This window comes from Flavobacterium adhaerens (assembly GCF_040045115.1).
GTDB lineage: Bacteria > Bacteroidota > Bacteroidia > Flavobacteriales > Flavobacteriaceae > Flavobacterium > Flavobacterium adhaerens.
In genome coordinates, this window is sequence record NZ_JBDLZX010000002.1 from 205,191 (window position 1) to 262,861 (window position 57,671).

Annotated in this window: 52 protein-coding genes and 2 tRNA genes (2 of these 54 cut by a window edge); 24 read left to right on the forward strand and 30 right to left on the reverse strand. The window is 33.6% G+C overall.

The genetic code is table 11. The features are described from left to right. Both ABEB18_RS03565 and ABEB18_RS03570 read left to right on the forward strand, forming a co-directional pair. Nucleotides 1-46, forward strand: partial view of a PorP/SprF family type IX secretion system membrane protein gene (locus ABEB18_RS03565; RefSeq protein ID WP_348797680.1) — the 3' portion only. Its footprint begins 953 nt before the window's first position; the window shows 46 of its 999 coding nt (coding positions 954-999); its start codon lies off the left edge, out of view; it ends in the stop codon at nt 44-46. A 16-nt stretch (nt 47-62) separates the two neighbouring features. Continuing rightward, nucleotides 63-581 (forward strand): gamma carbonic anhydrase family protein, encoded by a 519-nt coding sequence (locus ABEB18_RS03570; protein WP_348797681.1) that lies wholly within the window; start codon nt 63-65, stop codon nt 579-581. Nucleotides 582-589: 8 nt separating this feature from the next. Here the strand turns inward: ABEB18_RS03570 and ABEB18_RS03575 are convergent, their stop codons facing one another. From ABEB18_RS03575 to ABEB18_RS03595, 5 genes are all read right to left on the reverse strand, one after another. Next, nucleotides 590-1,303 (reverse strand): LytR/AlgR family response regulator transcription factor, encoded by a 714-nt coding sequence (locus ABEB18_RS03575; protein ID WP_348797682.1) that lies wholly within the window; start codon nt 1,301-1,303, stop codon nt 590-592. 13 nt (nt 1,304-1,316) lie between these two features. Next, nucleotides 1,317-2,156 carry a sensor histidine kinase gene (locus ABEB18_RS03580; protein WP_348797683.1) on the reverse strand — a complete coding sequence of 280 codons (840 nt, stop codon included), beginning with the start codon at nt 2,154-2,156 and terminating at the stop codon, nt 1,317-1,319. 279 nt (nt 2,157-2,435) lie between these two features. Next, complete coding sequence (locus tag ABEB18_RS03585) at nt 2,436-2,801, reverse strand: DUF4907 domain-containing protein (RefSeq protein WP_348797684.1); 366 nt, start codon at nt 2,799-2,801, stop codon at nt 2,436-2,438. After that, on the reverse strand, nt 2,785-3,780 hold the full coding sequence (locus ABEB18_RS03590) for a Kelch repeat-containing protein (RefSeq protein WP_348797686.1): 996 nt from the start codon (nt 3,778-3,780) through the stop codon (nt 2,785-2,787). Before ABEB18_RS03590 ends, ABEB18_RS03585 begins: the two co-directional genes overlap by 17 nt. A gap of 17 nt (nt 3,781-3,797) precedes the next feature. Continuing rightward, nucleotides 3,798-4,661 (reverse strand): DUF6268 family outer membrane beta-barrel protein, encoded by an 864-nt coding sequence (locus tag ABEB18_RS03595; RefSeq protein ID WP_348797687.1) that lies wholly within the window; start codon nt 4,659-4,661, stop codon nt 3,798-3,800. Nucleotides 4,662-4,890: 229 nt separating this feature from the next. Between ABEB18_RS03595 and ABEB18_RS03600 the strand changes: the two genes are divergently transcribed. Further along, nucleotides 4,891-6,216, forward strand: coding sequence for a DUF4270 family protein (locus ABEB18_RS03600; protein WP_348797689.1), 1,326 nt, complete (start codon nt 4,891-4,893; stop codon nt 6,214-6,216). After that, on the forward strand, nt 6,217-7,455 hold the full coding sequence (bamG, locus tag ABEB18_RS03605; protein ID WP_348797690.1) for a BamG family beta-barrel-assembly machinery protein: 1,239 nt from the start codon (nt 6,217-6,219) through the stop codon (nt 7,453-7,455). A gap of 1 nt (nt 7,456) precedes the next feature. On the opposite strand, the gene murI is transcribed toward bamG, so the two are convergent. The 8 genes from murI to ABEB18_RS03645 form a co-directional block, all read right to left on the reverse strand. After that, a complete protein-coding gene (gene murI, locus ABEB18_RS03610; protein ID WP_348797691.1) occupies nt 7,457-8,233 on the reverse strand; it encodes a glutamate racemase in 777 nt (258 codons plus the stop codon). Between the two features lie 151 nt (nt 8,234-8,384). Continuing rightward, on the reverse strand, nt 8,385-8,885 hold the full coding sequence (locus tag ABEB18_RS03615; RefSeq protein WP_348797692.1) for an OmpH/Skp family outer membrane protein: 501 nt from the start codon (nt 8,883-8,885) through the stop codon (nt 8,385-8,387). Between the two features lie 38 nt (nt 8,886-8,923). Next, complete coding sequence (locus tag ABEB18_RS03620) at nt 8,924-9,910, reverse strand: OmpH/Skp family outer membrane protein (protein ID WP_348797693.1); 987 nt, start codon at nt 9,908-9,910, stop codon at nt 8,924-8,926. Nucleotides 9,911-9,945: 35 nt separating this feature from the next. Then, a complete protein-coding gene (gene bamA / locus ABEB18_RS03625) occupies nt 9,946-12,690 on the reverse strand; it encodes an outer membrane protein assembly factor BamA (protein ID WP_348797694.1) in 2,745 nt (914 codons plus the stop codon). Next, a complete protein-coding gene (gene uppS / locus ABEB18_RS03630) occupies nt 12,623-13,360 on the reverse strand; it encodes an undecaprenyl pyrophosphate synthase (RefSeq protein WP_348797695.1) in 738 nt (245 codons plus the stop codon). Before uppS ends, bamA begins: the two co-directional genes overlap by 68 nt. A 7-nt stretch (nt 13,361-13,367) precedes the next feature. Then, on the reverse strand, nt 13,368-14,045 hold the full coding sequence (gene porG / locus ABEB18_RS03635) for a type IX secretion system protein PorG (RefSeq protein ID WP_348797696.1): 678 nt from the start codon (nt 14,043-14,045) through the stop codon (nt 13,368-13,370). A 155-nt stretch (nt 14,046-14,200) separates the two neighbouring features. Next, nucleotides 14,201-15,088, reverse strand: a complete 888-nt coding sequence (locus ABEB18_RS03640; protein ID WP_348797697.1) for an NAD kinase — start codon at nt 15,086-15,088, stop codon at nt 14,201-14,203. A gap of 54 nt (nt 15,089-15,142) precedes the next feature. Continuing rightward, nucleotides 15,143-15,802, reverse strand: coding sequence for a CBS domain-containing protein (locus ABEB18_RS03645; RefSeq protein ID WP_348797698.1), 660 nt, complete (start codon nt 15,800-15,802; stop codon nt 15,143-15,145). Nucleotides 15,803-15,914: 112 nt separating this feature from the next. On the opposite strand from ABEB18_RS03645, the gene ABEB18_RS03650 reads away from it, so the two are divergent. From ABEB18_RS03650 to ABEB18_RS03665, 4 genes are all read left to right on the forward strand, one after another. Further along, a complete protein-coding gene (locus ABEB18_RS03650; RefSeq protein ID WP_348797700.1) occupies nt 15,915-16,628 on the forward strand; it encodes a pyridoxine 5'-phosphate synthase in 714 nt (237 codons plus the stop codon). An 85-nt stretch (nt 16,629-16,713) separates the two neighbouring features. Continuing rightward, nucleotides 16,714-17,475 (forward strand): alpha/beta fold hydrolase, encoded by a 762-nt coding sequence (locus ABEB18_RS03655; RefSeq protein ID WP_348797701.1) that lies wholly within the window; start codon nt 16,714-16,716, stop codon nt 17,473-17,475. A 54-nt stretch (nt 17,476-17,529) separates the two neighbouring features. Beyond that, entirely contained in the window at nt 17,530-17,874 is a 345-nt protein-coding gene (locus ABEB18_RS03660) for a phage holin family protein (RefSeq protein ID WP_348797702.1), read from the forward strand. Between the two features lie 153 nt (nt 17,875-18,027). Then, nucleotides 18,028-18,849 carry an MOSC domain-containing protein gene (locus ABEB18_RS03665; protein WP_348797703.1) on the forward strand — a complete coding sequence of 274 codons (822 nt, stop codon included), beginning with the start codon at nt 18,028-18,030 and terminating at the stop codon, nt 18,847-18,849. Between the two features lie 76 nt (nt 18,850-18,925). Here the strand turns inward: ABEB18_RS03665 and ABEB18_RS03670 are convergent, their stop codons facing one another. Continuing rightward, entirely contained in the window at nt 18,926-19,294 is a 369-nt protein-coding gene (locus ABEB18_RS03670) for a ribosomal maturation YjgA family protein (protein ID WP_348797704.1), read from the reverse strand. A gap of 306 nt (nt 19,295-19,600) precedes the next feature. On the opposite strand from ABEB18_RS03670, the gene ABEB18_RS03675 reads away from it, so the two are divergent. Further along, nucleotides 19,601-20,737 (forward strand): glycosyltransferase family 61 protein, encoded by a 1,137-nt coding sequence (locus ABEB18_RS03675; RefSeq protein WP_348797705.1) that lies wholly within the window; start codon nt 19,601-19,603, stop codon nt 20,735-20,737. A gap of 125 nt (nt 20,738-20,862) precedes the next feature. After that, entirely contained in the window at nt 20,863-22,188 is a 1,326-nt protein-coding gene (locus ABEB18_RS03680; RefSeq protein WP_348797706.1) for a trigger factor, read from the forward strand. Nucleotides 22,189-22,206: 18 nt separating this feature from the next. Here ABEB18_RS03680 and ABEB18_RS03685 read toward each other — a convergent pair whose 3' ends face one another. Then, nucleotides 22,207-22,473, reverse strand: a complete 267-nt coding sequence (locus ABEB18_RS03685; RefSeq protein ID WP_348797707.1) for a hypothetical protein — start codon at nt 22,471-22,473, stop codon at nt 22,207-22,209. A 119-nt stretch (nt 22,474-22,592) separates the two neighbouring features. On the opposite strand from ABEB18_RS03685, the gene clpP reads away from it, so the two are divergent. From clpP to ABEB18_RS03720, 7 genes are all read left to right on the forward strand, one after another. Continuing rightward, nucleotides 22,593-23,267, forward strand: coding sequence for an ATP-dependent Clp endopeptidase proteolytic subunit ClpP (gene clpP / locus ABEB18_RS03690; RefSeq protein WP_348797709.1), 675 nt, complete (start codon nt 22,593-22,595; stop codon nt 23,265-23,267). Between the two features lie 84 nt (nt 23,268-23,351). Continuing rightward, the gene (gene clpX / locus ABEB18_RS03695; protein ID WP_348797710.1) at nt 23,352-24,584 is read left to right on the forward strand and encodes an ATP-dependent Clp protease ATP-binding subunit ClpX; all 1,233 of its coding nucleotides are present in this window, start codon (nt 23,352-23,354) and stop codon (nt 24,582-24,584) included. Nucleotides 24,585-24,674: 90 nt separating this feature from the next. Continuing rightward, nucleotides 24,675-25,346 (forward strand): copper homeostasis protein CutC, encoded by a 672-nt coding sequence (locus ABEB18_RS03700; RefSeq protein WP_348797711.1) that lies wholly within the window; start codon nt 24,675-24,677, stop codon nt 25,344-25,346. Between the two features lie 81 nt (nt 25,347-25,427). Beyond that, entirely contained in the window at nt 25,428-25,832 is a 405-nt protein-coding gene (locus tag ABEB18_RS03705) for an SRPBCC family protein (RefSeq protein ID WP_348797713.1), read from the forward strand. Nucleotides 25,833-25,870: 38 nt separating this feature from the next. After that, a complete protein-coding gene (locus ABEB18_RS03710; protein ID WP_348797714.1) occupies nt 25,871-26,314 on the forward strand; it encodes an SRPBCC family protein in 444 nt (147 codons plus the stop codon). Between the two features lie 22 nt (nt 26,315-26,336). Further along, nucleotides 26,337-26,768 carry a VOC family protein gene (locus tag ABEB18_RS03715; protein WP_348797715.1) on the forward strand — a complete coding sequence of 144 codons (432 nt, stop codon included), beginning with the start codon at nt 26,337-26,339 and terminating at the stop codon, nt 26,766-26,768. Nucleotides 26,769-26,780: 12 nt separating this feature from the next. Next, complete coding sequence (locus ABEB18_RS03720; RefSeq protein ID WP_348797716.1) at nt 26,781-27,320, forward strand: SRPBCC family protein; 540 nt, start codon at nt 26,781-26,783, stop codon at nt 27,318-27,320. A 65-nt stretch (nt 27,321-27,385) separates the two neighbouring features. Here the strand turns inward: ABEB18_RS03720 and ABEB18_RS03725 are convergent, their stop codons facing one another. Both ABEB18_RS03725 and ABEB18_RS03730 read right to left on the reverse strand, forming a co-directional pair. Next, nucleotides 27,386-29,605 (reverse strand): TonB-dependent receptor domain-containing protein, encoded by a 2,220-nt coding sequence (locus ABEB18_RS03725; RefSeq protein ID WP_348797717.1) that lies wholly within the window; start codon nt 29,603-29,605, stop codon nt 27,386-27,388. 210 nt (nt 29,606-29,815) lie between these two features. Then, nucleotides 29,816-31,342 (reverse strand): GH3 auxin-responsive promoter family protein, encoded by a 1,527-nt coding sequence (locus ABEB18_RS03730; RefSeq protein ID WP_348797718.1) that lies wholly within the window; start codon nt 31,340-31,342, stop codon nt 29,816-29,818. Nucleotides 31,343-31,562: 220 nt separating this feature from the next. Between ABEB18_RS03730 and ABEB18_RS03735 the strand changes: the two genes are divergently transcribed. After that, the gene (locus tag ABEB18_RS03735) at nt 31,563-32,357 is read left to right on the forward strand and encodes a DUF2797 domain-containing protein (protein WP_348797719.1); all 795 of its coding nucleotides are present in this window, start codon (nt 31,563-31,565) and stop codon (nt 32,355-32,357) included. A 96-nt stretch (nt 32,358-32,453) separates the two neighbouring features. Here ABEB18_RS03735 and ABEB18_RS03740 read toward each other — a convergent pair whose 3' ends face one another. After that, nucleotides 32,454-35,081, reverse strand: a complete 2,628-nt coding sequence (locus tag ABEB18_RS03740; protein WP_348797720.1) for an AsmA family protein — start codon at nt 35,079-35,081, stop codon at nt 32,454-32,456. 133 nt (nt 35,082-35,214) lie between these two features. Continuing rightward, entirely contained in the window at nt 35,215-36,972 is a 1,758-nt protein-coding gene (gene sppA, locus ABEB18_RS03745) for a signal peptide peptidase SppA (protein ID WP_348797721.1), read from the reverse strand. A gap of 127 nt (nt 36,973-37,099) precedes the next feature. On the opposite strand from sppA, the gene folK reads away from it, so the two are divergent. Next, complete coding sequence (folK, locus tag ABEB18_RS03750) at nt 37,100-38,236, forward strand: 2-amino-4-hydroxy-6-hydroxymethyldihydropteridine diphosphokinase (protein ID WP_348797722.1); 1,137 nt, start codon at nt 37,100-37,102, stop codon at nt 38,234-38,236. A gap of 3 nt (nt 38,237-38,239) precedes the next feature. Here the strand turns inward: folK and ABEB18_RS03755 are convergent, their stop codons facing one another. From ABEB18_RS03755 to ABEB18_RS03765, 3 genes are all read right to left on the reverse strand, one after another. Beyond that, on the reverse strand, nt 38,240-40,396 hold the full coding sequence (locus tag ABEB18_RS03755; RefSeq protein WP_348797723.1) for a T9SS type B sorting domain-containing protein: 2,157 nt from the start codon (nt 40,394-40,396) through the stop codon (nt 38,240-38,242). Nucleotides 40,397-40,476: 80 nt separating this feature from the next. After that, nucleotides 40,477-41,007 carry an RNA methyltransferase gene (locus ABEB18_RS03760; RefSeq protein WP_348797724.1) on the reverse strand — a complete coding sequence of 177 codons (531 nt, stop codon included), beginning with the start codon at nt 41,005-41,007 and terminating at the stop codon, nt 40,477-40,479. Nucleotides 41,008-41,083: 76 nt separating this feature from the next. After that, nucleotides 41,084-41,539 (reverse strand): DUF1573 domain-containing protein, encoded by a 456-nt coding sequence (locus ABEB18_RS03765; RefSeq protein WP_348797725.1) that lies wholly within the window; start codon nt 41,537-41,539, stop codon nt 41,084-41,086. 150 nt (nt 41,540-41,689) lie between these two features. Between ABEB18_RS03765 and mutS the strand changes: the two genes are divergently transcribed. The 4 genes from mutS to ABEB18_RS03785 all read left to right on the forward strand — a co-directional run bounded on the left by mutS (nt 41,690) and on the right by ABEB18_RS03785 (nt 45,153). Further along, on the forward strand, nt 41,690-44,296 hold the full coding sequence (gene mutS / locus ABEB18_RS03770; RefSeq protein ID WP_348797726.1) for a DNA mismatch repair protein MutS: 2,607 nt from the start codon (nt 41,690-41,692) through the stop codon (nt 44,294-44,296). Nucleotides 44,297-44,440: 144 nt separating this feature from the next. Continuing rightward, nucleotides 44,441-44,513: transfer RNA gene (locus ABEB18_RS03775), tRNA-Gly, on the forward strand. 80 nt (nt 44,514-44,593) lie between these two features. Continuing rightward, nucleotides 44,594-44,679 (forward strand) — tRNA-Leu (locus tag ABEB18_RS03780). 123 nt (nt 44,680-44,802) lie between these two features. Continuing rightward, complete coding sequence (locus tag ABEB18_RS03785) at nt 44,803-45,153, forward strand: YegP family protein (protein ID WP_348797727.1); 351 nt, start codon at nt 44,803-44,805, stop codon at nt 45,151-45,153. Nucleotides 45,154-45,274: 121 nt separating this feature from the next. Here ABEB18_RS03785 and ABEB18_RS03790 read toward each other — a convergent pair whose 3' ends face one another. Further along, nucleotides 45,275-45,478: a hypothetical protein gene (locus ABEB18_RS03790; RefSeq protein ID WP_348797728.1), complete on the reverse strand. Its 204-nt coding sequence runs from the start codon at nt 45,476-45,478 to the stop codon at nt 45,275-45,277. Between the two features lie 206 nt (nt 45,479-45,684). Then, nucleotides 45,685-46,920 carry a 3-deoxy-D-manno-octulosonic acid transferase gene (locus ABEB18_RS03795; protein WP_348797729.1) on the reverse strand — a complete coding sequence of 412 codons (1,236 nt, stop codon included), beginning with the start codon at nt 46,918-46,920 and terminating at the stop codon, nt 45,685-45,687. 153 nt (nt 46,921-47,073) lie between these two features. Between ABEB18_RS03795 and ABEB18_RS03800 the strand changes: the two genes are divergently transcribed. Continuing rightward, on the forward strand, nt 47,074-48,204 hold the full coding sequence (locus tag ABEB18_RS03800; protein ID WP_348797730.1) for a DegT/DnrJ/EryC1/StrS family aminotransferase: 1,131 nt from the start codon (nt 47,074-47,076) through the stop codon (nt 48,202-48,204). Nucleotides 48,205-48,283: 79 nt separating this feature from the next. Here the strand turns inward: ABEB18_RS03800 and fabD are convergent, their stop codons facing one another. From fabD to ABEB18_RS03830, 6 genes are all read right to left on the reverse strand, one after another. Continuing rightward, nucleotides 48,284-49,156 (reverse strand): ACP S-malonyltransferase, encoded by an 873-nt coding sequence (gene fabD, locus ABEB18_RS03805; protein ID WP_348797731.1) that lies wholly within the window; start codon nt 49,154-49,156, stop codon nt 48,284-48,286. Between the two features lie 326 nt (nt 49,157-49,482). Then, complete coding sequence (locus ABEB18_RS03810) at nt 49,483-50,010, reverse strand: YceI family protein (RefSeq protein ID WP_348797732.1); 528 nt, start codon at nt 50,008-50,010, stop codon at nt 49,483-49,485. 158 nt (nt 50,011-50,168) lie between these two features. Beyond that, nucleotides 50,169-51,080, reverse strand: coding sequence for a protein-glutamine glutaminase family protein (locus tag ABEB18_RS03815; protein ID WP_348797963.1), 912 nt, complete (start codon nt 51,078-51,080; stop codon nt 50,169-50,171). Between the two features lie 10 nt (nt 51,081-51,090). Next, nucleotides 51,091-51,960, reverse strand: a complete 870-nt coding sequence (locus ABEB18_RS03820; RefSeq protein WP_348797733.1) for a transglutaminase family protein — start codon at nt 51,958-51,960, stop codon at nt 51,091-51,093. Then, nucleotides 51,950-54,541, reverse strand: coding sequence for a circularly permuted type 2 ATP-grasp protein (locus ABEB18_RS03825; RefSeq protein ID WP_348797734.1), 2,592 nt, complete (start codon nt 54,539-54,541; stop codon nt 51,950-51,952). The genes ABEB18_RS03820 and ABEB18_RS03825 overlap by 11 nt, the downstream gene beginning before the upstream one ends. A gap of 77 nt (nt 54,542-54,618) precedes the next feature. Next, nucleotides 54,619-57,671: the 3' portion of a transglutaminase family protein gene (locus ABEB18_RS03830; RefSeq protein ID WP_348797735.1), read on the reverse strand. 373 nt of this gene lie beyond the right edge of the window; 3,053 of the gene's 3,426 nt are visible here — the last part of the coding sequence; its start codon lies off the right edge, out of view; the stop codon is at nt 54,619-54,621.

Sequence of the window (57,671 nt, forward strand, 5' to 3'; positions counted from 1 at the left end):
GTGCAAGCCAGTAAAATACGATTGCAACTGTCCAGCTATTAATTAATTTTTAAATCGGTATCATGATTATTAAAACAGTAAACGGAAAATCACCAATAATCCCAGAGGATTGTTATGTGGCCGAAAATGCTACTATTGTTGGCGATGTAGTTTTTGGAGCGGAGTGCAGTGTTTGGTTTAATGCAGTAATTCGTGGGGATGTACATTTTATAAAAATTGGAAATAAAGTAAACATACAAGACGGAGCAATTGTACATTGTACCTATCAAAAACATCCAACTGTTATTGGTAATAATGTTTCGGTAGGACATAATGCAATTGTTCATGGTTGCACAATTCATGACAATGTATTAGTAGGGATGGGGGCAATTGTTATGGATAATTGTGTTGTAGGTAGTAATTCTATTATTGCTGCAGGAGCCGTAGTGACCCAAAATACAATAATCGAACCAGGAACTATTTGGGCAGGGGTTCCCGCCAAAAAAGTTAAAGATATAGATCAATCTAATTTTGCTGGGGAAATAGCACGAATTTCTAATAATTATGTGCTGTATTCTAGTTGGTTTAAAGAAGAAAAATAATTCTTTCCTTATATATTTATTTTTTCAAAAAATGAAGTTTTGTAGCTTTCGCTGATAGGAATTCTTTTATCGGCAATAAGAACTTTGTTTTTTTGTATCGATTTTACATGTTTGATATTGATGATATACGAGCGATGTATTCTTGCAAAACCTTTGGCTGATAATAAATTTTCAAGCTTTATCAAACTAATTAATGTCAATGTGTATTTATTGTCGGTAGTATAAATTTTGACATAATCTTTCAATCCTTCAATAAATAAAATATCCGAAAAATTAATTTTTACATTCTCATATTCAGAACGAACAAACATAAAATCATGTTCGATTTCGGGAGTATTAGTTACTTGATTAGGGATAGGAGTGCTCTTTGGAGCCAGTTGTTGCTGAGCTCTAAGCACAGCTTTTAAAAAACGGTTAAAAGGAATTGGCTTGACTAAATAATCTACTGCTCCAAGATTGAAACCCTCTACAGCATAATTAGAATAGGCTGTTGTGAATATTATAAGAGGCTTTTTTTCTATAGCATTTATAAAATCGATTCCTGAAAAATGTGGCATTTCGATATCCAAAAAAATCAAATCAATATCGGATTGATTGATAATAGAAATGGCATCGATTGCATTTGTAAACGTTGTTACCAACTCGAGCGATTCTACTCTTTGTACAAATTCGACCAATAATTCTACTGCTAGTGGCTCATCGTCTATGATTACACATTTCATAATCTTTCTTCTTTTATAATGTTGAAACAGTTGAGTTGCTTTGTAGTTGTATTTGATCTAATTGTAAAACCAAATCAACGGTATATTTTGAGTCAGTTGTTGTGATCTTGAGTTCGTGTGCGTTTGGATAAAGCAAAGTAAGTCTATTTTTGATGTTTGCCAACCCAATTCCTGAATTTTCTGGATCTTTTTTAGTGTTTTCTATTTTATTTTCTATCCAAAAATTGAGCGTATTGTCTTGTATGGTTATGATGATTTTTATGTAAGCAGTCCCTTTATAATCGGTTCCATATTTGAAGGCATTTTCTATAAATGAAATCAATAACAAAGGTTCTATAAATTTATCTTTGGTATTTCCGTGAATATTTATCGAAATGTTCTCGATGTTGTTAAGTCTTAATTTTTGTAATTCGATGTAGTTTTTAATGTAATTGATTTCTTTTTCAAGTAAAACAGTCTTATTGTCTGTTTCATAGAGCATATATCGCATCATTTCGGATAAAGTAACTATAGCATCGGGAACTAAATCTGATTTTTTATGGGCCAACGAATAAATACTATTTAAGGAATTGAACAAAAAATGTGGATTTGTTTGTTTTCTCAAATAGTTTAACTCGGTTGTGGTTCTCTGACTTTCGGCTATTAGTTTATTTTGTTGGTCATCATAAAACTCAGATAATACTTTTATGATTGTACTAATAGTTACGATTAATACATAAAAAACAGAAGGGATTATTTTTATGAAAAAAGGCTGTTTTCCCATTGGAATTCTAGGAAAAGTGAAGTCTTTTCTATAGGGAATTTTCGGGAGTTTCATTTCGGGCAAAGGCCTTATTTCTCTATATTCGGGCATGAAAAATTCATGTCGGATAAATAAGAAAAAGGCAATCAAAAATATAATGATGCCAATGTAATGTGTATATTTTTTTTGTAGCAGAAAATACGAAACAAAATAGTTATAGTTGAGGTAAAATAAAATTATTCCTGTAATCCATTGAATATAGAAATCCGAATTGATTCGAAATGGACTTTCGTAAAATTGTATGAGTGACGTACTAATAAAAAAACACCAAATAATACTATGAATTAGTATTTTATTGGTGTCGCTATTTTTTATAGATCCAAAGTTCATTTAGAATTTTATTTTTAATAAAATTAAGTCATTTTTGGTAATAGTTGGTGATGAATCTGCATTCAATTTTTGCATTACCAATTCTCCTACCGCCAATGCATCTTCTTTGGTTTCAAAGCTCTTAGAATTTGATATAACTGGTATAATGGTTTGCTTTATAATAATTTTGTCATTATTAGTAATAGTATAACCCCAGCCATTATTCGTTTTTATTGCCTCTGTTTTTAAATTTTCTTCGGTATGATAGGTCACAAAAATGATTAATCCAATCATTGAAAAAATCAAACAAAAATTTAAAAAATAAGACGAAATCTTCTGGTTTTTCCCCCAGAAGATTTTGTTATTGTTATTAGTTGTCGTCATCATTTTGTTCTTCTTTTGGTTTAAATTCCCAAATGTCATCAAAATAAGATGTTCCTGATTTTCCTAGCATTACGAAACCTCTTTCCCCGTTGATAGATACCCCGATTCCATCCGATCTACCAGAACCTTCAAGAGCTGTTTTAGAAACCCAAATATCTGTTGTAGGATTGTATTCCCAGATGGTATTTCCACTTTCGCCACAGGTTATATATCCTAATCCGTTTATACTAAAACTAGATGCATTGGCTCTTTTTATAGAATACGTTTCGTGGTCACTTTCATCATCATCTAAGTCTCTTTTTCGTGTCCAAACATCTGTGTTAGGATCAAAAGCCCAAAAATCAACTTGGTTTACACCACTATTTATACCAGTTCCTAAATAGGCTACATCATTAATTACAAAAACAGTAGCGTTTCTTCTTTTGTTTCCGCTAAAACCATTTACTTGAGTCCAGGTATCAGCACTAGCATTGTATTGGTAGAAATCTTTTAAATAATTACCATCGTATCCAGTTCCAAAGAAAGCTTTACCTCCTACTTGAAATCCAACAGCTCCATAACGTGCTGTTCCTCCAAAGTCTGCTTTTTGAGTCCAAGAATTCGTGTCTGGATTGTACTCGTAAAAGTCTTTTAGTTTATTGCTTCCATCGTAACCAAGTCCTACATATCCTTTTCCGTCTAATTCAAATGCTGAGCTCGAACTTCTAGCAATTCCAGTAAAATCTGCTTTTTGTTCCCAATAGTCACCAGTTGAGTTATAAGCCCATAAGTCTTTTAGGTATTCGTCGCCTGTGTAACCCGTTGTTACATAAGCATAAGTTCCAATGACAAAACTTGCTGCGCTTGATCGTGCTGGTCCGTCAAAGGCTGATTTTTTTATCCAGTTTCCTAGTACATCGTCATCGTCATCATTATTGCATCCAATAAAAATTAGACTGACAAGTAATGTGGTAATAAATATACCTTTTTTTAAGTGTTTCATAATGTGCATCGTGTTTATTAAAGTTTGTATTTTATGCTGATCGAAAAGACGCTTCCGTTTTTTAGTTTCTGATTGGTTTCTGAATCCCTGTTTTCATCCGAAAATTTGAATTCTTTGTTTGATGAGTACCCACCTTTGAGGCCTATAAACCATGATTTATCAAAGTTTCTCTCATATTGTAGTGTGGTTTCCATTTGCGAAAACCCAACTTTTGATAGGTTTCTTGAGTCATCTGTAATTATTGATGATTCTAGATTGTATATACTTCCGCTGAAGTCGTTGTTTAGACTAAATATGTTGCGGGTGTTATTGGAATATGTAAGAATTGAATTTGGAAATCCTAATTTTAGAGCAACAGCCGAATTAAATTGATGATTGTATTCGAATGTTGGTAATAGTTGTGGTTTCCCAAAAACGGTCATTCGTTTTATTCCTAATCCAAAATTATTTTTATCGTTTATAGTTTGATACCATTCTATCCCTCCTAAAATTGTAAAATCAGAAAAGCTTATAGAATTTTGAAAATTTACTTGCGGTTCTATGTTTACAATCAATTTTGATTTATCATTTAATTGATGCGAAAACTCGAAAAGATTACTAATGGTATTAAAGTGCGTTTTGTCGTAATTTGAATCGTAATCTTTTGCTATGTATGTTTCTATTTCATCATTTATAGATGTGCTTTTGTATTTAAGAGTATTCCTCAATTTGTTTTCGGTACCGATTTCTTTAAACAGTTGTATGCTAACTTCTGTTTGTTTTATAGTACCATTATCTATTGGTTCTGTTTTGGTGTCAAAATCAATACTAGCTCCATTTTGAGCATAAGCTCCAAAAACCGGAATCAAAAAGATAAGTTTAATAAAATTGTGTATTCTCATTGTTTAAATATTGGTTCAAAAGTAATTGTGTTGTTATGTACTAAAAAAGAATATATATGCTTACCGTTGTTTTATAGACAAACGGGCTATAATTAAGGTTAAATCTTGTTTTAATCCCGAATTGTGGGTTGTAGATTGTTTTTTTGTTTTTATAGATACAATAGACTAAGTAGTATATGTTGTTAGGACTACTAGTAGTGACGCTCCTATATTTGCCCAAAAAATAAGTATGTACAAGTTTTTGGTTTTGCTTTTTGCAGGTTTGCTAATAATTTCTTGTGATTCAGATACAGATTCTGGTGAGTTTGTTGTAGGGTCTGATTATTTAGCTCTAAAAAATAAAGTGGTTTCTATAGATACGGTTTCTGTAAATGTTTCGACCATAAAATTAGATTCATTGGTAACTTCTAGTACAAGTAGAATTCTTGTTGGGAATTATGATGATCCGCTTTTTGGAAAAATAAAATCAGATAGTTATTTTCAGGTTTCTGCATATTCGTTCAATTTGTATAGTCAAAACTCCGATACTGATGCTACAGGTTATGTTTTCGATTCTATTGTTATGATTTTGAAATATGACGATTACTACTATGCTGATACAACACAGGTCCAAACTTTGAATGTTCATAGGGTTTTAAAGAATTTCAAACCGAATGTCAATGACGATAGTTTTTACAATAGTTCTTCGTTGACTTATAATGAAAATAGCATAGGAACCATCAGTTATAGACCTAAGCCGTTAGGTAATGATAGTATCAAAATAAGATTGGACAATGATTTTGGGAAAGAGGTTTTTAATAAATTAAAAAATAATGAAATTGAAAACTCGACGGATTTTACCGAATTCCTAAAAGGGTTCGTGCTAAAATCATCTTCTACTTCTTCTTCAAGTATGATTGGTTTTGATACCAGTACCAGCCTTGTTCGTTTGTATTATTCTAAAGGAATAGGAGGAACAGATGATAATTATAATGCTGATTTTACAATTATAGATACAGGTAAACAGTTTAATGCCATCACATCGGATAGGGCAGGAACTTCGATTCAAGATTTGCCATTGTCCAAAATGAGTTTATCCAGTGAATATACCGATAATAAAGGGTTTATACAGTCTGGTACGGGGATAGCTTGTAGGATCGATTTTCCTAATATAAAACAATTGAAATACATTGCCGAAAAAGGAGCAATTGTAGATGCTAAACTGATTATTCAACCTGTAAAAAACTCTTATAGTACTATGTTTGCTCTGCCCGAAACTCTCAGTGTTTATATAGTGGATAAACTTAATAGAACAAAATCGACTTTTACAAATTATAATGGTGATGAGGTAGTGGCAACTTTAAATAATGCCAATGATGAGTTTGATGAGAATGTGCATTACGAATTGTCCGTTGGATCATTTTTACAAAAAGAAATGCTCAAAGAGTCGGATCTTAAAAGTGGCTTGCTCTTAACATTACCAAGTTTGTCTAAAATTGTAGATAGAGTTGCTATAGGTGATCAGGCAAATAAAGACAGTGAAATAAAATTACAAATTTACTATATATCCTATTAAATGAGAGGTAGAATTTCTTTTTTGGTTTTAATATTTATTTCTTCTTGGTCGTTTGCCCAAAGTATTGCGACTTCTCCATACTCTATTTATGGACTAGGAAGTTTGTATGAGTCTAATTTCGGGTTAACAGCTGCTATGGGGATGTCTGGAATTGCTTTGCCTTCGGAGGAATTTATCAATAATAAAAATGCAGCTTCTTTGACAAACATACCAGAGCATCATTTTATTTTTGAGGTTGGAGGAACTGGTATTCAAGCTTCTTTTGAGAGTAATTTAAAGAAAGAGCAAAGAAATAATTTTCAGTTCTCACATTTTGCTTTCGCATTTCCTATTAATAGTAAATCGGCTTTTAGTCTGGCTTTAATGCCATATTCGAGTTCTTCTTTTAAAGTTTCAGATCTAGAAATTCCTATTATAGATAGTAATAATGAGAATTATTATTTGGATGTGATAGGAACGGGTGGACTAAACAATTTGGATTTTTCGTATGCTTATAGATTTGGGAGCAAATTGTCTTTTGGTTTGTCGGCTTCGGTTCTTTTTGGGAATATTACAGATGATAGAACGTTTACCATTGGAAATTCTATTACAAATATTACTAAAGAAGTTAGTTATAGAGGAATACGACCTATTTTGAGTTCGCAATTTAAAATGACACCTTCGTTGACTTTGGGATTAAATGTAAAATCGCCAACAAGAGTAAATGCAACCAAAATTCAGTCTGTGACTGTTTCGAACAATTCTGGGACTATTGATCTGGAAACAGATGAACAATCGGATACTGATGATTTTTATTTGCCTTTCGATTTTGGTATTGGAGCCAATAAATCTTTTGCAAATAATAAGTTTAATTTGAGTTTAGATTACGAAAAAAGTTTCTGGGAATCTACCAATCAATCTGCTATGTATGGTAGTTTTGCCGATCAAGAAAAATTTTCATTAGGATTTTCGTACCAGAAAAATAAGGTTTCAAGAAGTTATCTTGATCGCATAAAATTTGCTACTGGTATTCATTATGATTCTGGATATTTGATGCTAAATAAGAATAAAATAGACGATAAGAGTTTTTCAATTGGAGCCTCATTGCCTTTAGATCGATTGTCTTCGGCTTTGTTTATTTCGTATTCTTATGGTACCAAAGGTCAAGTGTCAAATACGTTAATTCAAGAAAATTATCATAAGCTGACTCTAAATCTTAATCTGAACAGTGTTTGGTTTGTTAAAAGACGATTAGAATAATTTAAAAATCTTTTTCTACAACATCGTATTTATTCCCTAAAATAGAAGCCAAAACTTTTGAATTGGAATTAGTATAAAAAATGGGCTTTCTGTTTTCTAGATTCGAAAAGCCTGTTTTTTCTCTAAGAATATTTTGGGTTTGTTTTGCTACTGCTTCTCCAGAATCGATAATGTGAATGTGCTCAGGGAGTATTTTTTTTATCTCAGGAATTAGATACGGGTAGTGGCTGCATCCTAATACCAAATAATCGATATTGGCCTCAATCATTGGGTTGAGGTAAGATAGAAGTAATTGTGTCATTTCGGGTGTTTCAATTTTCCCTTCTTCGATTAACTGCACTAGTCCATGACCAATTTGTTCGATGATTTTGGTGTCTTGAAATTTCTCTATGTTTTTATTAAATAGCTCACTGTTTAGTGTTCCTTTTGTGGCTAGAATTCCTACGGTTTGAGTTCTGGAGTTTGTGGCAGCAGGTTTAATGGCTGGTTCGATTCCAATGAACGGAACAGGGTATTTGGCTCTTAATTCCTGAATGGCATTTGTGGTAGCTGTATTACAAGCTACTACAATTAGTTTGCACCCCATTTCAATTAATAAATCGGTATTTTTCATACTCAACTCGATAATTTCCTTTTTAGACTTTTGTCCGTAAGGAGCGTTTTTGCTATCGGCTAAATATATGGTTTGCTCGTTTGGGAGTAAGTGATGAATTTCTTTCCAAATAGAAGTTCCTCCAATTCCTGAGTCAAAAACACCAATAGGATTATTATTTGTCATGGTTTTAAAATTTGAACTTAAGTGCCTTATTTTAGGTATAGTGGTTGAATGATTTTTAGTTTAAATATACTATAAATTATAGTGTAAAAAAAAACTGCTCACTCCAAAAAAAATATAAGGAGAGAGCAGTTTTTGATAGATTTCCTTTAGATTAAAAACCTAAATCTTTTTTTACATCAGCAGTGATGTTTGTTCCGTCTGCTAATAAAAGAGTAGATCCGTCTAATACATATTGGAATCCTTTTGCTTTACCAACTTTTTGGATAGAAGCTCTTACTTTTTCCATAAGTGGTTTAACGATTTCAGATTCTTTAGTTTGCAATTCTTTTTGAGCATTGTCTCTATAGTCAACAATTCTTTTTTGCATGTCTTGAACTTCTTTCTGACGCTCACCGTTTACAGCCTCAGTAACAGTTGTAGCTTCAGCATCATATTTTTTTAATTTTGCTTGGTATTCTTCTACCATTTTTTTGTATTCAGCGTCGTAAGTAGTTCCTAATTTTTCCAATTGCTTTTGAGCATCTAGCATCGCTGGCATTTTTCCCATAATTTCAGCTACATCAACATGAGCAACTTTTGTTTGAGCAGTTGTAATTTGTGTTGCTCCTATAAAAAGAATTGCAGCAATTAGTAAAGTTTTGAATTGTTTCATTGTTTTAAAATATTTAGTAATTAATTAGTGTTTGATTTTTATTTCGTTGTTTGATTTTTTAGAGCTTCTTTTTCTTCAATTTCTTTTAACCTTTTTTCTTCGAGTGCTTTTTTATTGGCTTCTCGTTCTTCTAATATTTTTTTTCTTTTTTCTTCGAGTGCTTTTTTGCGTTCTTCTTGTGCACTTAGTTTAACCTCTCCAGTTTCGGCTGCATTAGTAGTAGTGCTTTCGGTTGTTGCTGCTGTTTCTTTTTTTGCCTCAACAACTGTGCCATTTTTTTTAGCTTCTCTTTCAGCCAATAGTTGTTGCCTTCTTTCTTCGTATTTTCTTTTAGCCTCTTCTTGAGCTGCTTTTTTTTCGGCAACAAGCTTTTCGCGAGCTGCTTTTTTATCTAATAATGCTTTTTCTCTAGCGGCCAATTCAGGATTATCATCCAAGGCATCTTCATGTTCTTCTTTTAATTGTTCTTCTTTCAACTGTTTTTTAGACAATTGTTCTCTTTTGTCAGTTCGATTTAATACTCGAATTACTTGGTCACTAATGTCAAATCGTTTTGCCGCAAAAAGAATTGTTAAGTGTGAAGATTTATCAAAGATGAAATCGTATTTTTTGGCTTCGGCTATATCTTGTACAGCTGTAAAAACTTGGTCTTGTATTGGTTTTACCAAACCATTTTTTTGAATGATTAAATCTCCATTTGGACCAAATCTTTTTTGTTGATAATCTAATTTTTCGGTTTCAAGAAACTTTATTTCGGCTTCTCTTTCTTCTATTAAATCAGCAGTCAATAAAGGTTTTTCAGCTTTTAAAGCTTCTGTTAATTTATTGATTTCTATTTTTTTTGCTTCAATTTCTTGTTTCCATTTCTGGGCTTTTTGCTCTAATTGAGCTTTGGCTTCTATGTAATTCGGAACATTTTCTAAAATGTATTCCATATCGATATAGCCAACTTTGTTTCCTCTGGTTTGAGCGTAACTTGTTGTTGCAATAAGGGCTAAAATTATAAATAAAAATTCTTTTCTCATAATTTTTAATTTTAGAATTCTCAAACCAAATTTACTTAAAATTGTTGTCCAATAATAAAATGCGTTTGCCATCCGCTTGGTTTGATTGCTCCAGGTACTGCGTCAAATCCGTATCCAAAATCAATTCCTAATAAACCAAATGCAGGCATGAATACCCTTAATCCTGCACCTGTTGATCTTGCTAGGTTAAAAGGTTGATAATCTGAAAGCGATTCGTAGGATTGTCCTGCTTCTGCAAATGCCAATGCATAGATAGAAGCCGATGCTTTTAGGGTTATAGGATAACGTAATTCTAATGAGAACTTATTGTATATAGTAGCACCATAGGCATCTCCTGTTGAACTTGCAGGTGTTAAGGCTCCATTTTCATATCCTCTTAACTGTATGTTTTGTCTTCCATCAATAGAACTACCTGCCATACCATCTCCTCCTAAATAGTATCTTTCAAAAGGAATAACTCCCCTGTCTTGATTATATGCTCCTAAGAATCCAAATTGTACTAAGGAACGTAATACTAATTTTTTGTATAAAGTTGTAAACCAATCTCCTGTAAATTGAACTTTATAGTACTCTAACCATTTGTATTTTTCTTGATCTACTTTTGCAGGATCAGCTACTGCATCCTGGTAATTATCTACTTTGTTTGGTGTTGGATTACTCGTAGATGGTATGCTCTCAAGATAATCTCCACTGCTTACAACTCTATCGTTGCTATCTACATAAGATGATCCTGAGTAAATATATTTGTATTTTTGTTGGTCACCTAATGTTGCATAATCCACTCCGTTAAACAAAGAATATGGCAAAGTGAATTCTCCAGTTACACTGAATTCCGCACCATAAGTTGGGAAAATAGGATTTAAACCTTTACTGTTTCTTGTGAGCCCAATATTGTACGATAAATTTTTAGAACTTCCATTTGCAAACGTAAACAACCCATAGTAGTAGTTATGTAAGTCGTATTGCTGGAATCTCACGGCTTGTGATAGGGTGAAAAAATCATCAGGTACTGTTAGCCTTTTTGCCATACCAACAGATAATGATAAAATGTTTATGTATTTTGACTTGTCAATTTTTTGCAACTGATAGTTTGAGCTATATTGCTGGCTAAATGCAAATGAGGTGCTAAACGAAACTGGTTTCTTTCCACCAAACCAAGGTTCAGAAAAAGATAAACTATAGGTTCTGTAGTAAGAACTGGCTTGCAAACGCAAAGCAACTTTTTGTCCGTCTCCCATAGGAAGTGGTCGGTAAGCGTCTTTATTAAACATGTTTCTTGCCGAAAAGTTGTTGAAAGATAGTCCCAATGTACCCACAAAACCTCCACCACCGTAACCTCCTTGAAGCTCTATTTGGCTGGCTCCTTTTTCGATTACATTGTATTCAATATCAACTGTACCGGCTGCAGCGTCAACATTTTTGAATTTTGGCTCAATTTTTTCTGGATCAAAAAATCCTAATTGACCAATCTCTCTGATTGTTCTTACTAATTCGGCTTTGTTGTATTTTTCACCTGGTTTTGTTCTTAACTCTCGATAGATTACTTCGTCGTTAGTTTTGTCGTTTCCTACAACAGTGATTTTGTTGAAATAAGCTATAGGTCCTTCAGTAACTCTAATCTCAAAATCAATAACATTATCAGTAGTTTTGGTTTCGACAGCATTGATAGTCGAGAATAAATATCCGTTGTTTTGGTATAAGTTTGTGATGTCTTCACCGTCTGGTTTAGACTTGTCTGCAATTCTTTCTTGTAATAAAACTCCGTTATAAACATCTCCTTTGTTTATTCCTAACATGCTACGTAAACCTTCATCAGAATAAACTGTGTTACCAATAAATTTGATATCACCAAAGTAATATTTTTTACCTTCCTCGACTTTAATTTTTATATAAATTCCATCTTCTTCTTCGTTGTATGCTATTGAGTCGCTTACGATACGAGCGTCACGGAATCCTATTTTTTTATAGTCGTTAACAATTTTTTCTAAATCTTCTTGGTATTTATCTTGAATATATTTGGATCTTTTTAAAACGTGTGTTATGTTTTTTTCTTTTGTGTTTTTCATAGAACGCATTAGCTTTTTGCTAGGCAGTTCTTTGTTTCCTTCAAAATCAATTTTATATACTTTCATTTTTTTACCAACATCTACACGTACAAGCATGTTTACTTGATTGCTTGGTAAACTATCTCTTGATGTCGAAATGTTAACTTTTGCATTGTAAAAACCATCTTTTTTATATTTTTTTTCAATATAATTTTTGGTTGTTGTCAGTAAGTTTTCGGTTACGATTTTTCCGTTTGTTAGACCATTGTCTTTAATGAAACTCTCGGTTTTGCTTTTGGAAACTCCTACAAATCGTACTTCGTTTATTTTAGGTAATTCATTGATTTGTAAGTCAAGAAAGATGCTGTCGTTTTCTACTCTATTGATATAAAAAGCGATTTCGTCAAAAAGACCAAGTTTCCCTAACTTTTTTATAGAACTACTGATTTGTTCGCCTGGAATTGTTATTTCTTGTCCTTTTTCTAAACCAGCAAATGTAACTACTGTTTGAGGATTGAAGCTGATTTCTCCAATTACTTTTACATCACCTAAAATATATTTTTTGCCTTGATCAAATGGGACTCTGTCTTGAGCTTTGATTTGAGTAAAAGCTCCTAATAGTACAAAGGAAAGGACTAGTTTTATGCTATTATGTAACACTAAAAAATTATTTAATTTGTTCGCTTGTTTTTCCAAATCGACGTTCTCTTTTTTGATAACTAATGATGGCCTCATGTAAATTTTCTTCTTTAAAATCAGGCCATAAAACATCGGTAAAGTATAATTCTGAATAGGCTATTTGCCAAAGCAAAAAATTACTTATTCGATGTTCGCCACTGGTTCTTATTAATAAATCTACATCAGGTAAATTATGCGTGTAAAGATGCTTATTTATAATTGAATCGTCAATACTGTCTATTGAAATTATATTATTTTTAACTTTATCACTTATAGTTTTCACAACATTTACTAATTCTTCTCTAGATCCGTAACTTAAAGCCAAAGTTAGTGTCATTTTCGTATTGTTTTTGGTTTTGTCAATTACGTCAAATAGCTCTGCTTGTGCTTTTTTAGGAAGTTTCTCAAGATTTCCTATGGCATTCATTCTGATGTTGCCTTCTGTCATGGTAGGGAGTTCTTTTCGTAGTGTTTTGATTAACACTTTCATTAAAGTTTCGACCTCTAATTTTGGTCTGTTCCAATTCTCTGTTGAAAATGCATAAACTGTTAGGTATTCAATTCCTAAAGAGTTGCATTCTTTGATGATTGCTTTTAATGATTTTGATCCGTTTTCGTGACCAAGTGTTCGAAGATATCCTCTTTGTTTTGCCCAACGACCATTACCGTCCATAATGATGGCAAGGTGTTTTGGGATATTAGCTGTGTTTATTTCGTCTCTTAACATCTTTAATTTAATATGCGCAGTAACATGGTTTTTCTCCAAAAGTGTAAGTCAATGTCAAGCCTGTGAAAACATACCAGTCATTGTTGTTTAAGTTTCCAAACTTTGGTAAATTACTGTCACTTGGATTGCTACCGTCTAGATTGTCTGTAAATGTGTATCTAGCGCCTGCTTCAAGCCCTAGAACAAAATTTCTAGAGATATTGGTTTTTATACCTAATATCATAGGGATGGCCAAAGTGGTTTTCATGTTTTGCTTGTTCATGACACCTGAGTCAAGATATAGATTGTCATACATAACAAAGTTTAACCCTGAAAACACATAAGGCGTAAACTTTGGTCTTTCATGATGTAAGTTAAAATCAAAAAAATTAAATTCTAATCCAGCAGAAAATTCTTTTATGTTGTTTTTGAATTTGTAACCTCTGTTTTTGCGACCTGGCTCATCTGAGTCGTGATCATTTCCTGAAATTTGAGATTGAGTATATGAAAATCGATAAGCATGTCTCGGACTTTTATTCCATTTGTATAGAATTCCGTATGCACCTTCATTTGGTGCTATGTAAGTTGTAGAACCCACATCACCTATATAATTACTGCCTCCTAGAAAAACTCCTATTTCATGTATTTGGGCATGGATAGTTGTAAATGTCAGTAAGCATAATAATGAAATGAAAATTTTGCTCATAAATTAATAAATTGCCTGCAAATATAATAATTATCAGCAGTATTCAATACGCATCTGAAGATTAGTGTCTTTTTTTAGACGAGCTCCCTTTTTTTATATATAAGAGATGAGTTATAAACGATGAAAAGTTTATAAAAAGTATAAGCAGTAGTCTATTAATTTCTTCTGTCCTCGCCCCAAAGTAATTTTGTTCTAAGGGTTTTAAAGAAGGTTTCTCCTGGAATTTCGACCATGTTTATTTGAAAATTCGTTTTCTTGATGGTCAAAATAGAATCGTTTCGAACGCTTGCAATTCTAGAATCTAGCGAAACTAAGTATTGCTCTTCTCGACCGGAAACTTTCAATCGGATTTCGATATCATCTGGTACAACAAGTGGTCTTGCATTCAGGTTGTGTGGTGCAATTGGAGTAATAACTAAGCTGTTTACATCGGGTGTCAAAATGGGGCCACCGCAACTTAATGAATATCCTGTGGTGCCAGTTGGGGTTGCAATAATGAGACCATCTGCCCAATACGAATTTAAAAACTCATCATTCAAATAAGTATCAATTGTTATCATCGAGGTGGTGTCTTTTCGGCTAACTGATATTTCGTTCAATGCAAAATTGAGCCCTTCGTCTAAGTCTTTGTTTTCAGGTGAACAACTCAAACTCAAAAGAGTTCTCTTAGAAATTTTGTACTTTTTGTCAATGACAAATTGCATAAAAGCTGCTATGTTCTCTTTTTGAACTGTGGCCAAAAAACCTAATCGGCCTGCATTTATGCCTAAAATTGGAATTCCAGAATTTCTTACCAATGTAACGGCTCTAAGCATGGTTCCGTCTCCACCAATGCTTATCAGCATATCGAAGCTGGAATCTAATTCGTCATAAGAGGAAAAGGTGTTGTATTGTTTTTCGACTATCTTTTTTTCATACAACATATTCAAGAAATTGGATTCGATAGCCATTTCTACATTATTATTGTTGAAAAACACAAAAATGTCTTTTATAATTGGTTCTGTGCTTACCAAATAATATTGGCCAAAAATAGCTACTTTCATCCTGTCTTTTTATAATTTGTTTTTGTTATTGATGCTTTTGTTTTATTTCAATAACTATATGTTCAAATATTTATCCAAATAATCTGAACGCTCTTTTAAATTGTTGATGTAATTATCTTCGTTATGTTCTGAAATGATCTCGTAATTGTATCTTCTGAAAGTTTGTATGATTTCATTAAGTGAACCTGAGCTAATTTTTAAAGTAACTTCAATAGTAGAGGCTGTAGAATTTGAGATGAAAAGTCCCAAAAGTTTACTGTTGTTGCTTTCAACAATTTGTGTAATTTGACTCATCGAATAATCAATAGCTTCTTTACTAACAACTATGAGTGCCCCTTGTTCTTTTAAAAACGGAGTTTCGTGAAAAAACTTGATGACATCTTCGATTTCGTAATACCCAATATATTTGTTGTTTTCGTCCAAAATAGGAACTAAGTTGCTGTGGTTTTTGGCAAATACCTCTAAAACATCCAGCCAAATCATATTGGTTCTGGCAAAAAAATGTTCTAAAGTATATTTATAATCGGATATTTTTTTATCACTATCAAAAGTTTCGACATCATCGGCAACAATGCTGCCAATGTAAATTCCTTCTTCGATAATAGGAAAATGAGAAAAAGTTAAATCATCAAAAAAATCTTGAACCACTCCAATGGTTTCTTGGATGTCAATTGCTTTGAAGTCGTTCGTTATGTAGTCTTTTAAGTCTGTCATAGATTTTCACTCAATAATAGATGCAAAATAATCAAAAATATACAAAATATGCTACCTTTTACTTTGTATTTTTGCGATTCAAATTAACGTATTCAATTAATAGTTGTTTCTTATGACAAAACTTAGTGTTAATATAAATAAAATAGCTACTTTGCGTAATGCGCGTGGAGGAAATGTTCCCGATTTGCTCAAAGTAGCAACGGATATTCAGAAATTTGGAGGGCAAGGAATCACGATTCATCCACGTCCAGACGAGCGCCATATTCGTTATCAAGACGCAAGAGATTTAAAATCGATTGTTTACACAGAATATAATATTGAAGGAAATCCGCAGCATAATTTTATCGACTTGGTTCTAGAATGCAAACCGGATCAGGTAACTTTGGTTCCAGATGCTATTGGTGCTATAACTTCTTCAGCGGGTTGGGATACGGTAAAGAATCAATCGTACTTGATTGATGTAATTCAGGAGTTTCAACGTAACGGAATTAGAACTTCTATTTTTGTGGATCCAATTGAGAAAATGATCGAAGGAGCCAAAAAAACAGGAACCGATCGAATTGAACTATATACGGAAGCATTTGCGCATCAATACAGTTTAGGGAATGAAAAAGGAATCGATCCTTATGTGAAATCGGCAAATTTGGCCAATGAATTAGGTTTGGGGATTAATGCTGGTCATGATTTGAGCTTGGATAATATTCAATTTTTCAAGCAAAATATCCCAGGATTATTGGAAGTTTCTATAGGACACGCCTTGATTTCGGAAGCGCTTTATCTCGGATTAGATAATGTGGTAAATATGTATTTACAAAAATTAAAATAGTTTATAAACCAGATTGATGATTTGTATATGTAGGTTTTGATAAAATCTGTAATCTGCAATCTAAAATCTGTAATCTAAAATCATAATGCTTTATTCAAAAATTGAAGGATCAGGAAAACCTCTTTTAATTATTCATGGATTTCTTGGAATGTCTGACAACTGGAAATCATTAGGAGCTCAATTTGCTAACGATGGTTTTCAGGTTCATTTATTAGATTTACGAAATCACGGACGTAGTTTTCATTCGGATGAGTTTAATTATAAAGTCTTGGTACAAGATGTTTATGATTATTGTCAAGCTCATAAATTAACAGCTGTTGATGTGATTGGGCATTCAATGGGAGGAAAAACAGCCATGCTTTTGGCGACTACCTTTCCAGATTTAGTTGATCGGTTGGTTGTGGCCGATATAGGACCAAAGTTTTATCCTCCTCACCATCAAGATATTTTAGCGGGTCTTAATGCTGTCGATTTTAGTACAAAACCAAGTCGAAACGATGTTGAAGAGGTACTGAAAGTCTATATTTCGGATTTTGGAACAAGACAATTTTTGATGAAAAATCTTTATTGGGTAGAACCAGGACAGTTGGCTTTCCGATTTAATTTGAAAGTTTTTAACGAAAAAATTGAAAGTATCGGAGAAGCATTGCCTGCAAATCTAGTTTTCGATAAGCCTACACTTTTTATTCGCGGCGGGAATTCTAATTATATTCTTGATGGTGATTTTGAAACTATTAAAAGCCACTTTTCAGATTCGGCCATAGCGACTATCCCAAATGTTGGACATTGGTTACATGCCGAAAATCCTGTAATATTTTACGAATTAGTTATTAATTTTTTAAAATAGCTGATTATAGTTTAGATTTTTTATTACTTTTATTAAAACTTAAAAGAAAATAGTATGGGATTGATTTTAAGAATAATTGTTACAGCTGGTTTGGTTTTTGGGATTGCCCATTTTTTGCCTGGTGTACATGTTGCAGGACCTTTTACGGCAATGGTTGTGGCAATTGTGTTGGGATTACTTAATGTGTTTATTAAGCCTATAATGGTTTTACTTACTTTGCCTTTTACAATAGTTACTCTAGGGTTGTTTCTGTTGGTGGTAAATGCATTGGTAATCCTTTTGTGTACCAAAATAGTTGGAGGCTTTACCGTAGATACATTTTGGATCGCAATGTTTTTTAGTGTCATTTTGTCTTTGTCCCAATCAATTGTTTATTCTATTGTAGGTGGTGATAAGTAGATTTTAAAAAACTATAACAAGCTATATTTAATAATTGTGTTTTGCAAAAGCTGTATTTGGTTTTCGAAATTCCAAATACAGCTTTTGTTTAAATAAAAAGAGAAGGAGTGATGATTAACGGTAAACGTACAAGCAAATAAAAAAAAGAGAATTATGTTGAAACTTTCTGAAATTTGGGTGTATCCTGTAAAATCGTTAGGAGGTATATCGTTACAAGAGGCTCAAGTTACCGATCGAGGTTTAGAATTGGATAGACGCTGGTTGCTTGTTGATGATGATAATCGTTTTTTGACACAAAGAGAGCATCCTCAATTGGCACTTTTTAGACCTGAAATTATAGAGGGTAATTTGAAAATTGTTCACAAAGAACTTTTAGAATGGATAATTGTGCCTTTTTGTCTAGATGTTGAACGAAAAAATGATACAATAAAAGTTGTCGTTTGGGATGATACTATTGATGCTTTTGAAGTGAGTTCGGAGATTTCAAATTGGTTTTCTAAAATTGTTGGGTTTTCTGCACGATTGGTTTATATGCCTGACGAGAGTAAGCGAAAAGTAGATCCGGATTATGCTATTTCTGGTGAAGAAATTACCTCTTTTGCAGATGCTTATCCCTTTTTGATTATTGGACAAAGTTCACTAGATGATTTAAATAGTCGTTTGGATGAAAAAGTTTCTATGAATAGATTTCGTCCCAATTTTGTTTTTACTAACGGAGCGGCCTTTGAGGAAGATTTTTGGCGAAATTTTAAAATCGGTAACGTTCCTTTTGCAGGGGTAAAAAGATGTGATCGTTGCGTAATGACTACTGTAGATCAGGAAAAAGGAGTCGTATCAAGCAAAGATCCGTTAAAGACATTGGCAAAATTTAGAAATTTTGGAAATAAAGTATTGTTTGGTCAAAATTTGATTGGGTTGGGAGTAGGAACAGTTTCGGTTGGCGATGAAATAAATGTACTAGACAAGGATAGATAGGTTTATAGGTGTCGAATAATAATATATAAAGGAATTTCAACGATTCCTTTTTTGTTTTAAAAATATAGATAAAGTCTTATTTCTTGCGGAAAAATTCAACTCCAATGATGAAAATTATACCTAATGTATAAGCTAAAATATCGATCCAAGAAAAGGAACTTCCAAGAATAATGCTTGCTATTTCCGAATTCTCAAGATTGAGTTTTTTTATAATGTTTAGATATTGCAAAAATTCTATACCAAATGAAAACAGTAAAACCAGTATTGCTGTTTGTGTTACAGTTAGTTCTAAAAAAGATTTCAGGAAGCAATAGATTAAAAGGACCACAAGAAAATCACCAAAATAAGGCCTTATAAAAGTATCGTGAACGAACATTGCGATAAAGATTTCAGTAAAAAAGAGCAACACTGTTATCGCAAAATAATTAAGGTTGAATTTTATCATAAGTGATATTTTACAGAATCCATCTTTTTTTTTGATAAATATCATTTTAAAAAGTAAATGTAGTCTTAATTTTTCTATAATCTACAGTTTAGAAATAGCTATTCGGATTCAATAGAAAGTAAAATTTGAATGCTATACAATTTCTAAAAATAATGTTTCTTTTGCGGTAAAGCGTGTAATAAATAGTTATATTAGTGTTGTGTTGTATTGAATGTTTGCATTGTGATTGTTTTGATATAGAAAGGTTTACTTTTGTATTGCTTTGAGTTTGTAGTCTAAGTAATCTTAGGTGTTAAATTTTGAATCATGGAAAATAATTTTCTTTCGAATAAAGAGTATTGTATTCAAAAAAAGAATCGATTTACTGCTATTGGCTATACAAAATATCTTAAAGGGATAAAGAAAGCTTATATGATGTTTCGCCAAGGAAATGTCTTAGAAAATCTTTCGGATAAATCATGGGAAATTGCAGCTGCAACCTCAAGCATTGTTTCGAAAGCTTATTTTTTAGAAGAACAACTTAATCGTATTACTGGAACGGCTTATACCGATGATCCGAAAGCCATGATGTATGGAGGATACGAAATACTTCATGCTCCTACTAGAGCGTATAAATTAAAAAATATCTGGATGATTAATGGGGTTATTCATAAAAATTTGAATCAGTTTATTTTACATCCACGATCTCAGTTCAAAAAAGAAATGTATTTATTTCCGCCAGTTTTAGTAGATACCGAGATTGATAATGCAGCTGTTTATAATTCTTACGATGGTAATGCTTTTTTTGGACTTTGGCTTACTGATGATTGTACAATGTATCCATTGGCAGCATCCGAAGGTTTGCCTGTTACATCAAATATTTTTTCGAGTCCACACATGCTTCAATATGAGTCAATGTTTGATATGAATCCATTTCGAACCAATGCGGCATACCTGAGAAATGCAGTTTTTTTTGATGAAGATTGGGGGAATAATAAAAGCAAAAGCGAGCGATTTTCAGTAATTCGAAATAAATTATTGCACAAATTCAATGGAAATTCGCATCCTGGGGTGTTTATTTTAAGACGTAATTCTGGGAAATCGCGAATCATGTTGAATGAAATTGAAATCGCCGAAAAACTTCGTGAAGCATACGGTTATAAAATAGTAGATGTTACTCGGGATTCGGTTTCAGAAATTATTTCGGCTTGTGTAGGAGCGCAAATGCTGGTTGGAATAGAGGGAAGTCACTTGATGCATGGTCTGATGGTGTTAGAACCTGGTGCTTCGGTCTTGACATTGCAGCCTCCAAATCGATTTTGTGGAGTTTTGAAAATAACTACAGATATGGAAAATATAAATTATGGATTTGTTGTTGGAATTCCCAAAGGAAATGACTTTTATGTAGCTTTAGACGAAGTGTTGCGAACCATTGATCTTTTTCCTAAAAATAAAATTGGCTAAGGTCTATTAATGAGTTGATTGTTGCTAAAAAACGGATTGAAAATCATCACTTTAAAAAACTTGTTTAGGTTGCAAAAAAAACGTAATTTTGCGACCCAATTTTATAATGTAAATTAAAGAAGAAGATGGATATTAAAAGAGTAGCAATAGATGCTGTGAATGAAACGATTGTAATGACGGTTGTTCACATGGATTACAAAGGTCAAGTAGCAAAAAGAATCAATGAGAAAATGCCTTTGGCGCAAGTAAAAGGTTTTAGAAAAGGAGCTGTGCCTAAAGATCTTGTTGAAAAACAATATGGTAAAGCAATCAAACAAGAAGAAGTTAAAAAAGTTGTTGACTTGGCTTTGGAACGTTACATTCAATCAGAAAGATTACATCTTTTAGGAACTCCACTTCCTAAAGTAAATGAAGAATTAGACTGGACTGCAGAAGAATTAGTTTTCGAATTCGAAATAGGATTAGTGCCTGCTTTTGAAATAGATTTAGAAGCTAAAAACGATATTATTAAGTATGTAGTTACAGCTGATGATAAATTAATTGATGGTCAAGTAGCTCGTATCCAAAAACAATTTGGAAATGCTAATCCAGCTGAAAAAGTTACTGCTGATGCTGATGTAACTGGAACTTTTGTAAACGCTGAGAACGGAATTGATAATAAAACTACTCTGTCTTTAGAGGTTTTCAAAGATAAAGCTACAGCTGATTTGTTTATCGGAAAAGAAGTAGGGGATGTTGTTACCGTAAATACAAAAGGTTTATTTCAAGACGATCACCAATTAATGGATTACCTAAAAGTAGGTCACGATAACGTACATAGTTTGGCTATTGATGTAGATTTTACAATTTCTGCAATCAATGTTTCTGAACCAGCTGAATTGAATCAAGAGTTGTTCGATAAGTTATTTGGTGAAGGAAAAGTAGCTTCATTAGAAGATTTGAAAGCAAAGATCAAAGAAGATGCTGAGGCTCAATTTGCACAACAAGCAGATCAAAAATTATTATTTGATGTTCAAGAATTTTTAATTGAAAATACAAAATTCGAATTGCCATCAGAATTCTTAATCAAGTGGTTGCAAACAACTGGTGAGAAAAAAATGACCGCAGAAGAAGCAGCTGTAGAGTATGCTCGTTCTGAAAAAGGTTTACGTTTCCAATTGATCGAAGGAAAAGCAATGGCGGCTAGTAATATCCAAATTACTTTCGAAGATTTGAAAGCTTTTACAACCAATGCTATCAAACAACAAATGGCTCAATTTGGACAAACAAATCCTACTGACGAAGAAGTTCAAGGAATTGTAGCCAGAGTATTATCAAACCAAGACGAAGTGAAACGACTTTCTGAGCAAGTTGTTGCAGCTAAATTGCTTGATTTGTTCAAAGAAAAAGCAAATCCAACTACAAAAGAAGTAACTTATGAAGAGTTTATTGCTGCTTCATACGGAGAATAATTTGTAAGTTGTTAGAAATTAGTTCTTAGCAAAAATGCCGAAAGCAATCGGGTATTGCATAAAAACTGAGGAAAAATAATTATATTTGAGCGTCAGAAGATTTTTTCTGACGCTCTTTTGTTTGATTGTAGCTGAATTATTTTTAGGAGCTATTACTGTGTCAGTTCGCTGCGCTCGTTTCCAGCTTTTGTTACAAGTTTTTTCATTGCGGCCTTTTTTGGTACGGTAAAAAAGAGCTTCCGTTGGTCGCTTTTTTTTAACCAACAAAATAGTAATCCATTTCAAAAACTTTTCATTACAATCTGGGCTAGAAATAAGACATATTGGCATTATCAATAAAAGGTATGGTCTTTGTGTAGTTACTTTAAACTTTCAAACTTTTAAACCTTAAACTATTTTAAAATATGGACTACGGAAAAGAATTCAAAAAATTTGCGATTAAGGGTCAAGGAGTAAATGCAATGTACTACGATAAAATAGTATCGGCAATGAATCCAAAAGGAATGACTCCTTATATTATTGAAGAACGTCAGTTGAACATTTCTCAATTGGATGTTTTTTCAAGATTAATGATGGATAGAATTATTTTCCTAGGAACAGGGATTGATGATCAAATTGCAAATATCGTTCAAGCTCAGTTGTTATTCTTAGAAAGTGCCGATGCTTCAAAGGATATTCAAATTTATTTGAATTCTCCTGGAGGAAGTGTTTATGCAGGTCTTGGAATTTATGATACGATGCAATACATTAAGCCTGATGTAGCAACAATTTGTACAGGAATGGCAGCTTCTATGGGAGCCGTTCTTTTATGTGCTGGTGCAGCAGGAAAACGTTCGGCTTTGCCACACTCAAGAGTTATGATTCACCAACCATCAGGAGGAGCACAAGGAGTTGCTTCGGATATGGAAATCAATTTACGCGAAATGTTGAAATTGAAAGACGAGTTATATAAAATTATTTCACATCATTCAGGACAACCATTCGATAAAGTATATGCTGATAGTGAACGCGATTATTGGATGATTGCAGACGAAGCCAAAGAATACGGAATGATTGATGAAGTTTTAAGAAGAGGATAAAAATAGTTACAAGTTTAAGGTTTAAGGTTTAAGGTTTCTTGGGGAGCTTTAAACTTTAAACGATTAAACTTTAAACAAAAAAAAATGGCAAAACAAGTATTACAATGTTCTTTCTGCGGAAGAAAGAAACCAGAAACCAATTTATTAATTGCAGGTATTGATGCGCATATTTGTGACAAATGCATCGAGCAGGCTTATGGAATTGTACTGGAAGAATTAAAAACTAATAAAGGAGCCAACCTTGTTGGAGATTTAATTTTAAAAAAGCCAAAAGAAATCAGAGCGTTTCTAGATCAATATGTTATAGGTCAAGAGCAAACCAAGAAAGTAATGTCTGTAGCGGTTTACAATCACTACAAACGTTTGATGCAACAGCAACTAGATGATGAAGTTGAGATTGAAAAAAGTAATATCATCATGGTAGGGCAAACTGGTACTGGAAAAACTTTGGTTGCCAAAACTATTGCCAAAATGCTTGATGTACCTTTAGCGATTGTTGATGCTACTGTTTTGACAGAAGCTGGTTATGTAGGAGAAGATGTAGAAAGTATTTTAACTCGACTGTTACAAGCAGCAGATTATGATGTAACGAAAGCCGAAAGAGGAATTGTTTTTATCGACGAAATTGACAAAATTGCGCGTAAAAGCGACAATCCTTCTATCACTCGTGATGTTTCTGGTGAAGGAGTACAACAGGCTTTGCTAAAATTATTGGAAGGAACTGTTGTGAATGTACCACCAAAAGGAGGGCGTAAACATCCAGATCAAAAATTTGTTGAAGTAAATACACAAAATATTTTGTTTATTGCTGGAGGTGCTTTTGACGGTGTCGAACGTATTATTTCTAAACGTTTAAATCGCCAGGCTGTTGGATATTCGACATCAAAAAATACAGATAATATAGACAAGGATAATTTACTACAATATATTATTCCTAAAGACATTAAAGACTTTGGATTAATTCCTGAAATCATTGGTCGTTTGCCTGTTTTGACGCATATGGATCCTTTGGATAGAGCAACATTGCGAGCCATTTTGACTGAACCTAAAAATGCTTTAATCAAACAATATCATAAATTATTTTTAATGGATGAGGTTGATTTTAGTATCACAGATGAGGCTTTGGATTTTATCGTTGAAAAAGCGTTAGAATACAAATTAGGTGCTCGTGGATTGCGTTCTTTATGCGAAGCTATTTTAACCGATGCAATGTACGAATTGCCAAGTTCTGAAGATAAAAAATTAGAAATTGATTTAGAATACGCTAAAGAAACATTGAATAAAAATTTATTGAAACGATTGGAAATTGCTTCTTAATTTTTAGATTTATAATTATAAAAGAATCCCATCTCATTAAAAGAGTTGGGATTTTTTTTGAGATATTTTTAGCAACATAAAAACTTCGAAATGAAAAAAATGAAACTTGAAATTGCTTGTTTTACTCTAGAATCGGCTATTATTGCCCAGCAATACGGCGCAGATAGAGTGGAACTATGTGATAATATGTCTGAGGGAGGAACTACTCCAAATTTTGAAATCGCTCAAAAAGTTCGTGCTGAATTGCGTATAAAAATGAATGTAATGATTCGCCCAAGAGGTGGTAATTTTGTTTATAATGATATTGAATTTGAACAAATGAAAGCGGATATCCTGAAATTTAAAAAGATCAATGTTGACGGATTTGTATTCGGAATTTTGAATGAAGATAATAGTTTTGCTATCGAAAGAAACAAAGAATTAGTAGAACTTGCTCGTCCAATTCCTTGTACATTTCATCGTGCTTTTGATGTGATTTATGATGTTTATGAATCTTTAGAAAAAGTTATCAATTGCGGATTCACTACCATACTAACTTCAGGACAAACGAATGATGTTATAGATGGAATAGAAGTTCTAAAAACGCTAACAGAAAAAGCTAAAGGAAGAATCGTTATTATGCCAGGAGGCGGATTACGTTCTTCTAATATTACTGTTTTAACTGATAAAGTCAAGACATCATATTACCACTCTTCGGCTATAACAGACTCTGGCGATATTGCCGATGGCGATGAAATTGAGAAGATAAAGATGCAGTTGTAATAAGATCGTTGTGTTATTTATTGAAGGATAAAATAATTTGGATAGAATAATTTGTAAATTTATAGGATAAAATAGCTCATTATGATAACAGTACAATGTATAATCGATGCTCCGATGGAGACAGTTTGGAACTGTTGGACATGCCCTGGACATATTACAAAATGGAATAACGCTTCAGATGATTGGCATACCCCATATGCTGAAAATGATTTGAAAGTAGGAGGAAAATTCAAATCGACAATGGCTTCCAAAGACGGAACAATGAGTTTTGATTTTGAAGGCGAATACACGCAAATCGAAAATTATTCATTGATTGAATATGAAATAACAGATGGTCGAAAAGTGGCTCTTTATTTTGTTAGTCTTGAGGAAGGAGTAGAAATTATTGAAAGTTTTGAACCCGAAAACGAACATCCCGAAGAAATGCAAAGACAAGGTTGGCAAGCCATTTTAAATAATTTTAAAAAATATGTTGAAGGTCTTTGAATCTAAGAATTTACAGATAGAAAACAATTTAAGCACTTATGAAAACGTTAGAATTTACTATTAGTATTGAGGCTACTCGTGAAAAAGTTTGGAAAGTTTTGTGGGACGATGCGACTTATAGAGATTGGGCTAGCGTTTTTTGTGAAGGAACTTATGCCGTTAGTAATTGGAATCAAGGAGACTCAATTCAGTTTTTAACACCAGATGGTTCTGGAATGAACAGTGTTATTTTTAAAAAAGTTGATTGTGAGTATATGGCTTTTAAGCATTTGTCTGATATAAAAGAATTTAAAGTTTTGCCCGTTGAAGAAAATATCGAGGGATGGTCTGAAGCTATGGAAACCTATAGTTTGTCCTCTAATGGAACAGGAACATTATTAGTAGGAACAATGGATTTGGTAGAAGAATATATTGATTATTTTGAAACTACTTTTCCAAAAGCCTTAGCAAGAATTAAAGAGATTTCGGAGAATAATATTTAAAATAATTGTAATTCAAAAAAATATGGCAGCAGTTAATCCTTATTTAATTTTCAATGGAAATTGCGAAGAAGCATTTCTGTTTTATAAATCTGTTTTTGGTGGTGAATTTCCTTATATCGGAAAGTTTAAAGATATGCCGTCGGACGAAAATAGCCCTAAATTGTCTGAATCTGATGCCAATAGAGTAATGCATGTTTGTTTACCAGTTGGAGACACAATGTTGATGGGAAGTGATAGTAATGACGCTAGTGGTGCAGTCATTTTTGGTAGTAATTTTTCTGTTTCTATAAATACAGATAGTACAGAGGAAGCGGATAGAATTTTTAACGGGCTTTCAGCTGGAGGAAAACCATTTATGCCTATGAATAAAACTTTCTGGGGAGCCTATTTTGGAATGTTCGAAGATAAATTTGGGATTCATTGGATGGTCAATTTTGATGAAAATCCTGCTTAATCAAATAGCTTTATGATGAAAATATTTAAAATTTTAGGACTTGGAATTCTTGGACTTATCATTTTTCTTTTGGTAGCGGCATTGTTTATTCCAAATGATTATTCGATATCAGTTTCGACTACTATCAATAAACCTCAAAAAGTTGTTTTTGATTATGTGAAAATGATTAAAAATCAGGAAAATTACAGCGTGTGGGTAATGAAAGACCCAAATGTTCAAATAGAATATACAGGCGTTGACGGAACTGTTGGAGCAAAATCTTCTTGGGTTAGTTTAGACGATAATGTTGGTGTAGGTTCGCAACAAATTACCAAAATAACCCCTAATAGAATTGATGTTGATATTCATTTTGAAAAACCAATGAAAGGAGATGATTCTGGTGCTACGATTGTCGAATCCATTTCTGAAAATGAAACCAAAATCACAAGTGAATTTTACGGACACGCTAATTATCCTATGAATTTGATGAGCTTTGCCTTTAAAGGTTTTATCAAAAAAGACCAAACTCAGAATTTGGCTAATTTGAAAAAAATTTTAGAAAACCAACCTTGATTGTAATCAAGATATGAAAAAAACACCCGTTCAAATTTGTTTTTGAACGGGTGTTTTTTTTGAATCTATTTCATCATACCTCCACCAGTTTGAATTTTATCTGTTTGGATGTTGGTATTCTCGTTTTGCATTTTTAAGTTCCCGAAATTGTAGGTTAGCGAAATTCGGAACGTTCTACTATCTCTTTTTTCCCTAAAACTAGAATTTAAATTTTCACCTGCAATTAAAGCATTTACTTCATTTTTGTTGAAAACATCAAAGCAATGCAAGCCAATTTTTAAATTCTTGTTCATGAAATCTCTATTAAACGAAACATCAAATTGCGTAATAGGTTTGGTTATGTTGTAAACTTGCCAACCTCCAGGGGGTAAATAGAAAAACATCATCGAATTTTTTATTTTCCAAGGCAACAATATTTGGGATTGAAAAGCATAATTAAAAATTCCTTTGTTCGAGTAAGGGAACTCATATCCTTTGATGTCTGACTTGATATAGTTTAAGTTTACAAAAATGTAATTCATCTCATCAATATTACTCATTCGCTTTTTAAATTCTTCTTTGCCTTTGAAGAAATAATCTAATGGGATAGGGAAGTTAGCATAAGCACTAAAAGTGTTTAAATGATCAAATTGTTGATAGGTTTGATTGCTTACGGGATCAGTCGCATCAGCATCAGCACTAAAAACAAATAGATTGTTGTCTTTTGAGGCAGTATAATTCATTCCTAGTTGAATAAATTGCAGAGCCGAAATTTTGAATTCATAATTGTTTAAATATGTTGGATCTAAGAATAAATTTCCTTGCGAAGTATTGTATTGGTCAAATGCATTGCCATTGTTTGGGTCTAAATTATTGTAATTGGGCTGGTTTATTTTTTTAGAATAAGATGCCGAAATATTAACATCATCATTCACTTCATAAATGGCACTAAGATTTGGAAAGAAATTGGTGTTTTTGAATTTTACTGGCTCTTCCAATGTATTGGTTACTCTTTTTACATGATAATCTTCAAAACGCAAACCAGCAGTAAAACTTACTTTTTTTATTTTTTTTCGAGCTTCGGCATAGAATGCTAAATTGTTTTCAGAATAATCAAAATCAATCATACTAGTTGCCGAATTGGTGTAATAATTTCCAATGTCATTTACTTGAAGGGTGTTGAATTTTCCTCCAGTACTGATGGAAAAATCTAATTTTTGAAAAGGAATTACAAAATCGTATTTCAAGTAGTAGTTCTTTAGATCGAAGTTGAGGTCATTATTAGCAAATGAGTTTTCGTCTGAAATATAATCAATCGCATTAGACTCGGTAATTGGTTTTTTATCAAATAGATTCCCAAAAGCAACAATGTCTAGCGTTTTTCCTAAAGTATCTAATTTGGTTTTAAATTGTAAACTGATTTCTTGATTGTTGTTTTTGTTTTTTGTAGTTCCTTGATTAAAATAATCAATGCCGTCGCCTGTGGTTGTAGCATCAAAAACGTTTCGGTCATTAGCATAATTACCATTGTAATTAAATAATAAATTTGATTTTTCAGTCAATTTGTAATTGGTTCCTAATCTAAAATATAAATTTCTGTTGGTAGTCACCGTAAGATTTTCTTGTTTTAGATATTCCATCGGGTTAAAAGCTGTAAATTCCTGAACAGTATTGGTTTTCGATTCACTGTCGATATAATTATATCCCAGCATGGTTTGCCAACTTAAGTTTTTTTCTTTTCCATTTAGCAGGATTTGCGGGCTTGGTTTTTGGTATTTATTAAAGTTGTAATTAATGTTGAAACTCGCATTGATCCCTTTTAGTCTTTTAGAACTAGTTACGATATTGATGACAGAGCCACTCGAATTTGCATCAAATGATGCTCCAGGGTTGTAGATAAGTTCAACTTTTTCAATGGCATTTGCGGGTAAAGTATTGAGGTAGTTTTGCAAATCATTTCCTGATAACGTACTTGGAGCACCGTCTATATAAATGGTAACTCCTTTTCCGTTTAGTGTTATGCCTCCAGTAGGAGAGGTGATTACTCCAGGAAGTTTTTTTACTGCTTCAAGACTACTACCACTGTTGAGCATGCCGTTGTCTTTTACGCTAACTGTTGTTTTGTCTGAATCTACTTTGATGTATTTTTTTTGTGAAGTTATAGTTACTTCCTTGAGTTCTGTAGATTTTTCTTTGATAGTGTCATTTTCAACTTTTGACACCTTTTCCAAACTCGGATTGGTTGCATCTTGAGCAAAAACAAATGTTGCGCTCAGGAGCATTCCTGTTAAAATTGTAGTTTTCATGTTTTGATTTTTTGATTGATGATTGTCTCATAAGACTTTCTAAAACATGAAATGTTACAGGGCTTCAAAAAAAAAATCAGGAAAAATTTTGAATATTAGTTTTATTGGTGTTTTCAACGCAACGTTTTCCTCCGCTTCCTCCACAAATACGATTGGAAGAGCAAGAACTAGTTACAATAAAAAGAGTGATTAGCAATATTAAGCTCTTCATTAGTATTTTATTAAATCTTGCATGCCCTTTAATTGTTCAAGATAATCTCTTTTGTTAGATAATCTCGGAATCTTGTGTTGTCCACCTAATTTATTGCTGTCTTTTAGCCAATCATAAAACAATCTTTCTCTTGCGACATTAATGATAAGTGGATTTAATGTCATATTATTATAGCGTTTGGCTTCGTAGTCTGAATTTAATGATTGTAGGGTATCATCTAGAATTTTTTGAAAATCCTCTAGATTTTCTGGTTTTTTCTTAAACTCAATCATCCATTCGTGTCCTCCTTTTTGCTTTTCGTTCATAAAAATAGGAGCAACCGTATAATCAATAACTTCGGTTTGGGTAAGTTTACATGCTTTTGCAATAGCTTGATCTGCGTTTTCGACCATTAGTTCTTCTCCAAAAACATTGATATGGTGTTTAGTTCTTCCAGTAATTCGAATACGGTATGGACTCAAAGAGGTAAATCGAACCGTATCACCAATCAAATAACGCCATAAACCGCCATTGGTTGTAATTACCATTGCATAATTTTTGAATAACTCAACTTCTGATAATCGAATTATTTTTTGCTCTGGTGTGCCAAAAGTATCCATCGGAATAAATTCATAAAAAATGCCATAATCTAACATTAGCAATAAATCACTTGAGTTGTTTAGATCCTGAATGGCAAAAAAACCTTCGGAAGCATTGTAAATTTCGTAGTATTTAAATTGGTTGTGAGGAAGAATTTTTTGGTATTGCTCACGATAAGGGTCAAAACTTACTCCGCCATGAAAATACACCTCCAAGTTTGGCCAAATTTCCATCAGATTGGTTTTCCCGGTTTCTTCCAGAACTTTATTCAATAAGACCAGCATCCAAGAGGGAACTCCTGCAAAACTTGTAACATTCTCATTGATAGTTTCTTTGATGATGGCATTCATTTTGGATTCCCATTCGCTCATTAAAGAAATTTTACTGCTAGGAGTACTGCTAAATTCTGCCCAAATAGGCATGTTTTCTATTAAAATTGCTGATAAATCGCCAAATAAAGTATTGTTGTTGGCATAAATTTGCGAACTACCTCCTAATCGCAAACTTTTGCCTACAAACATTTCGGATTCTTCGTTGTTGTTCAAGTACAAGCACAATAAATCTTTGCTTCCTTTGTAATGACAATTTTCTAGGGCATCTGTACTTATGGGGATAAATTTACTTTTGGCATTTGTGGTTCCGCTGGATTTGGCAAACCATTTTATGGGTTCGTTCCATAATATGTTTTGTTGGCCTTGTCTGGTTTGTTCGATATAAGGTTCTAAATCTTCATAAGTAGCAACAGGCACTCTTTCTGCAAAAGCTCTGTAGGATTTTATAGAAGCATAGTCGTGTTTTTTTCCATAAACAGTATCTTCGGATGAGCGGATTAAATTCATCAATAATTCTTCCTGAACTTCATTTGGGTACTTCAAGAAAAGCTCAATTTGGTGTATTCTTTGTTTTAAAAACCAAGATGCAATAGAGTTGATAATTGATAAAGGCATTACGATTTCTGATTTAGGATTTACTACTTTTTCCCTCTTATTTTATTCTTATAAAGGAGAATGAAATTTTTAGGACTTGAATATCGATGGACAAATGCTAACTTTGCCTTCGTACCAAAAATAGTATTTTTTTGGAAAAAACAATTTTATTTTAGTTAATATTATAACGAATAAGTAATCTTATTACTATATTCATAAATTTTAAAAACAGCAATAAAAAATGACTTACGAAGGTGTACTTACCAAAATGCAAACCGAATTTGCAAATCCGATACAGTATTATTTGGTTTTTGAGAATAGTTTTTTGAATATGAATCAGTTATTGAGCAAAGAGCTAGAAATTCGTTTTGTTGGTTATCAATGTTTGAATTGCAATAAAAAGAAAAAAATATACCGTCAGGGATTTTGTTACGATTGTTTTTATTCGAGTCCTGCTGTTGGGGATTGGATTATGAAACCCGAATTGAGTACGGCACATTTGGGGATAGAAGATAGAGACTTAGAATATGAACAAAAAGTGCAGTTGCAACCTCATATTGTTTACTTGGCATTGTCTAGTGAAGTAAAAGTTGGAGTGACTCGTAAAACTCAAATGCCAACGCGCTGGATCGATCAAGGGGCAACCCAAGCAATTTCGATTGTTGAAGTTCCTAACCGATATTTAGCTGGAATTACAGAGGTTGCTCTAAAAGACCATTTTGCAGATAAGACCAATTGGCGTAAGATGCTTCAAAATGACACTGAAGAAGTAGATTTGGTTGCAGAAAAATTAAAAGTACAAAATTGGATTCCTACAGAAGTTCAAGAATATTTTTATATTGAAAAGAATGATTTGTACGAAATGCATTTTCCAGTTTTAAATTATCCCAAAAAAATAAACAGTTTAAATCTAGATAAAACTCCAAATTATCAAGGAAAGCTAATCGGGATAAAAGGACAATATCTCATGTTTGAAGACGGAACCGTTTTCAATGTTCGAAGCTTTGAAGGGTATGTTGTGTCTATTGGAGTTTAAACGATGTGAGTATTCAAAAGGCTGAAAATAATGAAGCTTAAAAAGTTAATAGCCGTCTCTAATTACTCTGAGACGGCTATTTTATTTTGTGAAATTTTAAGGTTTTGGTTCTTCAGTTGTTTTTTTCTTTTTGAACAAACCGTTTATTAAGTCGTTTGCTTTGGCTTTAACATCTTCTTTTTGAGTGGAAGCTTTAGTAGTATCACTTGTCTTTTTGGTGTTTTTATCAAGATAATCAGTCAATGCCGTAGTTCCTTTCGAAACCAATTTCTCTTTTTGTTGTTTAGCCAATTGATTGGTCAAATTTGCTGTAGCCGATTTTAGATCGGTTGCGATTTTTGGATTGGTAAAATTACCTGTCAATACAGCATTTATAGGAATGTTTTCTAATTTTGCCGCATCAGCTGGTGATAATTTAGATATAAAAGCATTAGCTTCTTTACCTAAATATTTAACTGGAACATCAAATTTTACATCGTAATTCATACTTTGGTCAAAACCATGGGTTCCGCCTATCGTGGCTTTTATGTCCTGATATTTGATGTCAAATGGTTTTACGTTTACTTTTCCGTCTTTAAAAGTCAAAGCAGCTTTGATGTCGTTTAGGTTTACTTTGTTTAAGTCAATAAATTTAACATTCGAAGTTAATGCTTTTAATAAAGTCGAATTGTCAGCATTTAGGGTTGTAGAAAGCAATTGTCCAATCAAATCACCCGAAAGGCTGTTAAGATCTGGAGTCATTTCGGTAGCATCCAAATTTCCATTCAATTTGATGTTGGTATTTATTTTACCATTAACAACACCTGCAAGAGGAGCTATTTTTTTTAACATGTCCAATTGAGTGAAACTTTGTTGAATATCTACTTGGTTTAAGTTTAGATTCATATCAAAAACAGGGGTTTTACCTTTGGTCGAAACAGAACCATTTGCACCAATATTCCCTCCAAAAATAGATGTTTTGATATCTTCTAAAGTAACTTTTTCGTCTTTAATAGTCATTTTACCCGAAACTGCTTTCAGCGTTAAATTGTCATACAAAACCGTATTGGCTTTGGCTGCTAGAGTGCAATTTAGAAATGCTGGAATTTTTAGCGGTTCTGATTTTGTTGTAGTTGTTGTAGTTGTTTCTGCTTTTGTCTCTGTAGTGTTTGGAGCTGTACTTGTTGTCATAAAATCACTTACAGCTAATTGATTTGAGGACAGGTTGAAATTTCCTTTTAGCTCTTGTTTTCTAAACATAAAACCATAAAAATTATCCAAAACCCCTGTTACGCTTAGGTCGCTTTTTCCAGTTTTTGCATTAAATTGTTTTAACTGAATTTGATTTGGGTTAAATTGAACCAAAGCATTGCTAATACTCATATTCTTGCCATTTCCATCATCATAGTTAAATCCTGTTAGACCTATAGTTCCTGCATTACTAATGTTTTGGTATTGACTTTTTTCTACCGAAGCCATATCAAATTTGGTAGTTACATTGGCTTTCAATATTCCGGTAAGTGGTTTTTCTAGCTGAATAGGGTAGGCTTTTGAAAGATTTCCTAGATTGATAGTTCCCTTCAATGCTGCATCAACTAATGCATTTGTACTAATGTTTTTAATATTGGCTTTGGCATCAAAAACATCTTGATCGATTCTAAATGAAAGTTTGTTTAAGTTTACATAAGTGTCGTTCATAATACCAGTTTCATTTACTATTTTGGTGTCAATTACGATACTTTGAACTGATTTTGGTAAGTTCGGATATTGGAATGATCCGTTGTGGGAGGCAATTGCAATATTGAATTTTGGTATAGTTGTATCAGTAAGCATTCCTTTGGCGAATCCATTAACGGTAAAATCTCCTGTAGTTTTTACGCCGTCTAAACTCGATGCATAGGCTGATGGAATTAGCCCCAAGAAGTTCTTGAAAGAAGATGTTGGGGTTTTAAATTTTAAATCATAAACTTGTCCCGCTTCAACCATTTGAATAAAACCATCGAATTCTAAAGGCAATTGATTGATCAGGGCTTTGTTTTCTTTGAAAGTGTATTTACTTTGTTCTAAATCAATTCCTAAAATGGCATCCAATGCTAATGAAACATTTTTCATATAATTGATTTTACCCATATCAAAAGATACTTTTGCGGTAGTTTTGGTATCCAAATCTAATTTTGAAGCGTTAAAATCTCCTGTTCCTTCGTGATTCAAGCTGTCGATTATCATTCGCATTTGTGAACCTTCATCAAAATACTGAAATTTGAAATTCTCGATTTGATACTTTTGAATTTTCAAAGACATTGGATCACTTTTGGTGTCAGCTTCTGTCGGCTTGTCTTCTTTTAATGCGATGTCAAAATTTCCAATTCCGTCTTTGTTGAAAATAATATTGATATAACCGTTTTTTGAAGATATACCTTCGATTTGCATGGCTTCTTCTTTGCCTTTAAACAATTCTTTGATAGACATTTTCAAATTCAATTCACCCAATGAGACTAAAGTGTCGCCTTCAAAAGGAGCTTTGTTGATGATTAATAATTGCTCCAAGGTTACAGTTGCTTTTGGAAAGTTTTTAAATAAACTTAAGTCAGCATCCGAAAAGGAAACTTTTGCATCAACTTTCTCATTAATAGTTTCGGTGATTTTGGCTTTTATTTGATCTTTAAATAAAAAGGGGGTGGCAAATAAAATTGCTACCAATAAGACAAGCGTAATTCCAACAATTTTTAAAATTTTCTTTTGCATAGTAGGTTCAATAGTTTGGGTTATTTTTTACAAAAATAAGAGATTCTTAATTAGGGGAAGGGTAAAAATTTCATAAAACAAACCCTTTCTGTTGATAACGGAAAGGGTTTGGTGTTTATTTTGGATAACAAAATTAGTGCATAGAAATTTCAAAAGGCATTCTGGCTTGAATTCCTTTTTGGAGTTGCATTTTCTTGATTTGTTGAATCATGAAATAATTTTGTTCTCCAATTTCTTCTTTGAGTAATGTTTCTTTAGATTTTGCAAAAGGAATTTTTGCAAATACACTAGAGAGATCTTTTTCGTATTCTGGAAAGTTTAGTGTTGAGTAATCTTTTATTTTGGCTAATGAGGCAGCTTCTTTCAAGGCATCATTCAGGTTTCCAATTTTATCCACTAAACCAATTCTTTTTGCTTCCATTCCTGTCCAAACTCTACCTTGTGCAATAGAATCGACTTGTGCAAAAGTCATATTGCGACCTTCGGCTACATGAGTTACAAATGTTTTATAAACTCTTTCAATGCTTTCAAGAGTAACTTGTTTGTATTTTTCGTTTAAGGGTACAAACGGGCTGTAATTGGCATTGTCATTTGTTGTGATTTGTTCGGTGTTAATGCCGATTTTTGTTGCTAACTGATTGAAATTTGGCAAAACACCAAAAACCCCTATAGATCCTGTAATGGTGCCTTTTTCGGCAAAAATAGTATTGGCATTACAGGAAATGTAATAACCGCCAGATGCGGCATAATTCCCCATCGATACTACAACAGGTTTTGTTTTTTTGGTTAATTCAATTTCTCTCCAAATCAAGTCTGATGTCAAGGCACTTCCGCCTGGACTATCAACCCTTAGAACAACAGCTTTGATATCTTTGTTTTTTCTAGCTTCCTGAAATGAACGTCGCATAGAACCTTCGCCAATTACATCTACATCACCTTCACCACTTTGTATTTCGCCCTGTGCATAAATAACGGCAATTTGATTGTCTGTTTCAGATAGTAAGGCAGTTGTAGCTACTTTTTTGGCATAATCGGAAATTTTTACTTTGTTGTAGTCTTCGGTTTTTGCGACTTTCAAAGACTTTTTTATTGCTTGGTGGTAAACATCTTCGTAGGCAACAATGTCAACTAGTTTATTGGCTTTTGCCATTTCTGGAGTACGTGCCAATAATCCTGTAGCAATTTCGTTTAATCGAAGGATCGAAATATTTCTGCTAGCAGAAATGTCTTCGAGAACAGAATTCCAAACCGAATTTAATAAAGCGGTTGTTTGTTCTTTATTGGCATCGCTCATTTTATTTTCAAGAAAAGGTTCTACGGCACTTTTGTATTTTCCATGGCGAATTACTTCCATTTTTACCCCTGATTTTTCTTGTAAATCTTTGAAAAACATTATCTCTGTAGATAATCCTTTAAAATCTAATTCTCCAGCAGGGTTTAAATAAATGGTATTAGCAACCGAATTTATATAATAGTCTTTTTGGCTAAATTCATTGGCGTAGGCCATAACAAATTTTCCTGATTTTTTGAAGTCTTCTAATGCTTGTCTCAGCTCTTTGCTTTGAGCGATACCTAGAGATGCATTTTGATTTACAATTGATATACCGCTGATATCAATATCCGTTTTGGCTGCTGAAATAGCATTGATAATGTCGGTAAGTCCTACTTTGTTGCTTTCTGAAAAAACATCTACCCAAGGGTCTTTGTATTTTCCAGCATAATCATTGGATATGTTTTCTAAATTCAATTCAATAACTGTGTTGTTTTTTACTTCAACGGTATCAGATTCATTGCCAAAAAAGGCTGTGATGAATACAATTCCAAAGAAAAACAACATGAAAAAAATAAATATACCAACAATGGTAGCTATTACATTTCCTAAAAATCTCATAAAAAATAGTTTACTGATTTGTATTTAAAAGTGTTAATTCGTTACAGTTATGTGTAAAAATAAATTGTATTAGAGTGTTCAAAGATACTGTTATTCTAAAATTCTTTTCCTTAATTTGTGCTTAATTATGGAACATCAGCATCAAGTCATTTTATCTTTAGGAAGTAATCAAGGCAATCGTTTGAAAAACATTGAATTGTGCTTGGATCTTATCCATCAAAAGATTGGGACTATTATAAAGGTCTCAAATTTATACGAAACACCTGCTTGGGGTTTTGAAAGTGAGGCATTTTATAATTGTGCTTTACTGCTGCATTGTTCTAAAACTCCCGAGCAAATACTAGAACAAGTTTTGGCAGTCGAAAAAATATTAGGTAGAATTCGAACTGAAGGGGTAGGGTATCAATCTAGAATTATAGATGTCGATTTGATTGCTTTTGATTCGGAAATTATTAATGTAGCTCATCTTACAGTTCCGCATCCATTAATGCAAAACAGAAAATTTGTTTTGTTGCCTTTTCGTGATTTGAATTTAGATTGGCAACATCCAATTTTGAAAATGACGATTCCAGAGTTGATACAAATCACTCCAGATGAAAGTGTGTGCGAAATGGTTCAAGAATTAAAAGCTCCTTTGAGTGTTATAGCTTTAAACCAATATAATTACATTGCTATTGAAGGTAATATTGGAGCTGGAAAATCGACTTTGGCTCTTAAAATGGCGCAGGATTTTAATGCTAAAACTGTTTTGGAGCGTTTTGCAGACAATCCTTTTCTGCCAAAATTTTATGAAGATCAAAGTAGGTATGCTTTTCAACTCGAGATGTCGTTTTTGGCAGACAGGTATCAGCAATTATCAGATGATTTGTCCCAGTTTGATTTGTTTAAAGATTTTATAATTGCAGATTACCACATTTTCAAGTCCTTGTTGTTTTCTAAAATCACTTTAGAAGTTGATGAATTTAGATTGTATAGAACGCTATTTGATATTATTTACAAAGAAATGCCTAAGCCCGATTTGTATATTTATCTCTATCAAAATACCGATCGATTATTAAAAAATATTAAAGAGAGAGGACGAAGTTACGAACAAGATATTACCGCTGAATATCTTGAGAAAATAAACAGCGGGTATTTAGAATATATCAAAACTCAAACCAATTTGAATGTTTTGGTTATAGATGTTTCAGATCGTGATTTTGTGAGTAATCAAGAAGATTATCTTTATATTCTGTCCAAAATTCAAGGAAAAAGCGTTTTGTAACCGTTATCTTTTCAGCGAAAAATGCCCTTTTAATACAGGACTTTCTGGGTCTATTTTCAAAACATACCAATAATCTGTCGATGGTAATGCTTTTTGGTTGAAAGTGCCATCCCAACTGTGTTGGTAGCTGCTAAGTCTGGTGATTAATTTTCCATAACGATCAAATATTGTTACTTCGGATAGAGGGTATTCTAAAAGGCCTTTTACTTCCCAAGTATCATTAAAACCATCGTTGTTTGGTGTGAAAAATTTTGGAATAATAATTACGATAAACTGTTCTTGGTCGCTACTACATAAATTGATTTCTCGTACAGTAGCTGTTTGTAATCCGCTAGGTACATTGGTAAAAACATTTGAACTTTGATAATTGATGCCGTCTATAGAGTATTCAAAATAAGTTTCGGTTTTTACTAATTCTATGGTAACAGTTGTTTCGTCAACAATTACCTTTTTTATTTCTGGAGTGTTGTTTTCTACTACAGTAATTGTTTTTTTGTTGGTGCAGTTTTCAGGAGCTAAACTAGTAACGGCTACGGTATAAATTCCCTTGTCAATTATATCAACAGTTTGGGTAGTGGCACCAGTTGACCAAAGATAGGTCATATTGGATAGACCAGCGTCCAATGTTATACTTTGCCCATTACACTTTGCAATATTTTGATCGTTTACTGCAGGCAAATCATAAACAATTAAATCAATATTTTCTTTAGTACTGTTACTACAACCGTTGTTTACTGCTTCGGCATAATAGGTTGTGCTGTTTGAAATTGTCGAAGTTGTAAATGAAGTTCCGGTACCAATACTATTTCCTCCAATTTCAGAATACCAGTTTATGGTTCCTTCCGATGGAGTAGCTTGTAAAGTAAATGTGCCAGGCCCACAATGAGTTACAGGTGTATTAGTGCTGGTAATGGTTGGGGTATTAATTACTTTAGCTTCTACGGATTTTCTTGTCATTGGGCATCCTGCAACTTCTACATAAAAGTTAGTTGTTGTTGTGATATTTGGAGTGATAAAATTGGTTCCAGTTCCTGATGGAATAGTTCCCGTAGCTGTGTCGTACCAATTCATGGTCCCAATCGTTGCTGTCGCTTTCAAAGTAACAGTTCCAGCATCGCATGTTGAAGCTGGTGTTGTACTGCTAATCGTAGCAATTGTTAAAGTTGTGCTGGCAGATAGTTGTAAAACGGGATCACCTAGTGTTCCTCCGTATTCTACAATATATCCTTTCGGGTGATAAGGGCCTGGAGGATCACCTTGCACAGGGAGATCGTTCCAAGTTCCAGGGTTTCCAACAGATGGGTCTGTTATGTGAGCGTAATCTTCGTTGTTATTGCTGTCATTTGGCTCATTTGGAGAGTTCCAGTTGGCGTAATTTGGAGAGGTTCCGTTTCCTTTTCCGTTCCAAAAAACCGTGCCAGCTTCAGGGCCTGTGACCCATTTCCATTCTCCTTCTTTGGAAGCATCGGTTCCTCCAATCCAGCCAGCACCTGGGGCTTGAGCACCTGCTAATTGTGATTCATCGGCTGCTGTTAGTGTTGCTAAATACCCTTTTAGACCATAATAAGTTCTTACATCAGCAGCGTCTCTTGCAGCTGTCCAGCTGATGCCAAGACTAGGGACATACTCGTAATAATGACCATTTCTTGGTAAATAATTGGCTTGGCCAATACTAATTGAAAAATTTCGAATACCGTTTGGAGTTATTGAAGTGTTGTTGAATTGTACATCTTTGATTGCGCTTTCAAGATCAGCATAACTCACTGGTATCCCTGATGGACTTTTTAATGTTAGTTTGCCTTCGTTTGCATTCCAAATGCTTTGAATTGTACTATGTGACAAAGCGTTATTCAAGTATAAAGAATCTTCACCTTTTACGTAACCCGAAGAGATTTGAATGTAGATAGCATCGGTACCAGTGTCATCTGGATCGGTAATATTAATAGTGCTTACAATATTGATATAGGTTAAAGGGCAATAAGATTGATTTCCTGTTGCGGTAAGTATGGGAGCAACATTGGCCAGTGTTTTAGCTTTTTTGTTTTTGATTAACGAAGTTGAAAATCCTTTTTTTGGAGGATTTATAGGTGTGTTTGCATACCCAAAACATACAATTGAATAGAGGCACAATATTAGGTTGAGTGGAGTTCTTGCTTTCATTTTATAAAAATAAACTTTTTATTTAAAAAGCAAAACTTTGTCGATTTATTTATCGTATTCTTGTTTTTTTACGAATAAAATTATTGATTGAATTGTTTGAATAAATCCCAAACCACAATTCCAGCGCTTACTGAGATATTCAAAGAATGTTTGGTTCCTAGTTGAGGAATTTCAATGCAACCATCACATATAGCAACTGCATCTTGTGATACACCGTAAACTTCATTTCCAAAAACCAAAGCGTATTTTTGATTTTTATCAACTTTAAAATTCTGAAGAAAAATCGAACTTTCAACTTGTTCAATAGCAAGAGTGGTAATATTTTCTTTTTTTAAATTTGAAATAACGTCTAAAACATTTTCATGGTGTTCCCAAGTTACAGTTTCAGTTGCTCCAAGTGCTGTTTTGTGAATTTCTTTATTAGGAGGAGTCGCTGTGATTCCGCAGAGAATTATTTTTTCAATCAAAAAAGCATCAGCAGTTCTAAAAACAGATCCAATGTTGTGTAAGCTGCGAATATCGTCTAATATTAGGATTAAGGGTGTTTTTTTAGATCTTTTAAAATCATCGATAGATTTTCTTTCCAATTCGCTGTTTTCTAGTTTTCTCATTGTTTTCTAGTTTTCTTTATAAAAAAGGCTTCCTGGAATAAGGAAGCCTTTAAGTTGTATTTGATGAAAGCTTTTTTTAGCTTTTTGCTGCGTCTGGTAAAACAGTTCCTTTAATAGTAAGGGTTTTTGTTGGTTGTCCTTCAGCATTTGAAGTTACAGTTACCGTTTTTGTAAAAGGCCCAACTCTGTCTGTTGCATATTTTACTCCAATAACTCCTTTTGCACCTGGCATAATTGGCTCTTTTGGGGCAGTTGGTACAGTACATCCGCAAGATCCTTGAGTATTGGTTATGATTAAAGGCTTGTTTCCATTATTTGTGAATACAAACTGACGGTTTCCATCTGCATTGTGTGCAATTGAACCGTAATCAATCGTTTCGTTTTCAAAAACCATTCCAGCTCCGTTTACTTTTGGTAAAGCTGCAGCTGTAGTTGTTGTTTTTGCTTTTTTAGTTTTTTTTGAAGATTCTTGAGCGTTAGAAAATGCTGTGCCTAAGATGGTTAGCATTGCTAGTAGGAATATTTTTTTCATAGGTTTTATAATTATTTCACAAATTTATACAAATAAACAAAATTGTCTTTTAAATTTTTCTTAAAAGTAATTTATTTTTTTTGCCTTTAGTTTTTTGTGGTTTAAAATTATAAATTCGCTGAGTTTTAAAATCATTCTAATATAAAAATTTTGGCAGCAAAAGATAAGGTAGTTAAAGAGACTCCGTTAATGAAGCAATACAATGAGATCAAAAGGAAATATCCTGATGCTTGCTTGTTGTTTAGAGTTGGAGATTTCTATGAGACTTTTGGCGAAGACGCTATTCGTTCTTCAAAGATTTTAGGGATTACATTAACCAAAAGAGGTGCGGGTTCAGAGACCGAAACTGCATTGGCAGGATTTCCGCATCATTCTATTAATACCTATTTGCCAAAATTAGTAAAAGCAGGACTTCGTGTGGCTATTTGTGATCAATTGGAGGATCCTAAAATGACCAAAACAATTGTGAAACGAGGAGTTACTGAGTTGGTTACACCTGGAGTTGCAATGAATGATGAGGTTTTGCAATCTAAAACGAATAATTTTTTGGCTGCTGTTTATTTTGATAAAAAAGCGATAGGAATTTCTTTTTTAGATGTCTCTACGGGTGAGTTTTTGACTTCTCAAGGAAATGCGGAGTATATCGATAAATTGCTTCAAAACTTCAATCCTAGCGAAGTGTTAGTTCCTAAGAATAACAAAAATGAATTCCGAGATGCTTTTGGTGAAGATTTTCATAATTTCTATTTGGAAGATTGGATTTTCAAAGAAGATTATGCAACTGAAAGTTTGACCAAACATTTTCAGACGGTTTCCTTGAAAGGTTTTGGTGTAGAAGAATTGAGAGAGGGAATCATTGCGTCGGGTGCAATTTTGTATTATTTGTCCGAAACACAGCATAATAAACTCCAGCATATAACTGCAATTCAGCGCATTGCCGAAGAAGCTTATGTTTGGATGGATCGTTTTACGATTAGAAATTTGGAACTGTATCATAGTTACAATCCAAATGCGGTAACGCTTTTGGATGTTATCGATAAAACACTATCGCCTATGGGTGGGCGTTTGTTGAAACGATGGTTGGCTTTGCCATTGAAGGATGCTAATAAAATAAGAAGTCGTCATCAGGTGGTTTCGTATTTAAATGAGAATCAGGATGTTTTAAGAGATATTCAAAATCAAGTAAAACAAATTTCCGATTTAGAACGTCTGATTTCTAAAATTGCCACAGGTAAGGTTTCTCCTCGCGAAATGGTAAATTTGAAAGAATCATTGGATGCAATTATCCCGATAAAAACATTGGCTTTGTCAAGTTCGCAAGAAGCTGTAAAAGTTATTGGAGATAGTTTGCATAGTTGTGAGTTGTTGCGTGAAAAAATACAAACGACTCTGAATCAAGATGCTCCTGTGGCAGTTGCCAAAGGAAATGTTATTGCTCAAGGGATTCATGCTGAATTAGATGAACTACGAGCGATATCTACTTCTGGTAAACAGTTTTTAGAAGGTATCGAAAAAAGAGAATCTGAACGTACAGGAATTTCTTCGTTGAAAATATCTTTCAATAATGTATTTGGATATTATATCGAAGTTCGAAATACTCATAAAGATAAAGTGCCGACCGAATGGATTCGAAAACAAACTTTGGTTAGTGCTGAGCGATATATTACAGAGGAGTTAAAAGAATATGAAACTAAGATTTTAGGAGCTGAGGACAAAATTCAAAAAATTGAAAGTGATTTATTTGATCAATTAGTAAGTTGGGTATCGACTTATATTAAGCCGGTTCAGATGAACGCCAATTTGATAGCACAATTGGATTGTTTGTGTTGTTTTACACAATTGGCAATAGAAAACAAGTACGTTTGCCCAGAAATTGATGATACTTTCGAATTGGATATCAAAGAAGGAAGACATCCTGTAATAGAAAAGCAATTGCCAGTAGGTGTTCCGTATATTACCAATGATGTTTTTCTAGATAGAGAAACCCAACAATTGATTATGATTACCGGGCCTAATATGTCGGGTAAATCGGCAATTTTACGCCAAACCGCTTTGATAGTGTTGTTGGCTCAAATGGGAAGTTTTGTGCCTGCTGTGAGTGTTAGAATGGGAATTGTGGATAAAATTTTTACTAGAGTAGGGGCTTCAGATAATATTTCGATGGGTGAATCTACGTTTATGGTCGAAATGAATGAAACAGCGTCTATTTTGAACAATATCTCGGATAGGAGTTTGGTTTTGTTGGATGAAATAGGAAGAGGAACAAGTACTTATGATGGGATTTCTATAGCTTGGGCTATAGCCGAATTTTTGCATGAGCATCCATCTAAAGCAAAAACTTTGTTTGCAACTCATTATCACGAACTCAACGAGATGAGCGAAACGATGCCGCGTATTCAGAATTATAATGTTTCGGTTAAAGAATTGAAAGATACTGTTCTCTTTATTCGAAAATTAGTAAAGGGAGGAAGTGCGCATAGTTTTGGTATTCATGTGGCAAAAATGGCAGGAATGCCTCAATTAGTGGTTTCTAGAGCTCAGAAGATGTTGAAGAAATTAGAGAAAAATCATTCTAGTGAGGTTTTGAGTGGTGTGAAATCAGCGAATGATGAGATGCAAATGAGTTTCTTTAATCTAGATGATCCTTTGTTGGAGGAGATTAAAGATGAAATTCTTAATCTGGATATAAATGCCATTACACCTGTTGAAGCCCTGATGAAGCTCAATGAGATCAAAAGAATGTTAACTAGAAAATAATTTTTGAATTTAAAGTTATAGTTGTCAGAATGTTAAATTATATCTTTGTTTTTTTTCATAAAAACGTTTGTGTAATTAAATAAATGTTCTAAATTTGCAACCGCAATAACAGATAAGTGTTGCGGTTCTTTATAGAAATGAAATGCGAAAATAGCTCAGTTGGTAGAGCGCGACCTTGCCAAGGTCGAGGTCGCGGGTTCGAGCCCCGTTTTTCGCTCAAAACCATATAATGTTCGGATGTTGGATTTGTTTGTTTTTAAAAAAAAAAATATCTAACAAAAAAAACAAAACGTTTTTGCTCGGATGGTGAAATTGGTAGACACGCTGGACTTAAAATCCAGTGAACAGCAATGTTCGTGCGGGTTCAAGTCCCGCTCTGAGTACAAAAAAGCTTCAAACAATGTTTGGAGCTTTTTTTATTGATAAAAAAACGAGCGTCGGTCAGTCTGAAAAGTTTTTTTAAAGTTTGTAAATCTGCTGTCTAAATTCCTAAATCTTAAAATCGAATGGGTGCTTTTGTAATTAGTAAGAGATTTGATGATCAGTATAAGTTTGTTTTTACTTCCAGAAAAGGGAAGGTGATTTTTACAAGCTTGAAGTATGAGCTTAAATTTGAATGCGAAGAGGCGATTGCGTATTTCAAGAGTAATATTGGTTTGGCTACTTTTGAAAAACAACGATCTGCTGGTGGGAAGTATTTTTTTAAATTGTTTTTGGAAGGTGCGCCTTTTGCGTTGAGTCGAAAATATACTACAGAATTAAGAGTGCAAAAAGGGATTGATGAGATTGTTAAATACGCAACCGTTTCTGAAATTTTAGATTTTTCAGATAATAACGATCTTGTGTTTTTAGATTAATATCAAGGCTGTGTTTTGATGTAAAACAAGGCTTTATGTTGGTAGAAAAGAATAGTTTGGTGGGAATCCAAAAAAAAAGCTGCATTGAAAATGCAGCTTGTTTTTTTAGTGTAATTTAAAATTACTCAGCAGCTGGAGCTTCAGCAGCTGGAGCAGCAGTTGTGTCAGCAGCAGTAGCAGTAGTATCAGCAACAACAGCAGTAGTATCAGCAACAACAGCAGTAGTATCAGCAGCTACAGTCTCTTCAGCAGGAGCGTCAGCTTTTTTACAAGATACAACAGATAATACAGCAACAACAGCTAAACTTAAAAATACTTTTTTCATCTTAATTTAATATAAAGGTTAATTATTAATTCGTTGCAAAGATATAAATTTTTTAATATGTAAAATATTTTTTCATTTATTTTTTAAAAATAATTTTCGATAAAGTCTGTAGGTTTTGCATTTGTTGAATGAAAATGACTTGAAAATCATTTTTTTTTAATGTATTCTTATGTTTTTTAGATATTTAGGTTTTTTTGCTGTCTTTGTTATTGAGGTGTTATTTTGGATAAAATACTAGCGGTAGCCCCTTTGTTTTTTTGAATAAAATCAAAGCATATTTCACCTTTTTCTTGTCTGTTTTTTTGATTTTGTATCAATTCATCTAAAATGTTTCGGAGTTCATTTTTGTTTGTAATCGAAATGCAGCCTTCCAGCTTAACTAATGCCACAGCTTCTGCAAAATGAGTAAAATTGGAACCAATGACAATCGGAACCCCGAAAGTAGCCGGTTCTAAAATATTATGAACTCCAGGATTACCAAATCCACCACCAACATAGGCTATGTCGGCATAACTATATATTTTGGTTAAAATTCCAATAGTGTCAATTATAAAAACATCAAAATCAGCTAGAGCTTTGCCTTCTTTTTCAGAAAACAAAACCGTTTTCTTGGTTATAGAATTTTTTAGCTCTTGAATTTGTTCTTTTTTGATATTGTGGGGAGCAATAATAAATTTTACTTTTTCTTGCGTTTGATTGATATAGTCAATTAATAGGTTTTCATCCTTTGGCCAAGAACTTCCTATGACAATCGTTAAAGTGTCATTTTTAAATTGAGCAATAAAATCTAATGTGTTGTCTTTTTCTAAGATAGTAACAACCCTGTCAAAACGTGTGTCTCCAGAAACGGCTACGTTAGTTTTGTTTAGTTGTAATAATAATTTTTTGGAACTTTCATTTTGAACAAAAAAATACGTAAAAGCATTTAATGCGTTTCTGTAAAAACCACCATACCATTTAAAAAAAGCTTGGTTTTCTCTAAAAATACCCGAAATCAAATAAGTTGGTATTTTAAGTTTTTGAAGCTCATTTAAATAATTAGGCCAATATTCATATTTGATAAAAAAAACCATTTCAGGATGAGCTAATTGTAAAAAGCGTTGCGCATTTTTTTGGGTATCCAAAGGGAGGTACAAAGTAGCATCGGCAACAGTATTGTTCTTTCGAACCTCATAACCAGATGGAGAGAAAAAAGTAACCAAAATTTTATGTCCAGGATGGCTTTCTTTTATTTTTTCTATAACAGGAAGTCCTTGTTCGTACTCTCCCAAAGAAGCAGCATGAAACCAAATAGTTCTGTCATCAGGAGAAATTTTTGTTTGTAAAATTTCAAAAACAGGCTTTCTCCCCGCTACAAAAAGTTTCATTTTTGGACTGAACAGAGCGATGGCTTTTAATAAAATATTCGCAATTTGAACTATTAGGTTGTATAGGGAAAGCATATCATTTTTTTTCTGGGGCTAAAATACGCTTTCTTTTAGTTATCTATAAAATCATTCTGCTAAAATCCCTATTTTTGTTCCAAATTTAAAACAGAATATGCCCTTATAAATTTGGGAGTTTTGTTGTTAAAGAACTTTAAACAAAAGGTCATAATGAAAAAAATACAAATGGTTGACTTAAAGAGTCAATACGATAAAATCGCTGCAACGGTAAACGCTTCTATTCAAGAAGTTCTGGATACCAATACTTATATTAATGGGCCTTTGGTGCATCATTTTCAAAAAAATCTTGAAGAATACCTTGATGTTAAGCACGTAATTCCTTGCGCAAACGGAACAGATGCTTTGCAAATTGCTATGATGGGATTGGATTTGAAACCAGGTGATGAGGTGATTACTGCCGATTTTACTTTTGCTGCCACTGTTGAGGTTATTGCTTTGTTACGTTTGACACCTGTTTTGGTAGATGTGAATTTAGATGATATGAATATTTCTATCGATGCGATAAAAAAAGCCATAACTCCCAAAACAAAAGCAATTGTTCCAGTTCATTTGTTTGGACGTGCTGCCAATATGGATGCTATTATGGCTCTTGCGAAAGAGCATAATTTATATGTTATTGAAGATAATGCGCAAGCAATTGGAGCCAATTATACTTTTGCAGATGGAACCAAAAAGAAGGCAGGTGTTATTGGTCATGTGAGTTCTACTTCCTTTTTCCCTTCTAAAAACTTAGGCTGTTATGGTGATGGCGGTGCAATTTTTACTAACGACGATGCTTTGGCTCATAAAATTAGAGGAATTGTCAATCACGGAATGTACGAGCGTTACCATCACGATGTTGTTGGAGTAAATTCTAGATTGGATAGTATTCAGGCTGGAGTTTTGGATGCTAAGTTACCTTTCTTGAATGAGTATAATACTGCACGTCGTTTGGCAGCATCAAAATACAACGCTGCTTTTGCTGGCAATGCTAAAATTATTACGCCAGCGTTTGATGCCGATGGTGATGATCATGTTTTTCATCAATATGTATTACGAATTATTGATGCTGATAGAGATGCCTTGATGCAACATTTGTTAAATAAAGGAATTCCTTGTGCAATTTATTATCCAATTCCGCTACATTCCCAAAAAGCGTATGTTGATTCTCGTTACAAAGAAGCAGATTTCCCAGTAACCAATCAGTTGGTGAAAGAAGTAATTGCTTTGCCAATGCATACCGAATTAGATGATGAGCAAATAAAATTCATAACCGATAGTGTTATTGAATTTTTAAGATAGAAGCAAAAAAAAAAAAATCTCAAATTATCTAGATAATTTGAGATTTTTTTATTCTGAGAAATTTTAATAAATTTTCTAATTAAGCGTTCGCCGTAACAGCTTCTTTATTGATTTTTCCAATTAATCCGGTTAATACTTTTCCAGGACCAACTTCGGTAAACAAAGTTGCACCATCGGCAATCATTTGTTGTACTGATTGAGTCCATTTTACAGGAGCAGTCAATTGAATAATTAAATTTTTCTTGATTTCTTCTGGCGATGATACTGCAGCAGCAGTTACATTTTGATACACTGGGCAGATAGGAGTAGCGAAAACAGTTTTTTCTATCGCAGCAGCTAGTTCTTCTCTTGCAGGTTCCATCATAGGCGAATGAAAACCTCCTCCAACAGGTAATATTAAAGCTCGTTTAGCACCAGCTTCTTTCATTTTTTCACAAGCTAATTCTACGGCTTTGAATTCTCCCGAAATTACTAATTGTCCAGGGCAGTTATAATTTGCCGCAACAACTACTCCTTCTATAGATGCACAAACATCTTCGACAATAGTATCTGCCAAGCCTAAAACAGCAGCCATTGTAGAAGGGGTTATTTCGCAAGCTTTTTGCATGGCTAATGCACGTTGAGAAACTAATTTTAATCCATCTTCAAAAGATAATGTCCCGTTGGCAACCAATGCAGAAAATTCGCCCAAAGAATGTCCTGCTACCATTTCGGGTTTGAAATCTTCTAGGGTTTTTGCTAAAATAACAGAGTGTAAAAAAACGGCTGGTTGTGTAACTTTGGTTTCTTTCAATTCTTCGGCAGTTCCTTCAAACATAATATCTGTAATACGGAAACCTAATATTTCGTTTGCTTTTTCAAATAATTCTTTGGCTAATGCCGAGTTTTCATATAGGTCTTTCCCCATTCCTGTAAATTGTGCTCCTTGACCTGGAAATACGTATGCTTTCATCTTTTTTTTATTTTTTTTATGTATCAAATGTGATGTCAAATGACATTTTATTACTCTTAATTTAAAGATTTTAAAAAAATTAAAACTGAAAATATATTGTTTCAATCGGGATGCAAAAGTAGTGTTTTTTTAGGATTTACAAGAAAAGTTGAAAATGTTCTGAAATGAAAAGTGGTTGTCCAAAAAACATAATCTTGTCAAGCTGAACTTGTTTCAACTTCTGTAAACAATTAATGATTAATTGTTTTTAGATTCCAAAATAAATTCGGAATGAACAAAATATGACTTTTTGGACAACCAGGTTTGTTTGTGCTAAAAAAAGTTAATTATTGTTTTATCAATTGCAATTCAATGTTCAGTTTTACCTCTTCACCAACTAAGACACCACCAGTTTCTAATGCTGAATTCCAGTTTAATCCCCAATCTTTGCGGTTTATTTTTCCGTCAATATTTAATCCTGCTTTGGTATTTCCCCAAGGATCTTTCATTAATCCGCTGAATTCTGCTGGAAAGGTTACCGACTTGCTTATACCTCTAATGCTTAAATCACCTGTCAATTCATAATCATCACCTTTTTGGGTAAAAGAAGTAGCTTTGAAAGTCAATTTTGGATGATTTTCAGCATCAAAAAAGTCGCCACTTTTTAAGTGATTATCCCTATCGGTATTGTTGGTATTGATAGAGTTGATGTCTGCAGAGAATTCAATGGTTGCTTTTTCGAAGTTATCATCTTCAGTTGTGATTACTGAGTCGTATGTGGTAAATTTTCCTGAAACATTTGTAAACATCATGTGTTTTACTTTGAAACCAATTTCGGAGTGTGTTGGGTCGATTGCCCATTTTGTAGTTGCCATATTATTTGTTTTTTTATTGTTTAATAATGATTTGTTTCATTTTGATAAGACAAAATTATGGCAAGAATGAGAATGAAGCACTTAACCTAGATTAAGAAATGAAAAAGGAAATATTAAATAGGTATAATTTGAATATCAGTAGATTATTTAAAAAACAATTAGGTGTTTAGAAAAGAATTATTGGAGCTATTTATTTGGTTTAAAGCATTCTTCCATTTTGAAAAGTTTTCTGAATATACAGTTCTGTATTTGGCGATGATTTCTTGGTGTTTGAATTGAAAATCGAGATTCATTTCGTAGTTCCAATTGTTGTCTCTGAATATGGTTTCGAAGTTGAATACATTTCCAACCAACATTTTATAATCGATAATTAATTGCTGATGTTCTTCAAAATCAAGAATGGGCTTGATTTCATTATCGTAAAAAAGTAAAGCGGTTTCATTTACCGCCAGTCCCTTTTCTACCCAATGTTGTTCTAGAGCTTCGTCTTCGTATTTAAAAAAATCAGTAATATGTTTGTCCGAAAACCAATCGGGCAATTTGATATTGGGCTGATTTGATGCTAAAAATTCATTAGAATCCGATTGCAATTGGGCATTGGTTATCATCGAAGAATTGTATAAATACCATTCCGAATCCATCATTAGGTAAATCAGTTTTTTGGTTTTTAGTTTAGAGAGCCACGTTCTATAATGCACAAGTCCATTGGGAAATAAACCCGGGTCGATAACCATTTTACGAACTTTAGCATTAACAATAACTTGTATTACAGGAGCGACATGATATCCCCAATCGATCGTTCCGTTTGGTGAAATGTTTTTTTCGTCTATAAATGAGATTAGTCTAGTACTATATGAGGAATAAACAATAGGAGCAAAAGCCCAAATTTTGGCACAATGATAGCCTTTAGTACTTAATAACAAACTGATATAATGCGAAATATTATGGCAATTGGCTTGTTGATATCCAAATGGAATCCCAGATTGCACAATTTCCGCAAATAAATCGTTTGCTGTATTAAGCTCTAGTATGGAGGCTTTATTGGGCGTTAAAAGAGGGTGCTTTTTGATGGTATTAAATTTATAATATTGGAATTACATCTACTTCTACTTTTACTTTATGATCTCCAGAACTAAAAATGATTCCTCTCAAGGGAGACACATCGGCAAAATCTCTTCCATAAGCAGTTACAATATGACGTTGTTGCGGAATCATATTATTGGTAGGGTCAAATTCACACCAGCCCATTTCGGGAATATAAACCGAAATCCAAGCATGTGAAGCATCGGAACCTTCTAGTTTTGGTTTTCCTTTTGGAGGTAATGTTTCTATATAACCACTTACATATTTAGCTGGAATTCCAACGCTACGCAAACAAGCAATTGCCAAATGTGAGAAATCTTGACAAACTCCTTTTCGTTCTTTAAGAACCGTTTTTAATGGTGTATTGATATTGGTTGCCCCTGATTTGAACTGAAATTCAGTGTATATTTTTTTAATTAAATTTAAAACAGCTTCAAAAAGAGGTGTGTCAGGAAGTAAACAACTTTCAGCAAAAGCAATTATTTCTTCGTCCCAAACGATAAACTGGCTAGGCAATAGGTATTGTAATACTTCGATTTTCAATGCACGCTCAGTGATGAATCTCTGCTTTGCTTCTTCACAGGTAATCGAATTTAAAAGCTGTGGCGGATTATCTAATACTTCTATTTCGCTAGAAACTGTTACTCTCAATGATTTGTGAGATTGGTGTATCGAAAAATAATGACGTAGATTTCCGAAATAATCTTTTCGCGAATATATTTCGGAGGGTTTAGGTTCTATTTCTAATTTGAAATTTTTGCAAAGTTGTCTAGTCGAATTTTGTGGTTGTAGACACAAAATGCTTTGATAGTTGTGCACCTCATTTACATAAGTGTACAGCGTTTGATGTTTTAGTTTATATTTCATCAGTATCCATATTTTCAAGGGTGTCCAAAATAGAATGTTGCATTATAGAATGATTGAAGTACAAACTAGATAAATTATTAGAGACATTCGAAATACAATCAAAAACATCCGAAAGGGTTTTGTCTAATTCAGGACGAAATTGAGTTGTTTCCTCAACTTGTATTAAAATATCAGCATCTATCAATTTGATAATTGTACTGGCTTTTAAAGCTGATTTTTCGGCTATGCTCAATCGATTGGGTTCGTTTGTTTTTGGTAATTTAGAGAGATAATGCGTAAGCGTGTCTAATAAAAATGCCAATGTATAAGTTAAGTTTTTCTCTAAAAAAACCATATTAATCACAGCTTTTAGACTCAAATGCGATTTGTAAATATTTCGATATTGTGCCAATAAATGATGATTTTCCAAGATAGCTTCCATCAAAAGAGCTTCTTCGTCATCCTCTTTTTTATAGTTGAAAGTGGAACGAAAAATCGAAACCAAAGACAAAATGCGCTCTACCGTTTTTCCGGCTTCCATTAGATAAAAACCGTTGTCACGTGGCAATGTTTCGTAGATATTTCCGTAGAAAGAAAAAAGGCGAATGTGCAGTTTATCCAGAGCATGATTTACCGCATTAATATTGTCTGATTTGGTGTTTTTGATGATATAATGACTCTCCTCCAATAAGTTGATAATGCGTCGGGTATCGAGATTCCATTTTTCGCTTACCTGATTAATAGTGTTTAGCAAGGATTGTAGGTTATAAGCAACAGAACCGACTTTTGTTGCATCATTAATTAAAAGGAGCAATTCGATTAGTGGCTTTTCAAAAATAGCTTCGTTGTCATAGGTTTCTCCTGGTTTAATTTCCTTACCAACAAATCCTGGATAAGTTTGGGTAAGATGCGTTAGCGTTTTTAATAAAACAACCAAAAATTCAGGTTGCTTGTTTCCATGTTTTACAACATTTTCATTAAGTCTATTTAGAATTATTTTCAAAAAACTACGCAAGGCCATTGTTCTTTCACACAGACGGCCTAACCAAAATAGGTTTTCAGCATTTCTACTGGTTAAGGAATTTTTGAGTTGATTGTTGGTGTTTTTACGTTCAACATTCTTCTCATGATATTCTGTTGGATGATCGGTAATAATCCAAGTATCTTTTGAAATTCCTCCCACTTGATTGGATATTTCAAACTTATCTTTTACGGCCGAACTACGCGTTAATCCACCTTGCATTACTTTGTAATCATCGCCATCAGCAACCAGATAAGCTCTTATTGATGCGTATCGAGGTTCTATAGAGCCGTTTATAAACGAGGGAGTGGTAGACAAACTAACTTCTTCTTGAGCCACAAAATCTTTTGGACTGGCAAGAATTAGTTTTTTCAAATCTTCCAATTGTTCTTTGTCTAATAAACGAGCATAAATGGATTTGAAACCTTGTTTTCTGTTGGTTTTTTTAATAATTAATTTGGATAAATTGGCCAAAACATAGTTTAACTCTTTGTTATGACCGCACCACCAAGTTGCAATTGAATTGATTAATAATGGTTCTTTGAGTAAAAATTTACAGGCATTTTGCATAAAAGCCATAAGCCCATAATTTTCCAAAATACTCGTTCCGGGAGGGTTTAGAACCGTAACATTTCCCAAACGAATTACTTGCAATAATCCTGCAACTCCAAGCAATGAATCTCTGCGTAATTCCAATGGGTCGCACCATTCATCATCTAAGCGTTTGATAATAACATCTACTCGCTCGAGCTGATCGATAGATTTTAGCCAAACAAAACCATCTCTTACCACCAAATCATTTCCTTGTACCAAAGTATAACCCAAGTAAGAGGAAAGATAAACGTGTTCAAAATAAGTTTCATTTCCAGGACCGGGAGTCAGGAAAACCACATTTGGATTTTCGTTGGTTTTATCTCCAATGGTATCAACGGTTTGTTGCAATTGGTTGAAGTAAGGAGAAAGCCTATTTCGATAGGTTTTTTGGTTAAGTTCTGGCAGAATCTTACTCATTACGATTCTATTTTCCAGTGCGTATCCGGGACCAGAAATGGCTTGGGTTCTGTTGTCTAGCAGCCACATTTTTCCGTCAGGACCACGAGCCAAATCAACGGCATAATTTAATAATTGTTTATTGTGCTTTTGAATGATATCGAAACAGGGTAGGAGAAAACCAGAGTTGTCAAAAACCAATTCAGCGGGAATAATCGCATTTTTTACTAAAGTTTGAGGCCCGTAAAGATCTTTCAGAATTAAATCTAACAGATGAGCTCTTTGTTTTAACCCTCGTTCAATGGTTTCCCATTCCGTTTCGTGAATTAGAAATGGAATAATATCCAATTTCCAAGCACGATTTGATTCTTGAGCCGTACCGTAAACATTATAGGTAACTCCGTTTTCTTTTAGTTTTTTTATAATTTCTTCATTACGCAATTCTAATTCTTCAAGACCAATAGCTTCTAAAGTGTCAAAAAGCTCTTTCCAATAGGGTTTTACTTTGCCACTTTGGTCAATAACTTCGTCGTAAGAATTGATTTTCTCTTTATAGCTTTCGAGCAGTCCCAATGAAATGTCTTGAATCATTTGTTGATAATGAGTATTTTATGTTTTGTAATTATTGCAAAATAATAGCTTTTTAAGCGAACACCAATGCAATTGTCTTATTCTTTTGCTTTCCAATAATGTCTTAAATCCAAGGTGTAAGGATATTCAGGATTAATGAGTTCAATCGGTGTATCAATTCTTAATTCTGATTTGGATTCGATCAAAAAACGGGAAGTAGAGTTGCTATTGGCAATGGTTTCCATCTGCTTTTCTTTTTTTATTTCTTCAAATGTTGAAGCAGGAGTGTGGCCAAAATCCCAAAAACGGCTTATTTTTCTGGATTCGGCTTCAAAGCTATTTACAGGAAAACTATCAAAACTTCTTCCGCCAGGATGCGTCACAAAATAGGTACAACCACCAATAATTTTATTATTCCAAGTATCCACTAAATCAAAAACCAGAGGAACATCGATTCCAATATTTGGATGTAAAGCCGATGGAGGATTCCAAGATTTGTATCGAATTCCTGCTACATATTCGCCTTTGGTTCCCGTACTTCTTAGCGGAATCCTACAGCCTTTACACAATAAAATATGACGATCAGGAATAATCCCTGAAACTTTTACTTGTAAACGCTCTAGGGAAGAATCGACAAATCGTGAAGTTCCAGAATTAGTGAGTTCTTCTCCTAATACGTGCCAAGGTTCGATTCCCAATCTAATTTCCAATTGAATATTATCGATAACCATAGTGCCGTGATGCGGATATCGGAATTCGAAGAATGGGTCAAACCATGAAATATCAAAATTATATCCAGCATCTTTCAAATCATTTACTACATCAATCATATCGAGATAAGCAAAATGAGGCAATAAAAATTTGTCGTGTAATTCTGTTCCCCAACGAATTAGTTTTTTCTCGTATGGATTTTTCCAAAATTTGGCCACCAAAGCACGAACCAATAAATTCTGAACTAAATTCATGTGCTTATGCGGAGGCATGTCAAACGCTCGCAACTCTAAAATTCCGAGACGTCCCGTTGAAGAATCGGGCGAATACAATTTATCGATGCAAAACTCTGTTCGATGGGTGTTTCCTGTGATATCGGTCAAGAGGTTTCTAAAAATTCGATCGACCATCCAAAAAGGAACTTCTCTGTCTTTTGGAATTTGTTCAAAGGCAATTTCCATTTCGTATAAACGTTCATCACGGCCTTCATCGATACGGGGAGCCTGACTCGTTGGCCCAATAAAAGGCCCTGCAAAAAGATAACTCAACACGGGATGATGTTGCCAATACGTAATCAAACTTCGCAATAAATCAGGTCTTCTCAATAGCGGGCTATCCTCTGGTCTTTCGGCTCCTAAAGTTACGTGATTTCCACCGCCAGTTCCGGTATGGCGCCCATCGACCATAAATTTGTCCGTTCCCAAACGAGATAAAAAGGCTTCTTCGTAAAGAGCTGTGGTGTTGTCCACGATTTCTTGCCATGATTTGGCTGGATGTACGTTTACTTCAATAACACCTGGATCTGGAGTAACCATTATTTTTTCGACTCTGTAGTCGGTTTTGGGGAGATACCCTTCAATTCGTACTGGCATTTGCAATTTTTCGGCAGTGCTTTCTATAGAAGTAATTAAGTCAATGTAATGTTCCAAATAATCAGTTGGAGGTAGAAAAACGTATAGTATTCCTTCTCTTTCTTCAACACATAAGGCCGTAATAAAAGTATCCACTTCAAATAATAAAGACTCTTTTTGAGGTTCTTTTTCTTTCTTTTTTGAAGTTACTTTTTGGATTGCTTCAAATATTTTTGAAATCGTTCCGTAGCGTTTTTTTACTTTTTCGGAATAATCGCCCAATGGTGGTAAATCTTCGAATAAGCTTCGGTCAACAACTGTTTCTCTTTTATTTTTGGATGTTTTTGGGAGTGAATCTAAAGGCAAGCGTAACCCGATGGGTGAATTTCCAGGAATCAAAAAACAATTTCCTCTTCTAAATTCCCAAGCACAACTTTCCCAGCAATCATTGGGATAATCTTTTCGAATAGGTAATACAAAACCCGCAGGATTATTTAATCCTTTTTCCAAAACTTTAGCCAAATTGTGCCTCTCTATGGGATCTTTAAGATTTACTTTTAAAGGATCTAAATTGACAGGAAGCTTACCTTCTTCGAGAGCCCAATAAATGGGATCTTCGTAGGATGGTAATATGTTTTTGGTGTCGATTCCCAGGAATTTGGTTAACTCGTTTGCAAATTTTTCAGCATCATGAAAAGTGTATTGTGTTTGACCTTCTTTGGCTATAAGATCATCATTTTTCCATAAGGGGAAGCCATCTTTTCTCCAATATAAGCCGTATTGCCAACGAGGAAATAGCTCTCCTGGATACCATTTTCCTTGACCAAAATGAAGCAAACCACCGTGAGCAAATCGTTGTTTGAGACGTAGTGCCAAATCGTAAGCCAGTTTTCGTTTGAGAGGACCATCAGCAGCGGTATTCCATTCGGCACCTTCGTAATCATCAATGGAAATAAAAGTAGGTTCTCCGCCCATTGTGAGTCTTACATCTCCTTGAACCAAGTCATTTTCTACAAGGTGTCCAACATTCATGATGTCTTCCCATTGTTTTTCAGAATAGGGTTTGGTTACTCTTGGGTCTTCATGAATTCGGGTTACTTTGTTTTCAAATTCAAATTCTACTTCGCATTTATCGGTTGCACCAGTAACAGGAGCGGCGCTTTGGTAATGTGGCGTGCAACATAAAGGGATATGGCCTTCGCTGGCAAAAAGTCCCGATGTAGGATCGAGACCTACCCAACCAGCACCTGGAAGATATACTTCGACCCAAGCGTGTAAATCGGTAAAATCATTTTCGGGTCCCGATGGGCCGTCCAGCGATTTGATATCCAGTGCCAATTGCACAATATAACCCGAAACAAAACGAGCTGCCAAACCAAAGTGTCGTAAGATATGAACCAATAACCAAGCAAAATCTCTGCAAGAACCGCTTTTGATGCGCAAAGTTTCTTCGGGTGTTTGTACGCCGGCTTCCATGCGGAGATTGTAGGTGAGCATTTTGTAAACCTCTTGGTTGAGATAGACCAAAAAATCATTTATTTCTAAAGGGTCTTTTAGTTTTATTTGTTCTATGTATTTTAAAAATATTG

Coding starts and splice junctions, on each gene's coding strand:
- clpP (WP_348797709.1), top strand. CDS start 22,593: ATGGACTACGGAAAAGAATTCAAAAAATTTGCGATTAAGGGTCAAGGA.
- ABEB18_RS03705 (WP_348797713.1), top strand. CDS start 25,428: ATGATAACAGTACAATGTATAATCGATGCTCCGATGGAGACAGTTTGG.
- bamA (WP_348797694.1), bottom strand. CDS start 12,690: ATGAGGCCATCATTAGTTATCAAAAAAGAGAACGTCGATTTGGAAAAA.
- ABEB18_RS03755 (WP_348797723.1), bottom strand. CDS start 40,396: ATGAAAGCAAGAACTCCACTCAACCTAATATTGTGCCTCTATTCAATT.
- ABEB18_RS03655 (WP_348797701.1), top strand. CDS start 16,714: ATGCTTTATTCAAAAATTGAAGGATCAGGAAAACCTCTTTTAATTATT.
- ABEB18_RS03735 (WP_348797719.1), top strand. CDS start 31,563: ATGACTTACGAAGGTGTACTTACCAAAATGCAAACCGAATTTGCAAAT.
- ABEB18_RS03725 (WP_348797717.1), bottom strand. CDS start 29,605: ATGAAAACTACAATTTTAACAGGAATGCTCCTGAGCGCAACATTTGTT.
- ABEB18_RS03580 (WP_348797683.1), bottom strand. CDS start 2,156: ATGCCCGAATATAGAGAAATAAGGCCTTTGCCCGAAATGAAACTCCCG.
- ABEB18_RS03670 (WP_348797704.1), bottom strand. CDS start 19,294: ATGATAAAATTCAACCTTAATTATTTTGCGATAACAGTGTTGCTCTTT.
- murI (WP_348797691.1), bottom strand. CDS start 8,233: ATGACAAATAATAATCCTATTGGTGTTTTTGACTCAGGAATTGGAGGA.
- ABEB18_RS03595 (WP_348797687.1), bottom strand. CDS start 4,661: ATGAGAATACACAATTTTATTAAACTTATCTTTTTGATTCCGGTTTTT.
- ABEB18_RS03740 (WP_348797720.1), bottom strand. CDS start 35,081: ATGCAAAAGAAAATTTTAAAAATTGTTGGAATTACGCTTGTCTTATTG.
- uppS (WP_348797695.1), bottom strand. CDS start 13,360: ATGTTAAGAGACGAAATAAACACAGCTAATATCCCAAAACACCTTGCC.
- ABEB18_RS03700 (WP_348797711.1), top strand. CDS start 24,675: ATGAAAAAAATGAAACTTGAAATTGCTTGTTTTACTCTAGAATCGGCT.
- ABEB18_RS03675 (WP_348797705.1), top strand. CDS start 19,601: ATGGAAAATAATTTTCTTTCGAATAAAGAGTATTGTATTCAAAAAAAG.
- ABEB18_RS03795 (WP_348797729.1), bottom strand. CDS start 46,920: ATGCTTTCCCTATACAACCTAATAGTTCAAATTGCGAATATTTTATTA.
- ABEB18_RS03800 (WP_348797730.1), top strand. CDS start 47,074: ATGAAAAAAATACAAATGGTTGACTTAAAGAGTCAATACGATAAAATC.
- ABEB18_RS03585 (WP_348797684.1), bottom strand. CDS start 2,801: ATGATGACGACAACTAATAACAATAACAAAATCTTCTGGGGGAAAAAC.
- porG (WP_348797696.1), bottom strand. CDS start 14,045: ATGAGCAAAATTTTCATTTCATTATTATGCTTACTGACATTTACAACT.
- ABEB18_RS03820 (WP_348797733.1), bottom strand. CDS start 51,960: ATGAAATATAAACTAAAACATCAAACGCTGTACACTTATGTAAATGAG.
- ABEB18_RS03810 (WP_348797732.1), bottom strand. CDS start 50,010: ATGGCAACTACAAAATGGGCAATCGACCCAACACACTCCGAAATTGGT.
- ABEB18_RS03765 (WP_348797725.1), bottom strand. CDS start 41,539: ATGAAAAAAATATTCCTACTAGCAATGCTAACCATCTTAGGCACAGCA.
- ABEB18_RS03615 (WP_348797692.1), bottom strand. CDS start 8,885: ATGAAACAATTCAAAACTTTACTAATTGCTGCAATTCTTTTTATAGGA.
- ABEB18_RS03710 (WP_348797714.1), top strand. CDS start 25,871: ATGAAAACGTTAGAATTTACTATTAGTATTGAGGCTACTCGTGAAAAA.
- folK (WP_348797722.1), top strand. CDS start 37,100: ATGGAACATCAGCATCAAGTCATTTTATCTTTAGGAAGTAATCAAGGC.
- clpX (WP_348797710.1), top strand. CDS start 23,352: ATGGCAAAACAAGTATTACAATGTTCTTTCTGCGGAAGAAAGAAACCA.
- ABEB18_RS03640 (WP_348797697.1), bottom strand. CDS start 15,088: ATGAAAGTAGCTATTTTTGGCCAATATTATTTGGTAAGCACAGAACCA.
- ABEB18_RS03590 (WP_348797686.1), bottom strand. CDS start 3,780: ATGAAACACTTAAAAAAAGGTATATTTATTACCACATTACTTGTCAGT.
- ABEB18_RS03720 (WP_348797716.1), top strand. CDS start 26,781: ATGATGAAAATATTTAAAATTTTAGGACTTGGAATTCTTGGACTTATC.
- ABEB18_RS03785 (WP_348797727.1), top strand. CDS start 44,803: ATGGGTGCTTTTGTAATTAGTAAGAGATTTGATGATCAGTATAAGTTT.
- ABEB18_RS03715 (WP_348797715.1), top strand. CDS start 26,337: ATGGCAGCAGTTAATCCTTATTTAATTTTCAATGGAAATTGCGAAGAA.
- ABEB18_RS03825 (WP_348797734.1), bottom strand. CDS start 54,541: ATGATTCAAGACATTTCATTGGGACTGCTCGAAAGCTATAAAGAGAAA.
- ABEB18_RS03620 (WP_348797693.1), bottom strand. CDS start 9,910: ATGAGAAAAGAATTTTTATTTATAATTTTAGCCCTTATTGCAACAACA.
- ABEB18_RS03730 (WP_348797718.1), bottom strand. CDS start 31,342: ATGCCTTTATCAATTATCAACTCTATTGCATCTTGGTTTTTAAAACAA.
- ABEB18_RS03660 (WP_348797702.1), top strand. CDS start 17,530: ATGGGATTGATTTTAAGAATAATTGTTACAGCTGGTTTGGTTTTTGGG.
- ABEB18_RS03790 (WP_348797728.1), bottom strand. CDS start 45,478: ATGAAAAAAGTATTTTTAAGTTTAGCTGTTGTTGCTGTATTATCTGTT.
- ABEB18_RS03665 (WP_348797703.1), top strand. CDS start 18,028: ATGTTGAAACTTTCTGAAATTTGGGTGTATCCTGTAAAATCGTTAGGA.
- ABEB18_RS03680 (WP_348797706.1), top strand. CDS start 20,863: ATGGATATTAAAAGAGTAGCAATAGATGCTGTGAATGAAACGATTGTA.
- ABEB18_RS03600 (WP_348797689.1), top strand. CDS start 4,891: ATGTACAAGTTTTTGGTTTTGCTTTTTGCAGGTTTGCTAATAATTTCT.
- fabD (WP_348797731.1), bottom strand. CDS start 49,156: ATGAAAGCATACGTATTTCCAGGTCAAGGAGCACAATTTACAGGAATG.
- ABEB18_RS03760 (WP_348797724.1), bottom strand. CDS start 41,007: ATGAGAAAACTAGAAAACAGCGAATTGGAAAGAAAATCTATCGATGAT.
- sppA (WP_348797721.1), bottom strand. CDS start 36,972: ATGAGATTTTTAGGAAATGTAATAGCTACCATTGTTGGTATATTTATT.
- bamG (WP_348797690.1), top strand. CDS start 6,217: ATGAGAGGTAGAATTTCTTTTTTGGTTTTAATATTTATTTCTTCTTGG.
- ABEB18_RS03650 (WP_348797700.1), top strand. CDS start 15,915: ATGACAAAACTTAGTGTTAATATAAATAAAATAGCTACTTTGCGTAAT.
- ABEB18_RS03645 (WP_348797698.1), bottom strand. CDS start 15,802: ATGACAGACTTAAAAGACTACATAACGAACGACTTCAAAGCAATTGAC.
- ABEB18_RS03575 (WP_348797682.1), bottom strand. CDS start 1,303: ATGAAATGTGTAATCATAGACGATGAGCCACTAGCAGTAGAATTATTG.
- ABEB18_RS03570 (WP_348797681.1), top strand. CDS start 63: ATGATTATTAAAACAGTAAACGGAAAATCACCAATAATCCCAGAGGAT.